We start from the raw sequence: 57,310 nt of genomic DNA on the forward strand, positions 1-57,310 counted from the left end.
TGGTCTTCATCATGCGGCTGTGGCACGCCGTTGACGTTGGCGAAGGTGTAACCCTCGTTACCCAGGCGGCGGGTGATCAGCTCGGAGGTGGTGGTCATCAGCTTGCGCGAGAACACCTGGCCCTTCTGCACCAGCAGCAACGACTTGACCTGGTCTTCAGGCACTTTCAGGTCGCCGCTGAGCTTGACGTCACGAACGGTGTATTTCTCGCCTTCGTTGACGTTGACGGTAATGTAGACGTGCTTCTTGTCCGGGGTGATGGACACCTGGGTCGAGGCGATGTCCATGTTGATGTAGCCGCGGTCCAGGTAGTAGGAACGCAGGCGCTCCAGGTCACCGGAGAGTTTTTCACGGGCGTACTTGTCGTCGTTCTTGAAGAACGACAGCCAGTTGGTGGTCTTGAGTTCGAACAGGTCGATCAGGTCTTCGTCAGGGAAAACCGTGTTGCCCACCACGTTGATGTGCTGGATGGCTGCCACGGTGCCTTCGTTGATATTGACCTTCAGGCCGACGCGGTTGCGCGGTTGCGGCACCACTTCGGTGTCGACGGTGGCCGAGTAGCGACCCTGGGCAACGTACTGGCGTTGCAGTTCGTTGCGTACACCTTCGAGGGTGGCACGCTGGAAGATCTCGCCTTCGGCCAGGCCGGATTGCTTGAGGCCTTTCATCAGGTCTTCAGTGGAGATCGCCTTGTTGCCTTCGATCTCGATACTGGCGACCGACGGGCGCTCGACAACGGTGATGACCAGCACATCACCGTCGTGTCCCAGTTGAATGTCCTGGAAAAAACCGGTCTTGAACAGCGCACGCGTGGACTCCACCAGGCGCCGCTCATCCGCGTTATCACCGACGTTCAACGGCAAGGCACCAAAGACGCTACCCGCGGAGACCCGCTGGAGGCCGTTGATACGAATATCGGAAATCTTGAAGCCTTGGGCGTGGGCAAGTGTGACATTGAGCAGCAGTGCAGCCGAGCAGAGCAGGCGCGAAAAATTCATCAAGATCTTATCCAGGACACATCGACAGGTGGTGTAGGTGGACGCGGATATCTCACCGCAAGACGAGTCACCGCGGGAGTGAGCGGGCTGGTGGCGAGCAAGCATAAAAGTTCGCTGCGTTTGGTGCGGTTAACCCAATGTCAAGTTAGGTAAAGGTTGGCCTGCGGCGATGACGGTGCGCGGCACACGGGCGATAATGGGCCGACACCTACTCAAGAGCGCCCCATGATCTCTGTATTGCTAGTCGACGATGACCAGGAACTGACGGGAATGCTCAGCCAATACCTGGAGCGCGAAGGCTTTGAGGCGACTGCCGTGCACACGGGGGAGGAAGGCGAGGTGCAAGCGCTGTCCGGTCGCTATAGCATCGTGGTGCTGGACGTGATGCTGCCGCGGTTGTCGGGTATCGAGGTGCTCAGGCGCATTCGGGCCGTGAGCCAGGTGCCGGTGGTGTTGCTGACAGCTCGTGGCGACAACATCGACAAGATCACCGGCCTGGAGCTGGGCGCCGATGACTATGTGCCCAAGCCCAGTTCGCCGGGGGAGCTGGTGGCGCGTTTGCGGGCGATCATGCGCCGGGTGCAGCCAGCGGATCGGCCATCCAGCGAAGTGATCAGGACCGGACCGCTGGTCCTGTGGCCCGGCAAGCGCCAGGCGCTCTGGCAGGGGCGCGAGCTGGGGGTGACCAGCACCGAGTTCAGTTTGCTCGAGGAACTGGCCCGCTGTGCCGGGCAAGTGGTGAGTAAACAGAACCTGTCGCTCAATGCCTTGGGCTGTCCCTTGACTCGCTATGACCGGCGCATCGATGTGCACATCAGCAGCATTCGCCACAAGCTGGGACCGCGCCCCGATGCCAAGGCCTGGATCCAGAGCGTGCGCGGCCTCGGTTACCTGTTGATCGCCGAATGATGAAGCCCAGCCGGCTGTTCTGGAAACTGTTCCTGGCGTTCTGGCTCGCCACCAGCTTGACGTTTCTGGTCGGGCTGGGCCTCTTGGTCATGGGCAGTTCCAGGCCGGGTGATCCTCATCTGGAAACGGTCCTTGCTACAGAAGAGCAGCTATTGCGACAGTTTGGCATCGAGTCGGGCCGGCAACTGCTGGCGGTGTGGGAGCACCCGGATGACCAGGCCGTTGGCGTCTATGACAGCGCAGGTCAGCTGTTGGCCGGCACGCCAGTGCCGCAACCGGCCTACGAGCGATCGATCATCGGCAAGGACGGCATCGTGCTGTCGCTCAAGTCATCCCATCCCCTGGACAAAAAAGGCGACAGAGGGCCGAGTCACTGGACGCCGTTGATCATCGGTACGGTCATGAGTGCGCTGTTCAGCGGTTACATGGCGTTCTACCTGGCATGGCCGCTGGCCTATCTTCGACGCGCCATGAGTGACGTGGCCCAGGGGCGCTTCGAGACCCGGGTCAAGCCGATCATGGGGGCGCGACGTGATGAGATCGTCGATCTGGCCGAAGACTGCGACCGAATGGCCAACCAGTTGAAGCTGTTGGTAGACGCCCAGCAACACTTGCTGCACGACATCTCCCACGAATTGCGCTCACCGCTGACCCGCATGCAAGCGGCCATCGGGCTGCTGCAGCAAGATCCAGCTCGCCTGGAAATGGTGGAACGCATCGACCGTGAGTCGGTGCGCATGGACACGCTGATCGAGGCGTTGTTGACCCTGGCACGCCTGCAGGGGCGACCGGAGAGTATCGAGCGCGAACCAACCGATGTGGTCGAGTTGCTGTCGGTGATCGTCGAGGACGCCCGATTCGAAGCGCAAATGAAAGGCTGCCAGGTCACCTTGCAGGCGTGCCCGGCGTTTGTCAGTCGGGTCAGCGGTGAGCTGTTGTATCGGTGTTTCGAGAACGTCATTCGAAACGCGGTGCGTCATACCCGGCCAAACACCACGGTGATGGTCGTGGCGAAGGTCAATGGCGTCGCAGATGGCTTGACGGTGCAGATCAGCGATCAGGGCGCGGGTGTTGAACATTCGCGACTACAGAGCATCTTCAACCCGTTCGAACGTGGCTTGAACGAAGTCAGTGCCGGCTTCGGCCTGGGCCTGGCCATTGCCTCAAGGTCCGTGGACATTCACGGTGGCACCATCCTGGCGCGCAACGAGCCGTCCGGTGGGCTGACGGTGGAAATCAGCTTGCCTCGTAGGGGGTGATCTTTACACGATATTACATTGACTTGACGGCCCTGTACGCCCCTCCCCAGTAGACTTTGCGCTCAAACTTACTCAGCGTTTGCTGGTGTTTCAGCGTGGAGGTGCTCATGTTTCTGGTTCATAAGAAGGGTTTCGTTCCCGGCAAGAGAATGGTCGACGGTCTGGTGCCTTATGACTTCTTCTGCGAAGACAATCCGAGCCTTAACCTGTTTGTCTTCACCGGTTCCGCCACCCCGGGCAAGGTGGTCGAGGAACAGACTCTCTGGGGATTTACCCGTCTTGAGCGTTTTGAAGCACTGAGCGGCACCCTGGTGTCGAACAAAAAGCAGAAGGGCTGGTTCCAGAAAGTCAATGTACTCACCGGCCCGGCCCAGAACGGCACGCAAGGCGTGAAGTTCCAGCGGGTGCTGAAAATCATCAAGCACACCGATGCATCGAGCCGGATCGCCAGCAAGGCCGACTACGAGATCCAGACAGACGAAGGCGACACCTACTTCACTCGTCAGCCTGCTGGGGGTGACGGTGCGCAAACCGTTATCTATTCGGCAGAACAATAAGCTCGATTTCAACGCGACGCTTCAGGATTCGCCGAGCTGAAACCGATAACCCACGCCATACAACGACTCGATCGGCTGCTCTCCTGGGCAAGCCTGTTCGAGCTTGCGCCGCAGATTACGGATATGGCTATCGACGGTGCGATCAGTGACCACCCGATGATCGGAATAGATCCGATTGAGCAATTGATCCCGGGAAAACACCCGCCCCGGGGACTGGGCCAGTGTACTGAGCAGGCGCAGTTCCAAGGGCGTCAGGTCCAGGGCGATGCCATCGAGTGACGCCTGGTAGCGGTCTTCGTCAATCAGCAGCCGGGCTGGCGCGGTGACGAGAAGTTGCGGGCTGCGCCGCAGGATCGCCTTGACCCTGGCTACCACTTCACGCGGACTGAAGGGTTTGCAGATGTAATCGTCGGCCCCCAGGTCCAACCCGAGCAGGCGATCGACTTCCTCCACGCGGGCGGTGATCATGATGATCGGCACGGCGCTGAAGCTGCGCAGCTCCTGGCACACTTGCAGGCCGTCGCGCCCCGGCAGCATCAGGTCGAGCAGGATCAACCGCGGCTCGCTGGCCCGTACCGCCGGCACCACTTGAAGGCCATTGTCCAGGCACTGGGTCGCATAGCCGGCGGCGATCAGGTAGTCGCGCATCAATGCGGCCAGCTTGGGTTCGTCTTCGACGATCAGGATCGGGCTGTCATGGGTCATGTTCAGGCATTCCGTGGCAGGCGCAGGGTCAGCCAAAGGCCGCCCAACGGCGAGTGCTCGGCGCTGAGGCTGCCGCCATGGGCCAGGGCGATGCTGTGACAGATGGCCAGTCCCAGGCCGGCGCCGCCACTGGCGCGATTGCGTGAGGTTTCGCCGCGGTAAAAACGCTCGAACAGCCGCGGCAGTTGAGCCGCATCGACCCCGGGGCCAGAGTCGAGAAAATCGATGCGTACGACGTCGTCCTCGCTGGCGGCACGAATGCGCAGCACGCCACCCTCGTCGGTATAACGCACTGCGTTTTCCAGCAGATTGCCGAACAGTTGCTGCAGGCGCTTGGGGTCGGCTTCGACCTGCAGCGGCGTTGTCGGCAATTCCAGCTCCAAACGCAGATGCCGGGCATTGCAGCGCTCCTGGAACATCGCCACGCACCCGTCCAGCAGTTCGTTGAGATCGCATTCGCTCTTGCGGTAAGTCAGCGCGCCGACATCGGCCAGGGACAGTTCGTACAGATCATCCACCAGTTTGCTGAGCATGCCGACTTCGCCTTGCAGCGATTTCATCGAGGACGAGTCGAGGGGGCGCACGCCGTCTTTGATGGCTTCCAGCTCACCACGCAATACCGACAACGGGGTGCGCAGTTCGTGGGACACATCGGCCATGAACTCCCGGCGCATTTTTTCGTTGCGTTCCAGGGTATACGCCAACTGGTTGAAGTCTCGGGCCAACTGACCGACTTCGTCATTGGAGGCCACCGACACGCGGTTGCTGTATTCCCCGGCGGCCAACCGGTGCGTGGCGGCGGCCACTCGCTTGACCGGGTCAAGCAGGGTACGGGCGATCCACCAGGCAATCAGCATCGCCAACAGCAACGAGAGCACGCCCACGGCCAGGCTGGTGCGCACCAAATACTGACGAAAGCGTTCACCGCCAGCTTCGGTCACGTTCTGGAACGGCGTCACCGCCAGCCAGCCGACGGTTTTGCCGGCGACCTCGATCGGGCGCATCAGGGCGTCGTCGGCAATCGCCGAGTAGCCCATGACCAACTGTTTCTGCTGATCCAGCAGGGCGATGCGAAACACCGCCCCGGTCAGGTCGGACATCGGCATGGGGGGGCGCTCTGGGTGGGTGGTGTTTTCGCCCGGTTCCGGGCGCAGGAGCTCGAACCAGCGATCCGGCTGGTTGCGCAGGAATTCCCAGTCGCCTTCGCGCTCGTAGGCGTTGGCCAGGCGGGGGAGCACCGGCTTCATGCGCAACAGGGCCTGTTCGTTGAGGTAGTCGAGAAAACCGTTGCCAAAGCTCCAGCCGTTGGCCGCCCCCATGCTCAGGATGACAAACAGCACGCTGGCCATGACGGCAATAAACAGCTTGGTGGAGATGCTCAGTTTCATGGGCTCGGGCAGTTCGATGAATGGCCCGACCATTTAGGCCCTGGTGCGATGAAGATTCAAGGGTGGCGGGCAATCTTCAATTTTCCTGCACATTTGCCTCGCAGTATGGCGCCTGGCTTGAACCATCCGTCTTGCAGAGGCATTTATGTCGACCAAATTATTCGCCAAATCCCTGGTGACCGCCGCCATCCTGGTGTGCTTGATCGTTTTGTTCATGTTGGGCGGTTGCTCCGGCGAGTCGGCACCCACACCCGAACCGCCCAAGGTCTCGGTGATCACCGTGCAGCCGCAAAGTCAGGCGCTGACCACTGAGCTGGCCGGACGCACCCAGGCGTTCATGGTCGCCGAGATACGCCCGCAGGTCGGCGGTATCGTCCAGCAGCGGTTGTTTGTCGAAGGGGCCGAGGTCAAGGCCGGACAGGCGCTGTATCAACTGGATGCTTCCTCTTACAAGGCCGCATTGGCTGAGGCCCAGGCGAACCTCGCCAAGGCACGCGCCACCTTGAAGTCGGCCCAGGCCACGGCCAAGCGTGACGCCCAGTTGGTAAAGATCGATGCCATCAGCCAGCAGGACAACGAGGATGCCCAGGCCAACCTGATGACCGCCGAAGCGGAAGTGCAAGTGGCCCAGGCCGATGTCGACACCGCACGCATCAACCTGGCGTATACCCGCATCAGTTCCCCCGTCAGTGGGCGCGTCGAAACCTCGACGGTCACGCCCGGCGCGCTGGTGGTGGCCAACCAGGACAGCGCACTGACCACCGTGCAGCAGTTGGACCCGATGTATGTAGACGTCACCCAGTCGACCACCGAACTGTTGCGGCTCAAGCGTGACCTGGCCAGCGGTGTGCTGCAGAGCAATGGCGAAGGTGAAGCGCGGATCAGCCTCAAGCTCGATGACGGCAGCACCTATGCCCATGAAGGTCGCTTGAAGTTCAGTGGGGTCAGCGTCAATGAGGGCACGGGCACGGTGACCCTGCGGGCGCAAATCGCCAACCCGGACCGGCTGTTGCTGCCGGGCATGTACGTGCGGGCGGTGCTGGAGCAGGCGCGGGATGACAAGGCCATCCTGATTCCACAGAAGGCGGTGACCCGCAGTGCCAGCGGTGCGACTTCGGTGCTGGTGGTGGTCGACGGCAAAGTCGAGCAGCGCATGCTGACCATCGACCGCGCCGTGGATAACCAGTGGTGGGTCACGGCGGGGCTGAACGCGGGAGACCAGGTGATTGTCGAGGGGGGGCAGAAGGTCCGGGTCGGTGAAACCGTCGTGGCACAGAATACCGGTACCCGCAGCCGTACGCAGAAAGCGACGCCTGTTGCCATCGCGCAGGAGGGCTGAACATGGCGCGTTTCTTTATCGACCGACCGATTTTCGCCTGGGTCATCGCCATCGTCATCATGCTCGCTGGCGCCTTGTCCATCAGCCAGTTGCCCCTGGAACAGTACCCGGACATCGCGCCGCCGACGGTGCGCATTTCCGCGACCTACACCGGCGCCTCGGCCAAGACCGTGGAAGACTCGGTGACCCAGGTCATCGAACAGCAAATGAAGGGCCTGGACAACCTGACCTACATGTCGGCCTCCAGCAGCTCGGACGGCAGCGCCAGCATCAGCCTGACCTTCACCGCCGGCACCAACCCGGACGTGGCCCAGATGCAGGTGCAGAACAAGCTGCAACAGGCCGAGTCGAGGTTGCCGCAGTCGGTGCAAAGCGAGGGGCTGACCGTGACCAAGGGCGGTTCGGACTTCCTGATGATTGCCGCCCTGGCCTCCGACAATCCGAGCGTCACCGGCACGCAGATCGGCGATTACATTTCCAGCACCTTGCTCGATTCCATCAGCCGCATCGACGGTGTCGGCGATGTGCAGACATTGGGCTCCGGCTATGCCATGCGTATCTGGCTGGACCCGGCCCTGCTGGAAAAATACGCGCTGATGCCTTCGGATGTCAGCACGGCCCTGGAGGCGCAGAACACCGAGGTTTCTGCCGGTCAGCTCGGCGCCATGCCGGCGGTGAAAGGTCAGCAGTTGAACGCCACCATCAGCGCCCGCAGCAAGCTGCAAACCGTCGAGGAGTTTCGCAATGTGGTGGTCAAGTCCACCAGTGACGGTGCGGTGGTGCTGCTTGGAGATGTGGCGCGGGTCGAATTGGGCAGTGAAAGCTACGATGTCAGCTCTGCTCTCAACGGCAAACCCGCTGCCGCCATGGGCGTCCAGCTCGCCGCCGGGGCCAACGCCCTGAACGTCGGTGAGGCGGTGAAGGCCAAGCTCAAGGAGCTTGAGCCGTTCTATCCGACGGAGCTGCAACTCAAGAACGTGATTGCCTACGACACCACGCCCTTTGTCAGCCTGTCCATCGAAGAAGTGGTCAAGTCACTGGGTGAGGCGATTGTCCTGGTGGTGCTGATCATGTTCCTTTTCCTGCAGAACCTGCGGGCCACGTTGATCCCCGCGATCACGGTGCCGGTGGTGCTGCTGGGGACATTCGGCGTGCTGGCGCTGTTCGGTTATTCGATCAATACCCTGACCATGTTCGCCATGGTCCTGGCCATCGGCCTATTGGTGGACGACGCGATTGTGGTGGTGGAGAACGTCGAGCGGGTAATGGGCGAGCAGGGGCTCTCGGCCCTGGACGCCACGCGCCAGTCGATGGATGAAATCACCAGCGCCCTGGTCGGCATCGCCCTGGTGCTCAGTGCGGTGTTCATTCCCATGGCGTTTTTTGGCGGCTCCACAGGCGTTATCTACCGGCAGTTTTCGGTCACCATCGTCTCGGCCATGGTGCTCTCGGTACTCGTCGCCATGACGCTGACGCCGGCATTGTGCGCGACCTTGCTCAAGCCGTCCGATGGTCAGGGCCATGGCGCTCAACGTGGATTCTTCGGCTGGTTCAACCGCACGTTCGAGCGTGCTGCCGAGGCCTATAAACGGCAGGTGGGGGGCATTTTGCAGCGCGGGCGCGTTGGCTGGCTGGTGTATGGGCTGGTGCTGCTGCTGATGGCCGTCGGATATTTCAGCCTGCCGACTTCGTTCCTGCCGGACGAAGACCAAGGCATTCTCATGGCCCAGGTGCAGCTACCCGTCGGGGCCACGGACAGCCGCACGCAAGCGGTGGTCAAGCAGTTAGAAAGCTACCTGCTCGAACAGCCGGAAGTCGAAGCACTGATCAGCATTTCCGGCCTGGGCATGAACGGCAACAGCCAGAACAGCGCCCGTGCCTTTATCCGGCTCAAGGACTGGAGCGAGCGCACGGGGGCGGGGCAGGATGCGGCGTCCTTCGCCCAGCGCGCGACTATGGCGCTGTCGAGCATCGGCGATGCCAATGTGTTCGTCATGCAACCGCCGGCCGTGCGCGGTCTGGGGCAGACGTCCGGCTTCGACCTGCAACTCAAGGACCTCGCCGGCCTGGGGCATGACACGCTGGTGGCGGCACGGGAAAAACTCATCGAGCTGGCCAACCAGGACCCTCGCTTGCTCGGGGTACGCAGCAATGGCCTGGACGACGCGCCGCAGCTCAAGGTCAGCATCGATGATCGCAAGGCCGGGGCCTTGAGCCTGAGCACCAGCGACATCAACACCACGCTGTCCACGGCGTTGGGCGGCACTTATGTCAATGACTTCCTCAACCAGGGGCGGGTGAAGAAGGTCTACGTCCAGGGTGAGGCTGCGGCGCGGATGCAGGCGGCTGACCTGGAGCACTGGTTCGTGCGCAACAGCAACGATGAAATGGTGCCGTTTTCTTCGTTCGCCAGCAGTTCCTGGAGCTACGGCTCGCCGTTGCTGGAGCGCTACAACGGCAACGCCTCGCTGGAGGTGGTTGGCGATCCGGCGCCCGGCGTCAGTTCCGGGGACGCCATGGATGCGGTGCAAGCGCTGGTCAAACAATTGCCGGAGGGTATCGGCTACGAATGGACGGGGCAGTCCTATCAGTTGCGCCTTTCCGGTTCGCAGGCGCCGTTGCTGTACGGGATTTCGGTGCTGTTCGTGTTCCTCTGCCTCGCTGCGCTCTATGAGAGTTGGTCGGTGCCTTTCTCGGTGATGCTGGTGGTGCCGCTGGGGGTGGTGGGTGCGGTGCTGGCTACGCGTGTCAGTGGCTTGAGCAACGACGTGTATTTTCAGGTCGGGCTGTTGACCACCGTGGGATTGGCCGCCAAGAACGCCATTCTGATCGTCGAGTTCGCCAAGCACCTGCAAGAGCAGGGCAATAGCTTGCGCGAAGCGACATTGATCGCTGTGAGCCAACGCCTGCGGCCGATTCTCATGACGTCCCTGGCCTTCATGTTCGGCGTATTGCCCCTGGCCCTGAGTAGCGGTGCCGGTTCCGCCGGACGTCAGGCCATTGGTACCGGTGTGCTGGGCGGCATGTTGTCCGCCACGGTGTTGGGGATCTTCTTCGTTCCTTTGTTTTTTGTGCAGATTCGCCGGCGTTTCGGCCGCGTTTCCACGGTTTCGACCTCTGTTCCATCCGCCCAGTCAGGTGACGCATGATCAAGTTTCGCTGGCCATTGCTGGCCATCCTCACGCTGTTCGGTGGCTGCATGAATCTGGCGCCGCAGTATGAACGCCCTGAGGCGCCAGTCTCCGAGCAATGGCTGCCGGCGGCCAGCACGCCCAAGGGTGAGGTGAGTGCCGACATCGAGTGGCAGAATTTTTTCACCGACAGCCGCCTGGCGCGCTTGCAGTCCCTGGCGCTGAGCAACAACCGCGACCTGCGCCTGGCGGTCCTGAACGTTGAAAAGGCCCAGGCGCAGTACCGCATCCAGCGCGCCGAGTCCTTGCCTTCGATCGATGCGAGTGTCAGTGGCACTCACAGTCGCACGCCTGGCTCGTTGTCCAACACAGGCTCGGCGGCCACCACCCATGACTACAGTGCGCAACTGGGGTTGAGCAGTTATGAAGTGGATCTGTTCGGACGGGTGCAGAACCTTCAGGACGAAGCCCTGGAGGACTATCTGTCCTTGACCGAAACCCGACGCAGCACGCAGATCAGCCTGGTGGCCGAAGTGGCGACGGCCTGGCTGACCCTGGCGGCCGACAACGAGCGTCTGCACTTGGCCCAGGAGACCTTGCGCAGCCAGCAGGCGACCTACGAACTGACTCAACGCAGCCACGCCCTGGGCGGCTCCTCCGGTCTGTCCGTGGCCCAGGCGCAAACTACCGTGGAGTCGGCGCGGGTCGATGCAGCGGCGTATGAAAGCCAGATCCTGCAGGATCGCAACGCCCTGCGGCTGCTGGTGGGCAGCGACATCCCCGAAGAGTTGTTGCCGGGTGCTTACCTGGAATCGGCCGCGGCGCTGGTGCAGGTGCCGGCAGAGCTGCCTTCCAGCCTGTTGCAACGACGCCCCGATGTGCTGGCCGCCGAGCACACGCTCAAGTCGGCCAATATCGACATCGGTGCCGCCCGTGCGGCGTTCTTTCCCAGCATCAGCCTGACGGCCAATGCCGGTTCCTCAAGCTCGGCCCTGTCTGGCCTGTTCAAGTCCGGCAGTGGCGCCTGGACGTTTGCCCCGAGCATCAGCCTGCCGATCTTCGATGCCGGCAGTAACCGCGCGACGCTGGACTCGGCCAAGACCGAGCGCGAGATCCAGGTGCAGACCTACCAGCAAACACTGCAGAGCGCCTTCAAGGAAGTGGCCGATGCCCTGGCGGATCGCAGCACGCTGGATCGCCGTATCGAGGCCCAACAGGCGTTGACCGACGCCAGCCGCAAGAGCTTCGAACTCTCCGACGCTTTGTACCGTGGTGGTTCGCAAAGCTATCTCGAAGCCCTCGACGCCCAGCGCTCTCTGTACAGCGCGCAGCAGGACCTGATCACCTTGCGCCTGACCGAGCAGAGCAACCGTGTGACGTTGTACAAGGTGATGGGCGGCGGCTGGAATTAAGGAGTGCTCTGGGAGGAGTACCTGTGAGAGGAGTGTCTGTGAGCGCCAAGCCCCCTTGTGGGAGCCGAGCTTGCTCGCGATAGCGTCAGCAGATTCACCATCCCTGCCAACTGACCCACCGCCATCGCGAGCAAGCTCAGCCCCCACAGGAGATTTGTGGTGAACACAGATGAATTGGAACCAGGCTCAAGCCGCCGTCGATTTCTCCCGGCTGTCGCTCGCGGTGTCGCGGAACAGCCGGGGCGACATGCCGAACGTCGATTTGAAATGCCGGCTGAAGTGGGAGCTGCTGCCATAGCCCCAGGCGTAGGCGATCTCGGTGAGCGAGCGGTGGGCGTGCTCCCGGTTGCGCAGGTCCTCGGCACAACGTGACAGGCGCCGCTGCCAGATGTATTCGCTGACACTGCACCCCAGTTCATCCTGGAACGCGCGGTGCAGGCTGCGTACCGAGCACTGTTCGGCGTTGGCGATGCGTTCGATGGTCAGGTCGCGGTCGCCCAGGTGGCGCTCGATGTACGCCTTGAGGCGGTTCTGCTTGAAGAAGCGGAAGTCGTGTTCGAGTTGCTTTTCTTCCTGTTTGTTCTTCAGCGCGTTATCCAGCAGCCCGGTGATGCTGTCACCGATCAGCCCGGCCGAATGGTTGTTCAGCAAGGGATATTGGTTATAGGCATCGCTGATCAGGTGCATGAGCATCCGCCCCAGTCCATTGCGACCATTAAGGTGCATGTCGGCGGTTTGCGCGAACTGCCCGGACGCCCCCTGGAACAGCAGGATGAAATGTTCGCAGCCTTGCGTGCTGGTTACGTTGAACGGTTTACCGCAGTCCACCAGGAGCATTTCGTCAGGGGCCAGCACGCTGCTTTGCTGGCCCTGCTCGAAATGACTGACGCCAGCCACCTGCATGATCAACATGCGCGGCGTATCGAGGGCGTCGACCGCCTTGCTCAGGTGGCGCGAATATCGATGGGCGCTGGCGGTCATTCGACAGAAACGCAACTGGCCCAGGTCCCCGTACTCCAGCCGGCCCTGGAAGTTGCTGTCATGCAACGGGTCGATGAACGTCGATTCCAGCCGTTTTATATAGTCCGGCGTACGCCCCAGGTGATCGCTCATGAACTCTTTCCATTTCATCAGGCGGTCGGAGCGAACAACCTGATCGGTGGACACGCAGGCTAAATGGTTCATTTTTCGCCTCTATTTATTATTGTTTTCTGACGGATCGGGCAAAGGGGTCGATTTGCCCGATCCGGGCCTGATCAAGGTTGCCACAGACTCAGAACGGGTAGTGATGGCCTCCGGGCTGCCAGGTCACCCAATGGGCACGAGTAAATTCATCCAGGGCATAGTGACCGTTGAAGCGCCCGAGGCCGGAATTCTTTTCACCGCCGAACGGGGCATTGGGTTGGTCATCGACGGTGATGTCGTTGATATGGGTCATGCCCGCCACAATGCCACGGGCGAAGTTCAAGCCACGGGCCATGTCCCGGGTGAACACGGCACTGGACAGGCCATACTCGCTGGCGTTCGCCAACGCCAATGCATGGGTTTCGTTTTCTGCGACCAGCAGCGGCATCAGGGGGCCGAACGTTTCATCGCGGGCCAGTTCCTGATCGGCTCCCACTTCACCGAACACATGGGCAGGCAGCACCAGCCCGGATGCCGGGCCGCCGCACAGTTGCTTGAGGCCGGCACTCCGGGCGCCGTCGAGCTTGCGCAGCAGGCCATCGAGCTGGCTCTGATTGACCACTGGCCCGATCACCGTGTCTGCCTTGGTCGGATCACCCGTCTTGAGGTTGCGCACGCGCTCCACCACCAGCGACGCGAAATCGGCATACAGCGAGCGGTCGACAATCACTCGGTTGACGCTCATGCAGATCTGGCCCTGGTGCAGGAAACGCCCGACCACCGCAGCGTGCGCCGCAACGTCAATGTCGGCGTCATCCAGCACCACCAGCGGCGCATTGCCGCCCAGTTCCAGGGCCACGCGCTTGATGTGTTTGCCACCGGTGGCAATACGGCCGACATTGCGTCCCACATCCGTCGAACCAGTGAAGGAAATCAGGCTCGGCACAGGGTGCTCGACAAAAGCATCGCCGATTTCCGAGCCCGCGCCGACCACCACGTTGAGCGAGCCCTCGGGGAAGCCGGCCTCTTCGAACAGGTGGGCAATCAGCAGGCCGCCGGTCACTGCTGTGTCGCTGGCGGGCTTGAGCACGATCGTGTTGCCCAGGGCGAGTGCCGGCACCACCGAGCGCATGCTCAGGTACAGCGGGAAATTCCATGGGCTGATGACGCCCACCACACCCAAGGGCTCACGGAAGACAAAGCTCTGTTCGCCGGGCTTGTAGCTGGTCAGGATCCGACCTTCGACCTGCATCGGCATCGTCGTGCATTCGCGCACCAGGTTAAGCGTGAACTGCCATTCCATGCTCGCCTTGATCCGGGTGCTGCCGGATTCGTGGATCAGCCAGTCGATGATTTCTTCGCGGCGGCTCTGGATGACCTGGGCGAGCTTTTCAAGTTGTGCGCCGCGCTGGGTGGGGTGCAGTTGTGCCCACGCTGCCTGCGCCTTTTGCGCCGCCTGATAGGCGTCGTCGAGATCGGCAATCGAGGCCAGGGGCATCGCCAGCAGTTGTTCGCCGTTGAAGGGGTTGCGGTCGTCCAGGCGGCGTGCGGAGCGTCCTGCACGCCAGGTGCCGTTGATGTATTGGTCGCCGTTGATGGCGTAGGGCGCGAGCGGTTGAGTCGTCATGGTCTTTTACCTTTGGAGGCAGGTGATCGCCTCGTTTAGAAATCAAGGGTGCAAACGCCGATGGGGAAATTGCTCAGCTCCTGATCCAGGCGCGGCCCCAGGAATTGAGTGTGTATTCCTCTTGTGCCCAGACGCCGGGCTGGCGGCTGGCATCGGTGACTTCCAGCTCAGCCGAGAACTCCAGGCGGTTGCGATCAGCATCGACCACCATGAAAAACAGGTTGTTGCCCGGCCCATGTCGGCCGGGCCCGAAGAAAATGGTGATGCGTTCCTTGGCGAAGCGATCACCCCAGTCGCGGATGTCATTCCATTCGTTGGTTTCGTAACAGTGGTGATCCCACTCGTTTTTCGAACCGCGGAAAAACGCCAAGGTGTGGTGCTCGTCGTCCGAGCGCAGGAAGCACGTCATCAGTTGGCCGGTCTGCTCATCCACGACGTTGTCCGAAACAGTGAAGCCCACCGTGTTGACGTAGAAATCGATCATGGCTTCCAGCTCCGTGGTCTGGAACACCACGTGTTGCAAGCGGCCGGGCATGCCTTGGCCCGAGGCCTGGAGAGCGGGGTGAGCGACGCCAAATATCGTTTGCCGGCCCTGGGGATCACGGATCAGGAAAGCCCCCGTTTCGAGCAGTGGCGAGTCGAGCTCTTCGATGAAACAGCCGTTGCCGAGCAGGCGAATCCGCAGTGCTTGCAGGCGAGGCTGACTGCCCAGGTCGAACGCCGCCGCGAGCAGGCCACTGTGGTCGGCGGGAGACACGAGCATGGCGCGTTGCGGGCCGCTGAGCATCCAGCTGCCATCGGCTTGCGCCTGGCTGTCCATGTCCAGCATCCGTCGATAGAAATCGATTTGCCGTTGCGCGTCCTTGCTCGCCAGGTGCAGGTAGCACAGGCGTGCAGGTGTGGAAGTCTGGAGTGTTTGCATAACCACCTCTGTGCTTGAAGGTTTAATGAAAGACGGGCGCGATGCTCGGCTCGATTGCGCTGCTGTGGGCCTCGGCGATGCCGAACAGCGACTGCAACGATTCGGCGGCCGGGGTTTCGGTGGCCTTGTCGAAAATCGCGGCGATGTAGCGATCCGGGCGCAGCAGCAGGAACGGGTGTGAATCGCCCAGCAGGGTTTTGAGCTGGCCTTTACGGTCCTGGAGCACCGTGCAGCCGGGGATCGACGGCATGGCCTGGACGGACGCGGGCAGGATCAGGATGCGCCTGGCTTCAAGGTGGCTCCAGAGGCCATGCTTGAGTTCATCGATACGCTGGCGGGTCGGGTCGCCGTATTGAATCAAGGCGAAGCCGGCGCCGATGGCGTCATCGAGCAGGCGTTCTTGGCCGTGGGCGTCGGTGAGCATCGGTTGCGGGAACATCTGTCCGCAGGACAACGTGCCTGCTTGTCCCTCGGTCAGCACCAGGCCCCGGGTGAAGCGGGGTTTGGGCTTGAAGCGCATTTGCAGGAAGTAATCGCGCAACGGTGGCAACAGGCCGACCAAGGCGAATGCGCCACTGATCAGGCGAGCACGCAGGACGGTGGCCGGTGCCATGACCACGCCGAGGTTCAAGGCCAACTTGATCAATGCCCATGCATGATCACGACGCTCGCTTTCGTAGGACAGCAGTGCGCTTTCCGCCATTTTTCCCTTCAGCACGCCGACCAGCTTCCAGCCCAGGTTGTGGGCATCGCGAACGCCGCTGTTCATGCCTTGCCCGGCATAGGGCGGGGTCAGGTGAGCGGCGTCGCCGGCGAGAAACACCCGCTGCACCTGCCACCGCTCGGCGACCCGGGCATGGAAGGTGTAGACCGTCTTGCGCACGATGGAAACCGGCGCGTCACCCTTGAAGGGGCGCAGCAATGCTTGCAGACAGGTTTCGTCGAGCATCTGTTCGTCCGTTTCTCCGGGCTTGAGCAGGAACTCGAATCGGCGCGTACGGTGAGGGCCGGGCACTTCGACCACCGGACGCCTGGCGTCGCAATACACACGGGTCTGCCAGAAGGGGTCGTCGTCCTGGTCGGTATCGACCACCAGCCAGCGCGAGGAGAAGCTCGAACCGACCATCTCGATCCCGAGCTGCTTGCGCACCGGGCTACGGCCACCGTCGCAGGCCACCAGGTAAGCTGCGTGGACTTCCACCAGTTGCCCTTCGGCGTCACGCACCCGCGCGCATACGCCGTGTGGGTCCTGGGTGAATTCCACCAGCTCGTGGCTGAACCGAGCCGTCAGGCTGGCAAAACGTTCGAGGCCTCGCCTGAGGGTGTTTTCAAACAGCGGTTGGCGAAACGCGTTGCGCTTGGGGAAGCCATACAGCTTGCCGGTCGGCTCGACCTTTCCGAAGCAGCGACCGCCGGGCCGGGTGAAGTAATGCACGCCGTAGCCGGGCACGACATCACGCAGCACGGCGGCATCGAGCCCGATGGCCTGCATGGTGCGCAAGGATTCGTCATCGATTGAAACCGCCCGGGGCTCGGTCACGGTGCCCGGCTTGCGATCGATGATCAGGGTGTCCACATCGGCTTGGCCGAGCAGGTTGGCCAGGGTCAGCCCGGTAGGGCCGGCACCGATGATCAGGACCTGGGTGTTGATGCGTTTGAGGGTTGTCATTGTTATTCCCTTCCGGATGGCTCAGCCCAGTGGCTTGGCGCGGTTGGCGAGCGCAGCCATGCGTTGCGACAGTTCCTGCGCAAGGGCAAGGATCTGTTGCCCTTGTGTCTCTTCCTGGGCGCTGTCGCGTTCTCGTACCGGGCGCACGCAACTGATGCTGCCGACGACCTTGCCATCGCCGTCGAAGATCGGCGCGGCCAGGCCATAGACGCCCGCGTCGACTTCACCTGCGCTGGCCACATAGCCTTGGCGACGCAGTTGCTGCAACGAGCGACGAAACGCTTCCCAGGTCTGGCCAAGTTGACTGGCGCGCACTTCATCGGGGTGATCGAGGAACAGCTGGCTGTGTTGGCGCGAGGTCATGTTGGCGAGGATCGCCTTGGACGTCGCTCCCAGGAACAAGGGCCTGGGTGAACCACGGGAGTAGCTGACCTCACTGAACAGGTCCCCGTGCTGGTGAATGCACACAACCTGGTCCTTGAACAGCCGGCAGATCAGCCACACCTGTTGTTCGCTCCACTGCGGGAAGCTGGGCTCAAGCGATTGCGCGGCGCGTACGAGGGGGTCGCTCAGGCGCAGTTGGCGGTCCCAGGTAATGATTCGCGCGCCCAAGGCATAACGCCCGGCTTCGACCTGGAATAACAGGTTGGCTTCGGCCAATTCGCGCACGTAGCGGTAGATCGTCGAACGGGTAAAACCCAGGGCGCCGCCCATGTCGTCCACCGCCCAGATCGGGCTCTGTTCGGTGAACAGGTCGAGTACCCGCAGCATGCGCTCCAGGCTCGAGCCTTTGCTGTCGCCATCCGGCTCGGGCAGGGCGTCAGGGGTGTGTAGGTTTTCCATGCTTATTGCTCGTCCACGATGCTGTTGCGCAGGGTGCCGATTCGAGCGATCTCGATCTCGACTTCGTCGCCTGGTTTCATCCACACCGGCGGCTCGCGGAACGCCCCGACGCCGCCAGTGGTGCCAGTGACAATCACATCGCCGGGGGCCAGTTCGGTGAAGGTGGAGCAGTATTCGATCAGCTGGCGCACATCGAAAATCATGTCGCTGGTGCGGGTGTGCTGCATCACTTCGCCATTCAGGCGGGTGGTCAATTCCAGGTCCTGCGGGTCGCCGATCTCGTCGCCGGTCACCAGCCAGGGGCCGAAACCGCCGGTGTTCGGGAAGTTCTTGCCGGGGACGAACTGAATGGTGTGCTTCTGCCAGTCGCGGACACTGCCGTCGTTGTAGCAGGCATAACCGGCGACGTAGTCCAGCGCGTCGGCGTGTTTGACGTGACGGGCCGTTTTACCGATCACCACCGCCAGTTCGCCCTCGAAATCAAGTTTGTGGGACGCGGTCGGGCGAACGATGGGTTGCAAGTGGGCGGTCTGGCTGTCGGCGAAGCGGGTAAAAATCATCGGATAGGTCGGCATTTCCCGACCGGTTTCGCGCACGTGGGTGGCGTAGTTGATACCGATGCACAGCACTTTGCCTGGGTTCGGGATCACCGGCAGGAACGTCACGTCAGCCAAGGGGATACGCGGCAGGCGTGCCAGGCGCGCGGCGCCCAGTTCGTTCAGGCGGTTGTGGCCGATGGCCTGTTTGAGATCGCTGCCAAGGGTTGGCTTGAGCGATTCCAGGTCGATGACTTGATCACCTTCGACCACACCGTAGCTACTACGGCCTTGGACAATAAAGCTTGCGAGTTTCATGGCGGTTCCTGGAGAGAGGGAGGGTGCAATGAGGGTTAATCTAGTCTTGCTATAAAATCCTGTAAAGTAGGATTTATACAAAAATCCTAAAATATGGAATTTATGTATTTTTGGCGAGGCTGTACCTTTGGCGGACCTGGGGAGCAGAGGGAGAGGTAGCGGGCAGCCAACCGCAGTTGGCAGGGTGTTGTGAGAGGTTTGGAAAGGCTCTAATCCTGTGGGAGCGGGCTTGCTCGCGAAGACGGCATCACAAGCGACATCGATGTCGACTGTACCGCCGCCTTCGCGAGCAAGCCCGCTCCCACAGGGGATTTGCGTTTAATCGCTCGGTGCCCAGCAGCCATGCAGCGACATGCGCATCCGGAAGGGAATCCTGATCCGGGCAATGGGGCCGCTGGCCATGTCACGGGTGTCCAGCACCACCAGTTCACTGCGCCCTTCGGCAATGAGGTTGAGCAGGGCAACCACGTAGCCATCGGCTTCCTCTGCATCCGCCGAGCGCGGTATGAAGATGGGTTCCTGGAAGCATCCGCTGTCGCCGGGAAACCAGGCGTCGGTGCGGCCTGTCTGCAGGTCCAGATGGGCCAGCAGGTTGAAAAACTGGAAGGGCATCGGTCCATTCGCCGGGCTGTAAGGCCGCTCAGGGTCAAAGGCGAGCAGGAACCCATGCCGGTATTTCCGACCGATGTAGCGATCATTACACCGTGGAAACTCGCAGGGATATGCCGTCAGTGGCTGCGGTTGAACGTCCTCCTGCGCGCCATTCAGGTCGAAGGTCCAGCGCATCAGGCTGGCGGCCAGGGTTTCAGGCGGTGGTACGTAGCCGTCGGCCTGAGGGAAGAAGTAGAAGATATTCCCGCCGGTGACCGGCATGTCCACATACACCTTGCCGTCCTCATCGAACGCATTGAGCGTATGCCCCTGGAAACCGTCCTTGGGCCCCTTGAACCAACGCACATCTTGCCCACGCCCGTTGCGCGGCACGATGGCGAACAGCTGGGGCAGGTCGGGTTGCCACTGGAAATGTGGCCCGCCGTTTTTCATGCGTTCGACGTCCACCGTCAACGGAATCAACGGGAACACGACGTAGCGTTCGGTCACCGCGAAATCATGCACCATCGCCGCATAAGGCGCCTGGAACCAGATCTCGTGCAGCAGTTTTCCGTCCGGCGAGATTTCGAAATAGGCCAGGTCGGGCGTGCCGTCGCCTTTGGCCTCATAACTGCAGGCCAGCAGGTTGCCTGTCACCGGATCGAGCTTGGGGTGGGCAGTGAACGTCGCGGCTTTGATCTGCCCGTCAAAGCTCCATTCGCCGAGGGTCTCCAGGGTTTCGAGGTCCATCGCCCAAGGCAGGGCATCTTCCTTGAGCGCCAACAGGACGCCGTTGTGAGGGATAACGGTGGTGTTGGCGGTGGTGTTGTTTTTCGCCGCGAGGGGGTCATTGGTGTAGACGTTTCGATAGACGCCGTTGAGCGAACGCCCTTCACGGCGCTGGGCCAGCAGGCGATCGGTTTTCACGTAGCGGCGTCGCATCGAGACTTTGCCATTGGCAAAGTTGAAGCGGCTAACCACGCCGTCGCCGTTGAAAAAAATGTCGTTACCCAGCATGGGGGGGTACTGCGGGTCTGGCGCCACCTGATAAAAAGTCCCACAGATCGAAACAGGCAGGATGCCTTCGATCTCAAGATCGAACACCTCTGCTTCCACGCGGCTGGGCGTGTAGAGAGCACCGGAAAATTCAGGGGTTTGAGGGAATGGAATACTCATCGGGCAATCTCGTCAATGTGCGTGTTTGTTCATGTTCAGGCCGATTGCGGGGACATTGCCGGCCCGGAGGGCTTCACGCCGCGGCGAAAGCGTGCAACGACCAGGCACGAGATCACCAAGGCTAGCAGATAGGCTGAGGCGGCCAGCCATCCGACCGCGCGCAAGTGTCCCTCGCCCACGACCAGTGCGGCGCCAAACGGGCCGAGTCCCTGACCGATGAAAATCGCAGCGTTACCCAGGCCTGCCAATCGGCCGGAAGGGTCCAGTTCCGCTGCCATGGAAAGCAGGTAGGGCAGGCTGAAAAACCAGACCATATGGATCAGGCAGGCCGTGGTGATAAAGGCAACGGGGCTGGTGCCATAGACCATGATCAAGGTCGCCAGCAATGCCGTGCCGAAGCTCAACAGTTGCGGAAACAGTAGGCCCAGGCGTCGTCCGATCAGCCCGGCCAGCCCGGCGCCAAGGGCACCGGCGAGGATGCTGCCGCCGAGGATGCCGCCAATCTGCTGGGGCTCCAGGCCGATGTTCCTGCCGATGCGTTCCTGGTACACCCACAGGGCGGAGTGGCCGAAGAACAGCAGGGCAAACAGCAGGATCAACAGCATCGCGGTGAGACCGAATGGCTGGGTCGAGCCATTGGCCGCGCGATGGGCGTCCGGGTAGCGCTTGGGCACTCTCCAGCAACCCAGCGCCGCGAGCACGCTGGTGATCGCCAACAGGGAAAACGCGCCATTCACACCAAATGCTTGAAGGACCAGCGGCATGGAGGTCACCAGCAGCATGCCCCACAGCAGGTTGCCGATGTTGATGACCGCGAAGGTCGCATCCTTGGATGTACGCAGCGCTGCGGTGGCATAGACAACCGCCATGACCGCGCCGCCGCTGGCGCCGCAGATCATCCTGGAAATGACCAGTCCGGCCTGGCTGTGCAGTTGTGTGCTGGCCAGGTTACCCAATGCCAGGATCAACAAGGCCACCAGGGCGAAGCGACGCCGGTCGACGCTCGCCATGAACAGGGCGCAGACCCCGCAAGCGATGGCCATCGCCATGAGTTCAGCGGCGAAAAGAGCGCCGATTGCATTGAGCGGCAGGCCGAGTTGGTCGATCAAGGCACCGCCCAGGATCGGTTGGATCTGCAGTGTCCCCAGGGAAATGACCATCATCAGGCAGATGGCGCCCAGTGATTTTTTGCTGTCGATGGAGTCGAGTGCGTTCATGAAGCATCACCTCAGGTCAAGAGCCCGCTCATGCGTGAGCTGGCCTACACGTCAATCAGAACTTGTGGACGTAGCGAACCTGCACCTGGTAATCCGCTCGGGAGCGATTCTCGACGCCGGTTTCTTTATAGGTGTTGAGCCAGAAGGCTTTGTCTTCGGTGATTTTCCAGAACAGTCCCGGGCCAAAGCCCAGCACCTTTTCCCGGGAGTCGGTCAGGGTGTTGCCGTTGACCTTGTCATCCGAGATCTGCCGGAAGTAGTAGCCGTTGATGCCGACCGAGACCTTCGGGAATACTTCGTACGAGGCGGTGAAGTTGGCCCATGCCGACTGTCCTGACTGGGTGTCGCGCACCGCTTGCCCTTCAAAGAACTGCTGCGAACTGCTCGCCGGATCGTCGTTCTTGAAGTTGTACAGATAGTTCAGTCGCCAACTCACCTCCCAACGGGGTGCCGGCATCCAGGTCGCTGCCCAGTAGGGGTTCAGGGAGAAGTGGTTGGAGCCAGGGTTCAGGTCTTTATCTTTGTCGTACTTGCCTGTTGGCAGGATGGTGTCGAAGGCCATGCGCTGCACGAAAACCGGCCGGCCGCTGGCGTCGACGATCGGATCGAACTGGATCTGTGGCCCGACCGTGACATCGCCCAGGCCGGTAGCGTTGTCCTTGAGCTTGGCGCCGTTGTCGCCGAAGTCGCCGTCCAGGGACACGACGGGTACCAACAGGCTCCAACCCAGGTGTGCCCCTCCCGCGAAGGTGTCGGGTGAGTAGTAGCTCAACTGATTGATCATCGTGATGACATTGATTTTCGGGTCATCGAAGGCGCCGTTTTTCTTGCCGCCGTTGGTCCTGATGCTGCTGGCGGTGCTGAACTTCAGGTAGGTCTGGTGAGTCAGCCCGGGTGGCCCCGCAAACCCGTCGTAGAAGCTGGTGCCGCCCAGGTTGATACCGCTGGGTTGGCTTACGGAAGGTGGAGGAGGGCCATCGGCGGCATGGGCGGCAAATGACGCGAAGCTGAGTGCCAGGCACACTGGCAGGGATTTGGTCAGGCTCATTGAAGTGGCTCTATTCTTGGAATTGTGAGCGGGGGAATGTCCCCTGGCACTTCGACTTTAAGACCCGGTGGTGGGTGATGCTTGAGCGCAACGGCCAGAGTTGACTGGGAGCGCCATGAACCGGGAGAAACCCGAGCGAGTTGCTCAGCCGCCAGAACCCTTTCTCCAGATAACTCATGCCCTGGTTGGCGTGGGCGAAATCGCGTTGTTGGATTCAGCCTGCGTTATCTTGGCTTGCCTGAGAAGCATGCCTTGTATGCGGTTTTTGCTCTGATGACGTTCGCTTTGGCGGGAACAGTACTGGGGCTACATCCCAGCCGTTCAACTACACCCTGCTGGTATTTGCCACGCTGATTGGCCTGTTGGTGTTCGGCGAGCTACCAGCGAGCTTGCTCGCGAAGAGGCCGGCACATCCAGCATATTCATTGGTTGTGACCACGCATTCGCGAGCAAGCTCGCTCCCACATTTGATCTTCAGTGGACGTAAGCCCGGTTTAGAACTTGAAGCGCCCCACCAAGCCCTTGAGCTGCCCGGAAATATCCGTCAGACGCCCCGAGCCGGTCTGCGCCGAGTGGGCGAATTCCTCGACCAACTGGGCATCGGCATGGATCTGCGCGATGTGCCGGTTGATGTCTTCGGCCACCTGGTGCTGTTCCTCTGCCGCCGTGGCGATCTGGGTGTTCTGGTCGCGAATCGAGTCCACCGAGTTGCGGATCTTGTCGAAACTGTCGCGGGCCTGTTGGATGCGTTCCACGCTGGTTTGCGACACCTGCAGGCTGCTTTGCATCTGCTGGGTGACTTCCTGGGTGCGACGAGCAAGGTTACCCAGCAGGCTGTCGATCTCGCCGGTGGAATCGGCGGTACGCCTTGCCAGCGCCCGGACTTCGTCAGCCACTACGGCAAACCCGCGACCTTGATCGCCGGCCCGCGCGGCTTCGATGGCGGCGTTGAGGGCCAGCAGGTTGGTCTGTTCGGCGATCGAGCGGATGGTGTCGAGGATGGTGTTGATGTTCTTGCTGTCTTGTTCCAGCGCCTGCATGGTCTGGGTCGACTTTTGCAGGTCGTCGCTCAGTTTCATCACGCTGCCGGTGGCTTCGCCGATGTGATGCTGGCCGTCGTGCACGTCACGATAGCCTTCGTCCGCACTGGAGGCGGCCTGGCTGCAAGAGCGGGCCACTTCGTTGGCGGTGGCGACCATTTCGTTGAACGCGGTGCTCACCAGTTCCACGGCCTGGCGCTGGCGCCCGGCAGCGTCGTTCATGTTCTGGGCCACGTGGCTGGTATCGGCTGCGGCGGTTTGCAGGTCGGAAGAGGCGCTGCCGATGCGCTGCATCAGTTGCGCGATCATGCCCAGGAACTGGTTGAACCAGCCCGCCAGGGTGGCTGTTTCGTCCTTGCCTTGTACGGTGAGCTTGCGGGTGAGGTCGCCTTCACCTTCGGCGATTTCCTGCAGGCCATTGGCTACGCCGCGAATCGGCCGCACGATGACGCTGGCGAAACTGGCGCCCACCAAAGCGAACACCACGGCCAGTACGGCGGCAATGGCGGCGATCAGCCAAGTCAGTCTCGAAGCCCCGGCCATCACTTCATCGCGTTTGATCAGGCCGATGAAGCGCCAGCCCAACCCTTTGGAGCTGACCACGTTGGCCATGTAGGGCACGCCGTCGATTTCGATCTGGGTCACGCCATCGCTGCTTTTGGCCAGCTCGGCATAGTTGGGCCCAAGGTCGGCCAGCGGTTTGAAGTTGTGCTTGGCATCGGCAGCGTCCACCAGGACGTTGCCGTTGGCTTCGACCAGCATCAGGTAGCCGCTTTCACCCAGCTTGATGTTCTTGACCAGTTCGGTCAGTTGCTTGAGCGACACGTCCAGGCCCACAACGCCCACCAGCTTGCCGCTGGCGTCGGCAATCGTGTGTACGATCCCGATCAGCGACACGTCGTCCGGCGCCCAGTAGTAGGCGTCAGTACGCACGGTGTTGCCGGGCGAGGCGACGGCTGCCTTGTACCATGGACGCACGCGTGGGTCGTAGTTGGAGATCTTGGGATCGTCAGGCCAACTGGCGTAGCCGCCATCGGCCAACCCCACGGAAAGATAGGCGGTGGTTGGATGGCTCTTGGCGAATCTGTCGAAGATCTCCAAAAGCTGCTTGTTGTTTTCCGGCAGGGGAGTCTGCGCGGCGTCGGCGCCGGAATAGTTTTTCAGGTCTTTGGCGGCGACGATGCGCGGATCCTTGGCAAAGAACTCGACGTTCTGGCTGATGCCATCGAAAAACTGCTTCATGCCGTTGTCGATCTGGCGAATCTCACGACCACTGCTGTCCAGGAAGTTGGCTTTTGCGGCGTCGCGCAGGTTCAGCACGACAAGCACCGCCACCAGGATAACCGGAAGGCAGGCGATGGTCGCGAACGCCCATGTCAGCTTCTGTTTGATATTCATGACTTCTCCCGCGGAATATTTTAAGTGTTGGAGCGGCGGAAACAGCAGTGGTTGGCGTTGCGAGTCTCTGGAAGGGAAAAGCGCCCATGCCTACTGACAGTGTATCGACCAAAGTCGTAGGCACTTGAGGCTTTCCATTATGGCGCGGACCGACCGGTAGACGGCGCAGGCGCGATTGCAGCCGGCTTGACTAGCCTGGAAGATAGCGTGGTTTGCTCTGCGCCTTCGCCCTGCGGCTCAAGGCACCCACGCGCAGCCAATCATCATCGTCTTTGATGTATTAACGAGGCCCTATGCCAAGCGCATTCGAGAGCGTACTCAAAAACAAGAACATGGCTTATCGACCGCTCGGATCAGCGCCCGCCAGCCAGGTGCCGATCCGCGTCGCGTTTGTATTGATGGATAATTTCTCGATGATGTCCTTCACCGGTGCGGTGGACGCGCTGGTGACCGCCAATCTGATGAGCGACATGCCCCTCTATGAAGTGCTGACGGTGGGGGTTTCAGGTGGGCAAGTCACGAGCGACCTGGGCATTGTCATCTCGACCGACATCGAACTGGCGCAGATGCCGGAAAATCAGGACGTGCTGATTGTCGCCGGGGGCTTTCGCGTGAAGTTGCAAGGCCATCCCTTGCTGCGGCGCAAGCTGCGTGCCAACGCGGCGTCTGGGACGATACTGGGAGGACTGTGGAACGGCGTCTTCTTTGTGGCCGATGCCAATCTGCTGGACGGTTTCGAATGCGCTGTCCACCCGGAAAGCCGCGCCATGATGGCCGAGGTGTTTCCCCATGTGAAGGTGTCCAGCCGGGCCTATGTCGTTGATCGGGAGCGGGTCAGTTGCGCGGGTGCCAACAGTTCGCTGCGCATGATGCTCCAATTGATTCGCCAGACGGGCGGGGCGGCGCTCGTGGGCGCCATCGAGGAAATTCTTCGTTGTGACGAGTCTGGCGATGATGCGACGGACTTGCCTCCGGTCTTCGTCGAAACCGACCCGACGTTGCCGGAAAGCCTCAAGCTGGCCCTGGAACTGATGTGGCAAAACGTAGAAGAGCCGTTGACCATCGATGAGCTGGCGGCGTGCGTCAAGATTTCCAAGCGGCAGTTGGAGCGGCGGTTCTGCAGTTTTCTCGGTGCGACGCCCACGCGCTATTACCTGGAACTGCGCTTGACGCGTGCCCGCCAGCTCATCCAGCAAACCAATCGATCCGTGACCGAAATCGCCGTGGCGACGGGCTTCGTCAGCTCCCCGCACTTCCAGCGTCGTTTCCGGGATTTTTTTGGTGTGCCGCCTGGCAGCTATCGCTCGAAATCGGAGCGCAAACAAACCGTGCGATGAAGGCGCAGGCAGATCAGAGATGAGTTTTCAGGGGGGCGAGGGCGTTGCCGCGCCGTAGCGCGGGAGCAATGTGGGGGCAAGCTTTACTCCCACACAGTTCCTGCGCGACGAACGCAAGTCAGGTGTTATCGTCTGTTTGTTTTTCGGTGGGCAGGTCTTCAGTTTGTGGCGCGGCTTTCGAAGCGGTCAAGGAGGTGTCTTTGCACAGCACTTTTCCGACTTCGTCGGCTATCGAGCCATCGATGATTCGCCCTTCCATCTGGTCGAACTGAGCTTTTTCCACCCCTGAAAGACTGTTGTACATCCCCATGTGTCGAACATTGCGGTTGGCGCAGTCGAGTTCAAGCTTCGTGTAGTTGGTGAAGTAAGTGCCCGATCTTTGTACGGTGGCCTGGATGGCTGAACCGCTGTCGACAAACGAAACGATGGAGTACACGGCATCCGAATCATCGTAGAGGTACTTGATGTTCTGGACGTCCGCAGCCGCACTGCACGCAATAGAGAGTAACGCGAGGGATATAACGGTTTTCATGCTTTCTTCCGTGAATAAGCAAGTCAGGAGAATTGATGGCAAAGTGAAATTATTTTGCCTTGGTGCGCGCATGGGGTCAATTTGTGTTGGAAGCATGCAGTGACCATTGGTCAGAAACAAAACTATTTCGGGAACTTTATAGGTCGGCCTGGCTCGTGGCAACAGACGAACGCATTCCGAGGCGGCCCGGTGCATCTTTCCTACTGCGCGACCCCTCCATTATCAAAGCCTGGATTATTCAGGTCGCCTGACTTTTTTTAGATGTTTTTCGCCTGAAATACGTCATTGATCATGGATTCAGGACTTTCGAATCTTTCTTAGCGTTATACGCAAGATAACCCTTGTGGGAGCTGGCTCGCTCCCACAAGGGTTCATCGGGTTGCTTCAGGGCATCTGTGGCAGTTCCTGAGGCCGCAGATCGAACACCAGCACTTCGGCATCCTTGCCGTTGCTCAAGGTCAGGATTTGCTCTTCGCGCACCCGCACGCCATCACCTTCCTGCAGTGGTAGGCCATTGAGCTCGACAGCGCCTCGTGCCACGTGCACGTAGGCATAGCGTTCCGGCGCCAAGGTCAGGGTGGCGCTTTGCTCACCATCGAACAGCCCGGCATAGACCCGTGCATCCTGGCGCACCTGGAGCGAGCCGTCGGTGCCGTCCGGGGAGATGATCAATTGCAGGCGACCGCGTTTCTGCTCGCTGCTGAAATGCTCCTGTTGATAGCGTGGCGTGGCGCCACTGACGTTGGGCACGATCCAGATCTGCAGGAAGTGCACCGGCTCGTCCGCACTGTGGTTGAACTCGCTGTGGGCCACGCCGCTGCCGGCGCTCATCAACTGCACGTCACCGGGGCGGATGACCGAGCCTGTGCCCAGGGTGTCCTTGTGTTCCAGGGCCCCTTCAAGCACGTAGGAAAAGATCTCCATGTCCCGGTGGGGATGCTGGCCGAAACCCTTGGCGGCGGCGACCCGGTCATCGTTGATGACCAGCAGGTCGGAGAAGCCTTGTTCGTTGAGGTCACGGTAGCTGGCGAACGAGAAGGTGTGGAACGAGGTCAGCCAGCCGTGGCGGGCAATGCCGCGGTCCGAAGCTTTGCGAAGGGTCAGCATGGTCAATTCTCCTGATGTCTGTGGGCGACGACTGGGCCGTTCGCCGGGTTCAGAAGAAGGTTAATGGTTATCCAAATATTCAATAAGCGGGTGGAAAACGAAAGACTGTCCGTTACTGGTGGACAATCGAGAATGCCTACCGGCGGGTGCTTCGCTTCGACATAATGCTGACGAGAGACCCTGTGGGAGCGAGCTTGCTCCCACAGGGGGCATTTATAGTTTCTGGATTCTTTTGGCGTCTTTTTAAATGAAAACCGTTGCAATGGTGCTGTTCCCGGATTTTTTGCTGCTCGACATGGCCGGGCCTCTGGAGGTGTTTTCCATCGCCAATCGTTACCTCGCAGCGGATCAGCGTTATCAATTGCTGACCCTGGGAACCGAGCGCGGGCCGTTGCGGGCGTCCAACGGCGTGTCGGTGCAGGCCGATATCCATATCGACCAGGCATGGGCGGCCTATGACGTGTTGCTGGTGCCGGGCGGGCCGGGGGCCTATAACGACCAGCATCCGGGGCTGCACACCTGGTTGCGGGCCGCGGCGCAACGGGCCACGCGCTACGGCTCCATCTGCACCGGCGCCTTTGTGCTCGGTGAGGCGGGCTTGCTCGACGGTTATCGCGTCACCACCCACTGGCATTACACCGAACGCCTGATCCAACGTTTCCCCAAGGCCCTGGTGGAAACCGACAAGATCTTCCTGCAGGACCGCCGCCTGATCACCTCCGGCGGTGTCACCGCCGGAATCGACCTGGCCTTGTCCATCGTCGCTCAGGATCACGGTCGCAAAGTCGCGTTGGATGTGGCCAAGGTGCTGCTGGTAGTGATGAAACGCCAGGGCGGACAGGCGCAGTTCAGCCCCTCGGTGGCGGCGGTGTCGACGCAGGAATCGGCCATTACCCGCGTGCAGAATCATGTGATGGAACATCTGGAAGAACCCTTCACCATCGAGCGCATGGCCGCGTTGGCTGCCATGAGTGCGCGGCATTTCGCCCGGGTCTTCGCCCGTGAGGTGAAGATGACACCCATGGAGTTCCTGCAAGGCGCGCGCATTGACCGGGCGCGTCAGTTGCTGGAAACCACCGACCTGCCACTCAAGACCGTGGCGTTTCGCAGTGGCTTCGGCAGCGTGCGGCACATGCGTTTTTTGTTCGGTGAAAAGCTCGGCCTGACCCCGGTGCAGTATCGCCAGCAGTTCAGTTGAGCCATCGGTGTCCGTCCAGGGCACTGTGATGTCCGTGGCGCTCCCTGTGCCAGCATTGTCCTGAGGCCTGCGCCTGCCAAGATAACGGCGAACCCTTTGGAAAGGATGCGCAGGAGCCAGGGCAGACGTGTCCGGTGAATCCGCACACGGACGCTCGCACCGGTTATCCGGCGCTGGATCGCCCATGAATAGTTTCGTCAAACCTTATAGCGAGCCGGCGGTGGGCTTCGGTCCGTTTGTCTTCTACCGGCAGCAGCGGCTGGTCACCCGTGACGGCCAGCCCCTCGCACTGGGCGGTCGTGCCCTGGATGTCCTGCAGGTGCTGGTGGAGCACGCCGGCCAGTACGTCAGCAAGCAAACACTCATCGCCCACGTCTGGCCGGACAGCGTCGTGGAGGCCATCAACCTGCGGGTGCACATTGCGGCGCTGCGGCGGGCCTTCGGTGATGGGCGCGGCGGCGCTCGCTATATCCTCAATCATCCTCGACAAGGCTATTGCCTTGCGCTGCCCCTGGTAGCGCAAGCGCGCGTTGAGTCGCCTTTCAGTCCACAAACCGAGCGACACAACCTGCCCAGGCGCTTGAACCCGGTGGTGGGTCGCGACAAAGTCCTGGGGCGGTTACTGGCGCAAGTGCCCCGTCAAGCCGTGACCACCGTGACCGGCCCCGGCGGGGTCGGCAAGACCACCGTGGTGGTGCGGGTGGCGGAACTGCTGCTCGAACACTTTAAGGACGGTGCCTGGTTCGTTGACCTGGCGGACGTCAGCGACCCCTCGCAAGTGGTGGCGCAAGTGGCCGGTGTGCTGGGCGTGGAGCAGGGGGCGTTGGCCCGCTCTCTCGAACCCTATCGGATGTTGCTGGTGCTCGACGGTTGCGAGCACCTGCTCGATGCTTGTCGGGAGCTGGTCCAGGCAGTGGCTGCGGCGCCCGGGGTGTCGTTGCTGGTCAGCAGTCGCGCACCCTTGGACTTGCCCGACGAAAGAATTGTGTCACTGCCGGGCCTGGCCGTGGCGTCGCCCCTGGAACCGGAGCATCAGATCGAGGCATGCCCGGCGGTGCAGTTGCTGATCGAGCGGGTCGGCGCCCGGCAGCAGGGCTTCAGGCCGGGTGGTCGCGACTGGCGGACGCTTGCGCAGATCTGCCAGCGCCTGGACGGATTGCCGCTGGCGTTGGAATTGGCGGCGGCCCAGGTCGATGCCTTGGGAGTGGCAGGGGTCCTGGAACAACTGGATCACGGTTTATCCCTCTTGAGCGTCGGGCGGCGTACTGCGGTGGCCCGGCACCGCAGCCTGGAGGCGGTGTTGGACTCGAGTTTCGAGCGTTTGAGCACTGACGAAAAAACCGCATTCCAGCGTCTGGCGGTGTTCGAGGGGCCGTTTACGCTCAAGGCGGCGCTGGCCGTGATCAGTTGCGCTGAGCTGAGTGTCGGGCAATTACCCTCGCTGCTGTCGCGGCTGGTGGGCGCGTCACTGCTGATGGTCGAGCCGCTTGCCGAAGGGGGGCGCTTCCATCTGCTCCACACCACTCGCGCCTATGCCATGGACAAATTGCGACGCAGTGGCCAGTGGCCTGTGTTTCATCGGCGTTACGTGTTGCAAGGCGCTTGGGGAGTCCGGCATTCAAGACCCCAACCGTCAAGTCAGCGCCTGGAGCAGCGCGCCGGCTTCCAATAGGTCGGGGGTCTCGAAACCTTCGGTGAAGCGTCGATAGACGGGGTCGAGCAGCGCCTGCGCAGCATGCGCCTGCCCTTGGCGCTGCCACAAACGGGCCAGGGACGTGGCGCTGCGCAGTTCCCAGGCCAGGGCCTGGTGACGACGGGCGATGCCCAGGGCGGCCAGCAGTTGCGCTTCGGCTGCTTCTTCAAGAGACGGCTCGTTCCGGGCCAGCAAGCTCTCGGCATCGGCCCGCAGGATCTCCGCCGAACACCAACCCGCGGCGCCACTGCGCGCCCGTTCGATTTGCGCCGGGCTGACGAAGTCGCTACGCAGGGTGACGGCGATGTCCTGGATCAAGCCGTTTGTCGGGCGTGTTGCCAGGGGCTGGCCATCGAATGCGCGGTCGTAATGGCAGGCCCAGTCGTGGAACAGCATCACCGAATGTTTCTTGGCCTGTTGCTTCAACAGGTCGAGCCTTTCCCGGGCAATCGAATGATCGCCGGTGTAGTGGGCGATCACGCAACCGGTCAGCGCCAAGGTGTAGCAGATCGAAATGCCGTGGTTGATCTGCAAGGCGATTTGCAGCGCCAGGTTGGCTGTGCGCCGGGCTTTTTCGGCAAAACCTTGCAGCCAGAGGATGCGCGCCAGAACCGTCAGCGCGGCCACGCTCTGATCGTATTGCACGCCGAAGCCGTGGCTGAAGCGGCTGAGGTGACCGCTTTGGGCCAGGCGCTGGATCACCTGTTCGGCTTCGCGCCGCGCCGCGCCCTGGTCGCCGGTGAAATGCAGCGCCAGCACCCGCAGGCGTTGAGTGCTCAAGGACAGGGTCGGGTCGCCCTGCAAGCCCAACCGGTCGAAATCCCGGCTGTGTGCCAGGGCCTGTTGGTAGTCGCCGCAACTGAGGTCGACGGTCATTTGCCCGGACACGGCCCTCAGTTCGCCGGCCAGTTCCTGGCATTGCCGGGCCAGTTGCCGGGCCGTGGCGAAGGCGCGGACAGTGGCCGGCGTACCACCCTCGGTGTGGTAGTTGAAACTGGCGTGGGCCAGTTCCAGGGCCAGGGTCAAGCGCGGGCATGGCGCGGGGCTGGCCCGCAATAATTGCAGCGCTTTGTTGACGTAGAGGCCGTGTTCCTTGAGCAGCGACAGCTCCTGCCAGAGGGGCAGGGTACGGGCAGTCAGGCGGATCGCGACGGCGTGTGAACCTTGCGGGCCCAAGCCTCGGTCGAGCGCCGCGCGGATGTCGTCGCGATAGTCGGCGTAGCGGGTGATCCACAGTCGGGTGGGGGTGTTTTCCCAATCGCTTTCCGCTTGTCCCATGAGCGCCAGGCAGCGCTCGGCATGGCGTTCCTGGCTGGCCGCCAATTCCCCGGCTTCGGCCAGTTTTTCCAAGGCATAACGGCGGGTGGTGTCCAGCAGGCGATAGCGCACCTCTTCATCGCCGATCTCTACATTGAGCAACGATTTGGCGACCAACTGGCTGACCGACACCAGCACCTGATCGGGCGCGACATGCTGGCCGACGATCACTGCGGCGGCCGAGGCCAGGTTGAAACTGCCCATGAACACCGCCAGCCGCCGCAGGCAGGTCTGCTCGCAGGCCGTGAGCAGCGCGAAGCTCCAGTCCAGCGTGGCGCGCAGGGTCTGTTGGCGTGGGGCGGCGCCGGTGTCGTTGTGGAGCAGGGCGACGCTGTCTTGCAATTGCCGGTGCAGTGCTTCGAGGCTGAAGCGGCCGAGTTGTCCGGCGGCCAGCTCGATGGCCAGGGGAATCCCGTCCAGCCGCTGGCAGATGTCGACTATCAACGGCACCTCGCGGTCGCTCAGTTCGAAGTCGTCACGGCTGGCCAGCGCGCGCTCGGCAAACAGTTGCAGCGCCGGGTATTCCAGGGCGGGATAGCCCTCGATGGGCATTTCCCGGGGCGGGAACGCCAGGGCATCCAGGCGCTGCACGTGTTCGCCTTCGGCGCGCAGGTCTTCGCGGCTGGTGGCCAGGATGTGCAGGTGAGGAGCGCCGCGCAGCAGGGTTTCGGCGAGCAGGGCGACGGCGTCGATCAGGTGCTCGCAGTTGTCGATGACCAGCAGCAGATGCCGCTCCTTGAGCTGCCGGGCGATGGCGTCCAGCGGATCACCGTCCTGCAGTGGCAGGTCGAGCAATGCGCACAGGTTGGGGGCGATCATGGCCGCTTCGTTGAGCGATGCCAGGTCCAGCAGATGAGTGCCGTCACGGTACTGGCCGATCAGCCGTTCAGCGACCCGCAGGGCAACGGTGGTCTTGCCGATGCCGCCGGTACCGACCAGGGTAATGAAGCGTTTTCGCGGTAGCTGGGCTACCAGGTTTTCCACCAGGGCCTGGCGCCCGATCATGCGGGTGCGCTGCAGCGGCAGGTTGCGCGTCAACGACGGATGAGGGATGTGCGCCCATTGGTCGAGCGGTTCGAATGACAGCGGCGCGACAAAACTGTAGCCGCGCTGCGCCACGGTGACGATGTAGCGCTGCCCGGCCTGGCCATCCCCGAGGGCCTTGCGCAGTGCCGCGACGTGCACGCGCAGGTTGGTATCTTCCACCACGCTCCTGGGCCAGACCCGGGCGATCAGTTGCTGCTTGCTCACCACCTCGCCAGCGTGCTCGAGCAGCACCAGCAGAATCTCCACGGCCCGCCTGCCCAGGCGCAACGGTTGCCCACCCTCGAGCACCAGGCGCTGGCGAGGATGGACCCGGTAAGGGCCGAAGTGCACCGTCTGTTCGACGGGCAGGCTGAGGTATTGGCTCATGTTGCTCTCAATGTTCTGGTCCGGTGCCTGGGCTTTACCTGAGCATATTCCTCAGGTTTTGCGTCAAGCGCAACGGCGCGGGCTTCCCACAGCCTGTCTGCCAGACACAGAACCCCGTGGCGAGGGAGCTTGCTCCCGCTGGGCCGCGAAGCGGCCCCAAAGGCCTCACCCCCAATCAATCTGACACGCCGAGGTGACAGTTCTAGGACTGCTGCGCAGTCCAGCGGGAGCAAGCTCCCTCGCCACAACAGCGAGGGTTTTTAACACTTCAGTTCCGAAAAAATTAACAACGTTTAACTCACGCAGATGCCTCCCATGGCCGGACCATAAAGCGATCCACCCACCTCAAGGAGTCACGTCATGAGCACCTTCATTACCCGCGACGGCACCGAGATTTACTACAAGGACTGGGGCAGTGGTCAACCGGTGGTCTTCAGCCACGGCTGGCCGTTGAACTCGGACAGTTGGGAAGCGCAGATGATGTTCCTGGCGTCCAATGGCTATCGGGTGATCGCCCATGACCGCCGTGGGCACGGGCGTTCCAGCCAGCCCTGGGACGGCAACGACATGGACACCTACGCCGATGACCTCGCCGAGCTGATCGAGCGGCTGGACTTGAAGGACGCGGTGTTGCTCGGCTTCTCCACCGGCGGTGGCGAAGTGGCGCGCTACATCGGTCGCCATGGGGCTGCCCGTGTCGCCAAGCTCGGCCTGATTTCGGCGGTGACGCCGCTGATGCTCAAGACCCCGGACAACCCCGGCGGTCTGCCTGTGGAGGTGTTCGACGGTTTCCGCCAGGCCTCCCTGGCTGACCGTTCTCAGCTATACAAAGATGTGGCCAGCGCGTTTTTCGGTGCCAACCGTCCGGGCGCCAAAGTCTCCCAAGGCATGATCGACTGGTTCTGGATGCAGGGCATGCTCGCCGGCCACAAGAACACCTATGACTGCATCAAGGCGTTCTCGGAGACCGATCTTTCCGAAGACCTGCGCAACATCGACGTGCCGACCCTGGTAGTCCACGGCGATGACGATCAGGTGGTCCCCATCGAAACGGCTGGCATCGCCGCCGCCAAATTGCTGAAGAACTCACAGTTGCTGGTGTACCCGGGCGCGCCCCACGGCCTGACCGATACCCACAAGGACCGGTTGAACGCCGACCTGCTGGCGTTCATCCAGGGCTGATCAAGCCACACACCTGTGGGAGCGAGCTTGCTCCGGGCGGCGTTCCGACGATGGCGGCGCAACAGTCAACATCGCCGCCGACTGACACCCGGCTATCGCGAGCAAGCTCGCTCCCACAGGATCGGTATTCGACAGGACCAACACCCATGAACCGCAACGATTTACGCCGCCTCGACATGAACCTGCTGGTGATCTTCGAGGCGCTGATGTTCGAGAAAAACCTGACCCGCGTCGCCGAAAAGCTGTTCATGGGCCAGCCGGCGGTGAGCGCGGCGCTGGGGCGGCTGCGGGATCTGTTCGATGATCCGTTGCTGATCCGCCACGGGCGCGGCATGGAACCGACCCCGCGGGCCCTGGCGATCCTGCAAGAGCTGCAACCGGCCATGGACACCATCTCTGGCGCGGTCAGCCGGGCCAAGGCCTTCGACCCGTCCACCAGTTGCGACGTGTTCCGTATCGGTCTGTCCGACGATGCCGAATTCGGCCTGTTTCCACCGTTGCTGAGCCAACTGCGCGAAGAAGCGCCGGGGATCATCGTGGTGGTGCGCCGGGCCAATTTCCTGCTGATGTCGTCGCTGCTGGCCAGCGGTGAAATCAGCGTCGGTGTCAGCTACACCACCGATCTGCCGGCCAATGCCAAGCGCAAGAAACTGCGGGACATCCCTTGCAAGGTCTTGCGTGGCGACAAGCGCCCGGGGCCTTTGACCCTGGACGAATACTGTTCGCGGCCCCACGCCATGGTCTCGTTCTCGGGCGACCTGAGCGGCAACATCGACCTCGACCTGGCCCGCATCGGCCGGACCCGCAAAGTGGTGCTGGCGGTGCCGCAATTCAGCGGGCTACGGGCCTTGCTGGCCGGCACCGAGCTGATCGCCACCGTGCCCGACTATGCCGCCTGCGCGCTGGTGGAAGGCTGTGCGCTGCGCGCCGAGGACCCTCCGTTCGAGATCAATGCCGCCGAGCTGTCGATGGTCTGGAGCGGGGTGCATGACAACGACCCGGCCGAGCGCTGGCTGCGTTCGCGCATTGCCAGCCACATGTCCCAACCGCTGCCAGCGGCGGCCTCGATCGCCGCGGATGGAGCCCACCGATGAACATGACCGATGAGCGCCCGCTGCAGGATCTGGGCTTGTTGTTCCTGCGCCTGAGTGGCGCGTTGTTTTTGCTGTGGGTCCATGGGTTGCCGAAGCTGTTGCACTACAGCGTCGAACTGACCCGCATCGAAGACCCGTTTCACTTGGGCGCAGCACCGACCCTGATCCTGGCGATTTTCGCCGAGGTGCTGTGTCCGCTGCTGATCATGGCCGGTGTGCTGGTGCGTCTGGCGTGCCTGCCGATCCTGTTTCTCCTGGCGGTGGCGCTGCTGGTGGTGCACCCGCAGTGGAGCCTGGAAGAAGGGCAGTTCGGTTGGTTGCTGCTGATCATATTTACCAGCGTATTGATTGCCGGGCCCGGGCGCCTGGCGATGAACACGCGTTTAGTTGGAGTGCTTCGCCATGTCTGAATCTCAAACCATCGGCTCCCCTGCGAGCCCGGCCAAACCCGGCTTCGACGAAATCGTCACCCTGGTGGTCAAGCACCGGATCAAGGCCGGCCAGGACGCGGCCTACGAGGCTTGGTTGCGGCGCATCGTAAGCGTGGCCGGTCAGTGGCCAGGGCACCTGGGTGTGGACGTGGTCCGGGGCAAGCGGGGCGGATTATCGCTGTTCACCTGCGTGCTGCGCTTCTGTTCCACCGAGGCTATGCAACGCTGGCTGGACTCGCCCGAACGCCGTGAGCTGGTGGAGGAGGCCACGCCCTTGCTGGCCGACGGCGACCAGACCGAAGTCGCGCCGCACAAGGAGTTCTGGTTCGCCCCGCTGGCCGATGCTGCCACACCGCCACCGCGTTGGAAGCAGTCGGTGGTGACGCTGCTGGTCATCCTGCCGCACACCCTGCTAGTGCCGCTGATCTGGGGGCCGTTGCTGCAACTCAATGCGTTTCTTTCCAACTATGTGGTGGCGACGTTCCTGATCACCCTGACCATCGTGCTTTCGGTCGTGTACGTGTTCATGCCGCTGGCGACTCGATTGTTCGCACCCTGGATGGAAGCTTCGAAGGCCCACGAACACCTGGAGCCCGGCCATGGCCAATAACGACGATCCAACCGACCCGCTGCGCCGCCAACTCTTGGCCGCTGGGTCCTTGCTCAGTGCGGCGGCGGCTTTCTGGCCACGTCTGTCCCTTGCCTCTACTCATTCAGAAGGAAACCCGATGAACGCCGATCTGATTCTATTCAATGGTCAATTCCATACCGTCGACCGTGAGAAACCCCGCGCCAGCGCAGTCGCCATCAGCCAGGGACGCTTCGTCGCGGTGGGCACCGATGCCGAAGCCATGGCCCTGCGCGGTAGTGGCACCCAGGTCATCGACCTCAAGGGTCGCACCGTCATCCCCGGGCTCAACGACTCGCACCTGCACTTGATCCGTGGCGGCCTGAACTACAACCTGGAGCTGCGCTGGGAGGGCGTGCCATCCCTGGCCGATGCCTTGCGCATGCTCAAGGACCAGGCCGACCGCACGCCAACGCCACAGTGGGTGCGCGTGGTCGGCGGCTGGAACGAATTCCAGTTCGCCGAAAAACGCATGCCGACCCTGGAGGAACTGAACCAGGCCGCTCCCGACACGCCGGTGTTCGTGCTGCACCTGTATGACCGTGCCTTGCTCAACCGCGCCGCGCTGCGGGTGGCCGGCTACACCCGTGACACGCCGAACCCGCCGGGTGGCGAGATCGTGCGTGACAGCAAGGGCGAACCCACCGGCATGCTGGTGGCGCGGCCCAACGCGATGATCCTTTATTCGACGCTGGCGAAAGGGCCGAAGCTGCCGCTGGAGTACCAGGTCAACTCCACGCGCCAATTCATGCGTGAACTCAATCGCCTGGGCCTGACCAGTGCCATCGATGCTGGCGGCGGCTTCCAGAACTACCCGGACGACTATGCGGTGATCGAGCAGTTGGCCCGCGAGCAGCAGTTGACGGTGCGCATCGCCTACAACCTGTTCACCCAGAAGCCCAAGGAAGAACTCAGCGATTTCAAGAACTGGACCGGCAGCGTCAAGTTGCACCAGGGCGATGATTTCCTGCGGCACAACGGCGCCGGTGAAATGCTGGTGTTCTCGGCGGCGGATTTCGAGGACTTCCTCGAGCCGCGTCCGGACCTGCCGCCCGGCATGGAGCAGGACCTGGAACCGGTGGTCCGCCACCTGGTGGAACAGCGCTGGCCGTTCCGCCTGCACGCCACCTATGACGAATCCATCAGCCGCATGCTCGACGTGTTCGAGAAGGTCAACCGTGACATCCCGTTCAATGGCTTGCCGTGGTTCTTCGACCACGCCGAAACCATCACGCCGAAGAACATCGAGCGCGTACGGGCGTTGGGCGGCGGCATTGCGATCCAGGATCGCATGGCCTTCCAGGGTGAATACTTTGTCGACCGCTACGGCGCCAAGGCCGCCGAAGCCACGCCGCCGATAAAGCGCATGCTCGCCGAAGGCGTGCCGGTGGGCGCCGGCACCGACGCCACTCGCGTTTCCAGTTACAACCCCTGGACCTCGCTGTACTGGATGGTCAGCGGGCGCACGGTTGGCGGCCTTTCGTTGCACGAAGAGGGCTTGCCGCGCCTGACCGCGTTGGAACTGTTCACCCATGGCAGCGCCTGGTTCTCGTCGGAGCAGGGCAAGAAAGGCCAGATCAAGGTCGGCCAACTGGCGGACCTGGCGGCCCTGAGCGCGGATTTCTTCAGCGTCGAGGAAGAAGCCATCAAGTGGATCGAGTCGGTACTGACCGTGGTCGACGGCAAGGTGGTGTACGCCGCCGGCGACTTCGAGAAGCTCGGGCCGGCCAGCGTCCCGGTGCTGCCGGACTGGTCGCCGGTGGTCAAGGTCCCGGGCCACTGGCGCCCGACCTCACCGTTGCAGGCTCAGGTCCACCAGTGCAGCGGCCCGTGCACGGTGCATGCCCACAGCCATGAACGGGCGCGGTTGTCGAACGTCCCGGTCAGCGATTTCCAAGGCTTCTGGGGCGCGTTTGGCTGTTCCTGCTTTGCCTTTTAACTGATCCACACAGATCTCCCACCAGGTTTTGTAACATCCATCCCAAAGGAGTCATCCCATGAGCAACGTTCCCGCCTACAACCGTCTGAACAAAGACGACGCGGTCGTCCTGCTGGTCGATCACCAGACCGGCCTGATTTCCCTGGTCCAGGACTTCTCGCCCAACGAGTTCAAGAACAACGTGCTGGCCTTGGCCGACCTGGCGAAGTTCTTCGAACTGCCCACCATCCTCACCACCAGCTTTGAAAAAGGCCCTAACGGCCCGATCGTGCCGGAACTCAAGGAGATGTTCCCGGATGCGCCGTACATCCCCCGTCCAGGCCAGATCAATGCCTGGGACAACGAAGACTTCGTCAAGGCGATCAAGGCCACCGGCCGCAAGCAACTGATCATCGCTGGCGTGGTCACCGATGTCTGCGTGGCGTTCCCGACCCTGTCGGCGCTGGCCGAAGGTTTCGACGTGTTCGTCGTCACCGACGCCTCGGGTACGTTCAACGAAACCGTGCAACAGGCTGCCTGGGTACGCATGACCGCTGCCGGCGCGCAGATGATGAACTGGTTCTCGGTGGCCTGTGAGCTGCACCGCGACTGGCGCAACGACATCGAAGGCCTGGGCAACCTGCTGTCCCAGCGCATTCCGAACTACCGCAACCTGATGAACAGCTACTCGGCGCTGACGGCCAAGTAAGCTGCTTTCTTGCTGAACGGATGCCCGCCAATGTGCGGGCATCTTTTTGTCTGGCAATTAACCTTGTGGCGAGGGGATTTATCCCCGCTGGGCTGCGCAGCGGCCCCAAAGTCAGCCAACCAGTTGTGGCAGAATGTGCCCATGATTCATTACCGGGTCTGCTGCGCAGCCCAGCGGGGATAAATCCCCTCGCCACAGTTCTGTGTTCGGCTGACACCTTCCGTCTACTTGGAAAGAAATGAACCCCTTCGAAGAAATGCGCATCTTTGCCCAGGTCATGGAGTCGGGCAGTTTCACCGCAGCGGCGGAAAAACTGGGGCTGTCCAAGCAGTTCGTCAGCCGCAAGCTGATGGAACTGGAACAGCGCCTGGGCGTGCGCCTGCTCAATCGCTCGACCCGGCGGCTGGATGTCACGCCCCTGGGCCAGCGCTATCACGAAGCGGCGCTGCGTCTGCTCAATGAGCTCGAACAGGTGGAGCAGGGCATCAGCGGCCAGACCAGCGAGCCCCGCGGCACCATTCGGCTCAGCGCACCGTTGTCCTTCGCCATGGCGCACCTGGGCAGCCTGCTGCCGCTGTTTCTGCAGCGCTATCCGGGCGTCAGCGTCGAGGTGGACCTGAGCGACCGCTCGGTGGATCTGCTGGGGGAGGGTTATGACCTGGCGCTGCGCATCGGCGTGCTGGAGGATTCGACGCTGATTGCCCGGCGCATCGCGACTATCGAGCGGGTGTACTGCGCCAGCCCCGCCTACCTGGCGCAAAAAGGCACACCCGCGCGGCCTGAAGACCTGCGCAATCACGACTGCTTGCCCTATGGTCACAGCCGTCAGGTGCAGTGGCGTTTCGTGGGGGCCGGCAAACCGCTGACTCTGGAGGTCACGGGACGCATGCGCGCCAATAACGGGGACTTGCTCAGGGACGCGGCCATCGCCGGCATGGGCATCACCTATCTGCCTGCTTTCATCCTCGGCGATGCCTTGAAGGATGGGCGGCTGATCAAGGTCCTGGAAGGCTTCGAGACCGAACCGTTGGCGCTGTCGGCGGTGTATCCCCAGCATCGGCAAAGTGCACGCCCGGTGCAGGCGTTGGTGGAATTCTTGCGTGAACAAATGCAACAAAGCGCCGCAGTGCATTCAGCCGTCACATGACGGCTGAAGCATCTACCGCGCTCTGATCAGGCGGCGAGGTTGGCGCTGCTCAGTTCTTTTTTGTACTGCGCTTTCATGGCTTCCATGTCTGCACCCAAGGCATCGAGTTTTGCCTTGCCCAACAATTTTTTCGCATGGGGGAACATCTCCTTTTCTTCTTCCTCGATGTGATGCTCGAGCAGTTCCTTGACCACTTTCACCCGACCGGCGAATTCCGGCTGGGTTGGATCGGTGGCTTTGAGGTCCGGCAGCACCAGCGAGTCGACGGTACGGTGTTCTTCCTTGGCCTCGTAATACATTTCAGCCTCGTCCTTGCCACCGGCCTGCTTGAAAGCCGGATAAAGAATTTCTTCTTCCAGGCGGGTGTGGATGGAAATTTCCATTTCCAGTTTCGCCAACAGGTCGGTGCGTTTTTTCACGGCGCGTTCAGTCGACTCGCTCAGTTGAGTCAGGATGGCTTTGACGCGTTCGTGGTCGGCTTTCAACAGATCGATGGCATTCATAGGTAGCTCCTCGGCAATACACGGAAGCGGGCAGGCTTCGAGCGCCTACGCCGCGTAAGAGCTGAATTGCATCAGCTGTGCCAGCCGAAGATCGATTTAAAAACTCTTTAAAAACAATAAGTTGGAACGAAAATAATTTCCGGCGTCGTGCAAGCTGCATGAGCGGGCTGCAAAATGCGTTGCACTTTGCGCGGGTGGCTAGATATTTTCGATCCGCTGTCGGACCCGACTGGCGATTGCCAGGCAGGACGTCAGCCCAGGCGACTCGATGCCGAGCAGGTTGATCAACCCAGGCACCCGGTGTTCGGCCTCGCTGCTGATGACAAAGTCGTGGGCCGGCTCGCCGGGGGCGGAAATCTTCGGGCGGATGCCGCTGTACGCCGGTTGCAGGCTCTGGTCCGGCAGGCCCGGCCAATAATTGCGGATCGCCGGGTAAAACGCTTCGGCCCGGGCCGGATCCACTCGGTAGTCCTCGCAGTCGACCCATTCGGTGTCCGGGCCGAAACGCGCCTGGCCGGCCAGGTCCAACGTCATGTGGATGCCCAGGCCGGCGGCTTCCGGGGCGGGATAGACCAAGTGCCGGAACGGTGCTCGCCCGGCGAGGCTGAAGTAGTTGCCCTTGCACAAAAAGTCTTCGGGCACCCATTGCATCTCCAGGCCTTCGATGCGGCGGGCGAGAGCAGGTGCCTGGAGGCCCGCGGCGTTGATCAGCAGGCGACAGGACAAGGTCATCTGCGCCGTGCCGCCCAATTCCAGGATGAAGCCCCCAGTGATGATGCGAGCGCCCAGTAAAGGCGTACGGAAAGCAATGTTCGCCCCAGCCGCTTCGGCGTCACCCTGCAAGGCCAGCATCAGAGCGTGGGAATCGACGATACCGGTGGAAGGCGAATACAGCGCGGCGACACAGGCCAGGGCCGGTTCCAGTGCCTGCGCCTGTTCTTGGTCGAGCAGGCGCAGGTCGTCCACGCCGTTCTTCAAGCCCCGCTCAAGCAATGTTTCGAGTCCGCCCACCTGTGCCTGATCCGTGGCAACGATCAGCTTGCCGAGCCGGTGGGTAGCGACGCCATGGCTTTCACAATAGGTGTACAACCGGTGCCGGCCTTCGACGCACAGCTGCGCCTTGAGACTGCCCGGCGGATAATAGATGCCCGCATGGATGACTTCGGAGTTGCGCGAGCTGATGCCCATGCCGATGGCTTCGGTGGCTTCGATCAGCAGCACTTCATGCCCGGCACGCGCCATCTCTCGCGCCACGGCGAGCCCAACGACGCCAGCGCCCACGACCACGCATTCAAAATCGAAGTTCAACCTTGTCTCTCCTTCCGGGCCTGCAAGTTAGCCTTTCATAGCGCAGGTTTGATTTGGTCGCTCACGCTCTCAGCCCTGGGGGCAGGTAGCCTGAGGCCAGCCGACACGCGCTGCACGCAGGAGGCTGGCTTTAACGACCATGCGGTGAAAGGGGGCAATAACGAAGATGTAGGCCCGGCCCAGACGGTTGTGGCACTGGACCACGGTTGAAAGAACCAGTTGCCGGCTACCTTCTGGCTCTGCCTCTGCAGAACACAGGATCGATATCCGGAAGTCGAGGTGCTTGTCGTCCTCGCCCAATACGATTTCAGTCTGGTTCGTGCTGTAGACCTTGAAGATGCCAACCCGATTGGCAAGGGTTGCCAAGTGTCTGGCTGTCTTGAGACCAAAACCGGCAACGACAGTGTCTCGGACTTTCAGGAGCCATCCGATCCAGGATGGCTGGTGGGAAAAGATGAATCGAGCCAGCAGATCTGGATTGCTGGATGTGCCCGCAGGGAGCCGAATCGCAAAAGCGTCCGCCAGGTTCATCGACTTGTAAAGGTGGGTGATGCCGGACCTCGAGGGGACTGGCACGGCCGTGATGAGCTCAAATTCTCGGGGCATCGGGGATCTCTCCTGAGTTCTAACTACCAATTCGGCGACAGGCCATGTCGCGTTTCTTGTTGGGCGGCGCCCACTTCTCCCTGTCGGATACTGAGCCCGATCAAGGCATCATAGAGTGCTTGCTGCCCAGCCGGTAGAACAGGGAGCAACGTCGCACGGCGTTTGTCGGCATCGAACCAGGATTCAACCAACCATCCCACCAGATAGAGCGCCGAAAGGCATCCGCCAGCGGTTGCAACGTTTCCCTGGCATACAAGCGGTTGGTCCATGGACTCAAGTCCCAGCGCTTGCAGGCTCGCTCGTGCATCCGGGTGTGTAGTGGCTGGGCCGCTGAGTAGCCCAAGCCGTTCGAGAATGAACGCTCCGGCGCATATGGAGCCAATTCGCTGGCGTCTGGCGTCAAGTTCAAACGACGGCAGGAAATCCGGGGCGGCAAGTGCAGCGGGTATCCCTTCCTTGCCGCTGACGAACAATACCGCGTCAGCACTGTTGGCCTCGGAAAGCGGACCGTGCACCGAAACAGGCAGGCCGTGCGCCGATCGCACGATAGCGCTGGAACCCAATATTCGGACGTGCCAATCCTCAGTGTTGCGGCCTAAGATGTCCCACATCAGGAATAGGTCGATATCAGTGAATTGGTCGAAAGCGACCAGAACGATTTTCTTCAAGGCGAGCTCCATGAAAAGTGCTGGCGTGCAAAACGCAACGGCCATCTTTGCGGGTGTTCGCAGCGTACTGATCGGTTACGCACCCTACACAGTCTGTATGGTGCTCAATAGGGAGCGAAATGATTGGTGGGAAAGCTAACGCGTCACCATTGGATCGCGGCTGGTTTTGAGGCCCTCGACCAAATAGGGCATACCGGCGTTTCGGCCGAGAGTCTATCGCGCCGATTGAATGTGACCCGAGGATCGTTCTATCACCATTTCCGCAATCGCGAAGATTTTGTCCGCACCTTGCTGGCCGCTTGGGAAGAAGACTACACAGAGCGCATGCTCGCTTATGCGGGGCAGGGCAGTAGCGCGGGTGAAATCCTGAAACGCTATTTGAGTATTGCCGCTGAGAAACAACCGGGGCGGGAAGTTTCCATCCGCGCCTGGTCGCTGCACGATCCGTTGGTAGGCGAGTTTCAGCAGCGTGTTGACACAAGAAGACTGGACTTCGCGATACGGACGTGCCGCCGCTTGGTCCCTATGCCAGGCGAAGCAGAAGTGATAGGTCAGATGGCCCATCTGTGCCTGATTGGTGGTCAACAGGCAGGACTGCGGCGTGATGCCGCTCGCTTCAACCGTTTCCTGCATGGCGCCTTTTCACTTTTCGAAAGGGCGCTTCCACCGTGGCGGGCTGGGTCATGAGCTAAATCGGGCAACTGAATAAATAGCATTCCAGTGCTAGCGCCCATGCCACTGGCCTGCGGCACTAAAGGGTGTTTCCCTTGCGCAAAAAAAAACGGCACCCCAAAGGTGCCGTTTCTGTTTTCTACGAGCTACCGCTAGGCGATCAGCCCGTCAAGCCAGCCTGCTGAACCAGGGTCAACAACGGCTGCGGGTACACGCCGAGGAAGAACGCCAATACGGCGATGGCCAGCAGCATCACGCCGCCTGCCTTCTGTTCCCAGTGCAGCTCGGCGTCGTGGCGACGCAGGTTCGGTTCCATCAGGTACAGGGTGACCATGACGCGCAGGTAGTAGAACACGCCGATGGCACTGCCCAGCACCAGGGAGCCGACCAGCCACCATTGGTGAGCCTCGACGCCGGTGGCGATGATGTAGAACTTGCCGATGAAGCCGGCGGTCAGCGGGATGCCGGCCAGGGACAGCATCATCACGGTCAGCACGGCGGTCAGGTACGGACGGCGCCAGAACAGGCCACGGTATTCGTACAGGGCATCGGCGTCGCGGCCGTTGTACGGCGAGGACATCAGGGTGATCACGCCGAAGGCGCCGAGGCTGGTGATCACGTAGGTGACCAGGTACACGCCGATGGCTTCCACGGCCAGGCCTTTGCTGGCGATCAGGGCGATCAGCAGGTAGCCGAAGTGGGCAATGGACGAGTAACCCAGCAGACGCTTGAGGTTGCTCTGGGTCAGTGCCAGCAGGTTACCGAACAGGATCGACGCGATGGCGATGAGGGTCAGTACGTTGCTCAGCACACCGCTGCTGGCCACTGGCGAGATCTGGAACAGACGCACCATCACCGCGAACACCGCGACTTTCGACGCAGTGGCCAGGAACGCCGCCACTGGCGCCGGGGCGCCTTCGTAGACGTCCGGGGTCCAGAGGTGGAACGGTACCAGCGACAGTTTGAACGCCAGGCCGATCAGCATCATGCCCAGGCCCAGTTGCGCGATCGGGCTAGGCAGGCCGGTGGCCGCCAGGGCCTGGCCGATGCCGACGAAGCTCAGGGTGCCGGCTTCGGCATAGAGCAGGGCCATGCCGAACAACAGGAACGCGGAACCGGCCGCCGACAGCACCATGTACTTGATACCGGCTTCCAGGGAGCGCTTGTTGAAGAAGGCGTAGGCCACCAGGCCGTAGACCGGTACCGACAGCAGTTCCAGGCCGATGAACAGGCTGGCCAGGTGCTGCGCGCTGACCAGGACCAGGCCACCGGCGGCGGCCATCAGGATCAGTAGGTACAGTTCTTCGCGGTTGCCCGGGTAACCCGAACCGCCATCGCCGAGGTAAGCGTGGGCGAGGGTGACGCAGGCCAGGGTGGCGACCAGGATCAGCGCCATGTACAGGCAGGCGAAGCTGTCGATCTGCATCAGCGGGGTGACCGCCAGGGGCGCGACTTTCAGGGCCGGCAAGATCGACAGCAAGGCCAGGTTCAGCCCCGCCACCGACAGCAGGAAGGTCTGTGAGTGATTGCGCCGCCAGGCGATCGCCAGCATCACCACGATGATCGTGGCGCTGGTGATCAACAGCGGCGCAAGCGCGATAAAGTGTTGAATCGTGAATTCCATAGCGCTCTTACCGGGCCGAAGCGAGTTGAGAGAAGGCGGTGCCGAGCCACTGCTGCACGCCATGCATCGTGGCGGCAGAGGTGTCGAGGAACGGTTGCGGGGAAACGCCGAGGTAAACCAGCAGCACCGCAAGGCCGAGCACCATGATCAGTTCGCGACCGTCCATGCCGCGCAGCACTTCGTCCGACTTGGACGGGCCGAAGTAGGCGCGGTGGATCATGATCAGCGAGTAGACCGAACCGAACACCAGGCCGGAAGTCGCAATGGCGGTGATCCATGGCGAACTGACGAACGAGCCGATCAGGATCAGGAACTCGCCAACGAAGTTACCCGTGCCCGGCAAGCCCAGGGACGCGGCCGCGAAGAACAGGCTGATGGCCGGCAGGTAGGCGATGCGCGACCAGATGCCGCCCATCTCACGCATGTCCCGGGTGTGCAGGCGCTCGTACAACTGGCCGCTGAGAATAAACAGCGCCGCCGCCGACAGGCCGTGAGCCAGCATCTGGATCACCGCGCCTTGCAGGGCGAGCTGGCTGCCGGAGTAGATCCCGATCAGCACGAAGCCCATGTGCGAAACGCTGGAGAACGCGATCAGGCGCTTGATGTCGGTCTGGGCGAACGCCAGGAACGCACCGTAGAAAATCCCGATCAGGCCCAGGGTCATGGCGATCGGCGCGAACTCCGCCGAGGCATTGGGGAACAGCGGGAGGGCAAAACGCAGCAGGCCATAGGCCGCGGTCTTGAGCAAGATACCGGCCAGGTCCACGGAACCGGCGGTCGGCGCCTGGGCGTGGGCGTCCGGCAGCCAGGAGTGGAACGGCACCACCGGCAGCTTCACCGCGAAGGCGATGAAGAAGCCGAGCATCAGCACGTACTCGGTGGTCTTGGACATCTGCACTTTCAACAGGTCGGCGTAATTGAAGGTAATCACACCGGTGTTGTTGAAGTTGACCAGTACCAGGCCAAGGATCGCCACCAACATGATCAGGCCGGAAGCCTGGGTGAAGATGAAGAACTTGGTCGCCGCGTAGATCCGGGTTTTCTTGCCGTCCGAAGAACTGTGACCCCAGAGCGCGATGAGGAAGTACATCGGCACCAGCATCATTTCCCAGAAGAAGAAGAACATGAACAGGTCCAGCGCCAGGAACACGCCGATGACGCCGCCCAGGATCCACATCAGGTTCAGGTGGAAGAAACCGACGTGACGCTGGATCTCTTTCCAGGAGCAGAGTACCGAGAGGATACCCAGCAGGCCGGTCAGCAGGATCATCAGCAGCGACAGGCCGTCGAGGGCCAGGTGCACGCTGATGCCGAAGCGTTCGATCCAGATGTGCTTGAATTCAAGCGCCCAGGTCGGATCGGCGCCAGGGGCCGGAGCAAATGAATAGTCGCCGGTCGCCCACAGCCAGAGGCCGAGCGCGAGTTCCAGGGACATGGTCAGCAGCGCAATCCAGCGCGGGAGCGTGGAGCTGGAGCGCTCCGCGATCCAGCACAGCAGGCCGCCGATGAAGGGGATCAGGATTAGCCAGGGCAGAATCATGACGGGCTCGTTTCCTTTCGCAAGTTCGCAAGGTTCATATCAGACCGCTACCAGCACGATGGCGCCGATAACCAGCACGGCGCCAGCCGCCATGGAAGCCGCATACCAACGCAGTTGACCGGTCTCGGTACGGCTCAGGGCAGTGTGGCCGCCCTTGGCCATGCGCGGGATCAGGCCAATGGTCTGGTCGAGCGGGTCTTTGCGCAGAATGTGGCTGATCGCAAGGTATGGCTTGACGAACAGTTTGTCGTAGATCCAGTCGAAGCCCCAGGCGGCGAACCACCAGGCCGAAAGGAATCGCCCGATGCCGCTGTTGGCGATCGCCGTGACGAAACGACGCTTGCCCAGGAACAGCAGGGCGGCCAGCAGGATACCCGCCAGGGCAATGGCGCCCGAGGCGATTTCCAGGCTGTGCTTGGCTTCGCCGCCGGCATGACCGACGCTTTGCGGCAGCACATCGGCCAGCGGTGGGGTGATCATGGCGCCGACGAAGGTCGACAGCACGATCAGCACCGACAGTGGCAACCAGTGAGCAATGCCATGGCCGGCATGGGCTTCGGTCTTGGCTTCACCATGGAAGGCGATGAAGATCAGGCGGAAGGTGTACAGCGAGGTCATGAACGCACCCACCAGGCCGGCATAGAGCAGCGCCTGGTTACCGCTGGCGAACGCTTCCCAGAGGATCTCGTCCTTGGAGTAGAAACCGGCGGTGACCAGTGGCAGGGCCGCCAGGGCCGCGCCGCCGACGATGAAGCTGGTGTAGGCCAGCGGCAGTTTTTTCCACAGGCCGCCCATCTTGAAGATGTTCTGCTCGTGGTGGCAGGCCACGATCACCGCACCGGAGGCCAGGAACAGCAGGGCCTTGAAGAACGCGTGGGTCATCAGGTGGAAAATCGCGCCTTCCCAGGCACCCACGCCCAGGGCCAGGAACATGTAGCCGATCTGGCTCATGGTCGAGTAGGCGAGGATGCGCTTGATGTCGGTCTGTACCAGGGCGGCAAAGCCAGCCAGTACCAGGGTCACGCCGCCGACGATGCCGACCAGGTGCAGGATGTCCGGCGCCAGGGCGAACAGGCCGTGGGTACGGGCGATCAGGTAGACGCCAGCGGTCACCATGGTCGCGGCGTGGATCAGTGCCGAGACCGGGGTAGGGCCGGCCATCGCGTCCGCCAACCAGGTTTGCAGCGGCAGTTGCGCGGATTTACCGACGGCGCCACCGAGCAGCATCAGGGTCGCCAGGACGATCCAGAAGTCACCGACCTTGAAGTGCTCCGGCGCCTTGACCAGCAGTTCCTGGATGTTCAGCGTGCCCAGTTGCTGGAACAGGATGAACAGGCCGATGGCCATGAACACGTCGCCGATCCGGGTGACGATGAACGCCTTGAGCGCCGCGTTACCGTTGTTGCGGTTGCTGTAGTAGAAACCGATCAACAGGTACGAGCACAGGCCCACGCCTTCCCAGCCGAAGTACAGGAACAACAGGTTATCGCCGAGCACCAGGAACAGCATGCTGGCGATGAACAGGTTGGTGTAGGCGAAGAAGCGCGAGTAACCGGCTTCACCGCGCATGTACCAGGAGGCGAACAGGTGGATCAGGAAACCCACGCCGACCACCACGCCAAGCATGGTGATGGACAGGCCGTCCAGGTAGAGGGCGAAGTTCGGCGTGAAGCCTTCCACCGCCATCCAGCGCCACAGCACCTGCACATACACACCGCCTTCGGGCGGGGCGACGTTGAACTGCCAGATCACGTAGGCCGTGACGATGGCAGACAGGCCGATGGAACCCACGCCAACCAGCGCCGAAAGGTTTTCCGACCAGCGTCCACGAGAGAACGACAGCAGCAGGAAACCAATGAGGGGGAATACGAAAGTCAGAAAGATTAGGTTCATCCGCGCATCTCGCTGGCAGCGTCGATATCGAGAGTGTGGAAGCGGCGGTACAGCTGCAACAGGATCGCCAGGCCGATACTGGCCTCGGCGGCTGCCAGGCTGATCACCAGGATGAACATGATCTGTCCATCCGGCTGCGCCCAGCGAGCGCCCGCGACGATGAAGGCCAGGGCGGAGGCATTCATCATGACCTCCAGGCTCATCAGCACGAACAGAATGTTGCGGCGGACCATCAGGCCAACCAGACCGAGGCAGAACAGGATGCCGGCAACCGCCAGACCATGCTCGAGAGGGATAGCAGGCATGTGATTACTCCTTCGCCTCGTTACGGCCCAAATGGAACGCCGTGACGGCTGCGGCAAGCAGCAGCATCGAGGCGAGTTCGACCACCAGCAGGTACGGACCAAACAGGCTGATGCCCACGGCCTTGGCACCTACGGTGGTGTGGCCGATGGCCTGGCCGCTCTGGTGAGCGAACAGCACATACAGCAGTTCACCCAGCAGCAGGGCGGACAGGATCACCGGCCCCGCCCAGATGCCGGGCTTGAGCCAGGAGCGTTCCTGCTGGACCGCGGCCGGGCCGAGGTTGAGCATCATCACCACGAACACGAACAGCACCATGATGGCGCCGGCGTAGGCGATCACTTCCAGCGCGCCGGCGAACGGAGCACCGAGGGCGAAGAAGGTCATGGCCACGGCGATCAGCGAAATGATCAGGTAGAGCAGGGCATGGATGGGATTGGTGTTGGTGACCACACGAAGCGTGGACACCACCGCGATACCCGATGCGAAATAGAAAGCGAATTCCATCTTTCTTCCTTAAGGCAGCAAGCTCTTCACGTTGATCGGTTCGGCTTCGTTCTGCGCGGCGCCTTTTGGCTTACCGGCAATGGCCATACCTGCAACACGATAGAAGTTGTAATCAGGGTTTTTACCGGGACCGGAAATCAGCAGATCTTCTTTCTCGTACACCAGGTCCTGACGTTTGAACTCGGCCATTTCGAAATCCGGCGTGAGCTGGATCGCGGTGGTCGGGCACGCTTCCTCGCAGAGGCCGCAGAAAATGCAGCGCGAGAAGTTGATGCGGAAGAAGTCCGGGTACCAGCGACCGTCTTCGGTTTCAGCTTTCTGTAGCGAGATACAACCTACCGGGCACGCCACGGCGCACAGGTTGCAGGCCACGCAGCGTTCCTCGCCGTCGGGGTCGCGGGTCAGGACGATGCGGCCGCGATAGCGCGGTGCCAGGTAGACCGGCTCTTCCGGGTATTGCAGGGTGTCACGCTTGCGAAAGCCATGGCCGAAGATCATGACCAGGCTTCGCAGTTGGGTACCGGTACCCTTAACGATGTCGCCAATATATTTGAACATGGGTCAAATCCTCACTGAACCGCGGCCGCAGGCGCGTTCATCAAAACGATCGCAGCGGTCACCAGCATGTTGATCAGGGTCAGCGGCAGGCAGAATTTCCAGCTGAAGTCCATCACCTGGTCGTAGCGTGGGCGCGGGATCGAGGCGCGCAGCAGGACGAACAGCATGATGAAGAACGCGGTCTTCAGCGCAAACCAGACGAAGGACAGTTGCGGCAGGATGCCGAACGGGCCGTGCCAGCCACCGAAGAACAGCGTCACCAGCAGCGCCGAGATCAGGATGATGCCGATGTATTCACCAACGAAGAACATGCCCCATTTCATGCCGGCATATTCAATGTGGTAACCGTCGGCGAGTTCCTGCTCCGCTTCCGGCTGGTCGAAGGGGTGACGGTGAGTCACGGCCACGCCAGCGATGAAGAAAGTACAGAAACCGAAGAACTGCGGAATGATGAACCACAGGTTCTGGGCCTGGTACTCGACGATGTCGCGCATGTTGAACGAGCCGGCCTGGATCACGATGCCCATGAGCGCCAGGCCCATGAACACTTCGTAGGACACGGTCTGGGCCGAGGCCCGCAGGCTGCCCAGCAGGGCGAACTTGTTGTTGCTCGACCAACCGGCGAACAGCACCGCATACACCGACAGGCCAGCCATGGCGAAGAAGAACAGCAGGCCGATGTTCAGGTCCGCCACGCCCCAGGTCGGGGTGATCGGGATGATCGCGAAGGCGATCAGCAAGGCGCTCATGGCCACGACCGGTGCCAGGGTGAAGATCACCTTGTCGGCGAACGGCGGCGTCCAGTCTTCCTTGAAGAACATCTTGATCATGTCGGCGGCGATCTGGAACATGCCGAACGGGCCGACACGGTTCGGACCGTAACGGTCCTGCCACCAGCCCAGCAGGCGACGCTCGACGAAGCTCAGCAGCGCGCCGCAGACCACCACGGCCAGCAGGATCACGATGGCCTTGAGAACGGTCAGGATCACGGCGATCACTTCGGGGGTGAACCAGCTCATTGCGCTGCCTCCTGCAGACCGTCGACGGTTTTGCCGAAAATCGCTGGCGGGATGCCTGCCAGGCCGGCCGGCAGGGCCACCAGGCCGGCGCCCAGTTCTTCATTGATGCGCAGCGGCAGACGCAGGGTCTGGCCGGCCACGTTCAGGCTCAACAGGGCCCCGTCGTTGACGCCCAGGCGATCGGCTTCGGACTTGGCCAGCGCCACGTAGGCGGCCGGGATGCGCTCCTGCACCGGAGCGGCCTTGGAAGAGTTCTCTTCGCTGCCGAACAGGTGATGGAACGGCACGACCTGCCAGGTGCCCGGCGCCGGGTTGAAGGCGCGCGGCACGCTGGCGAACCAGCTCAGGCCATCGCCCTGACTTTCGATCAGACGGGTGCCCGGGTCGCCGGCACGCAGGTGACCGCCGACTTCGTCCTGGAACTTGTTCCAGGCCTGTGGCGAGTTCCAGCCCGGCGACCAGGCGAACGGCACCTGGGAGCGCGGTTCGGTCGAGCCCGAGTAGCCTTCCATGGAGAACGAGAACGCAGTGTCGTTGTCCTGGGAAGTGCGCGGTTCGTGAACGCTGATGTCGGCGCGCATGGCGGTGCGACCGGAGTAGCGCAGCGGTTCGCGCGCCAGCTTCAAGCCTTTGATGCGGAACGAGGCCGACGGTGCGGCGTCGACGATGGCGGCCAGTTGCGGGCTGCTCGAAGCGACGGCGGCGGTGACGTGGTCCAGTTGCGTCCAGTCGATCGGCTGGTCCAGCAGGGTGGCGCGCAGGGCATGCAGCCAACGCCAGCCTTCGTGAACCAGGATGCTGGCGTCCAGGTATTGCGGGTCGAAAACCTGGAAGAAGCGCTGGGCGCGACCTTCCTGGCTGACCAGTGTACCGTCGCCTTCGGCGAAGCTCGCCGCCGGCAGCACCAGGTTGGCGCGGTCGATGGTGGCGGTTTTCTGATGGTCGGCGACGATCAGCACTTTCGCGGCGTTCAGGGCGGCGTCTACGCGGGCCTTGTCGGTGCGGGTGTAGAGGTCGTTTTCCAGCACTACGATGGCGTCGGCGCTGCCGTCGATCACCGCTTGCAGGGCGGCGTCCACCGATTCGCCACCGAGCATGGCCAGGCCGAGGCTGTTGGCCTCCGGCACGATCAGGCTGATGGAACCGTTCTTCTCGCGCAGCTTCAGGGCCTTGGCGATGTTGGCGGCGGCTTCGATCAGCGCCTTGGAGCCCAACGAGGTGCCGGCGATGATCAGTGGGCGCTTGGCGGCCAGCAGGGCGTCGGCGATGCGCTGGGCCAGGGCGGCCGCTTCGCTGTCCAGGCCTTCGACGGCCGGGGCGCTGGCGTCCAGGGCGTGGGCCACGGCAAAGCCGATACGGGCCAGGTCGTCAGGGGCGGCGTGGACGCATTCTTCGGCGACGTCGTCGAGCTTGGTTTCAGCGAGGCTGGCGATGAACAGCGGGTTCAGCGCGTGCTGGCCGATGTTCTTCACGGCGGCGTCGAGCCATGGCTGGACGCGCATGGCGTCGGCCATGTCTTCGGCCTTGCCCTTGACCGACTGGCGCAGGGCCAGGGCCATGCGGGCGGCGGTCTGGGTCAGGTCTTCGCCAAGCACGAACACCGCGTCGTGGTCTTCGATGTCACGCATCGTCGGCACGGGCAGCGGGCTGTCCTTGAGCACTTGCAGCACCAGGCGGATGCGTTCCAGCTCACCGGCTTCGATGCCGCTGTAGAAGTGCTCGGCACCGACCAGTTCACGCAGGGCGTAGTTGCTTTCCAGGCTGGCCCGTGGCGAACCGATGCCGACGATGTTGCGACCGCGCAGCAGCTCGGCGGCCTTGTCCAGCGCTTCGTCCAGGCTCAGCTTGGCACCGCCCGCCAGCCGCGGTTGGCGTGGGCGATCCTTGCGGTTGACGTAGCCATAGCCGAAACGGCCACGGTCACACAGGAAGTACTGGTTAACCGAACCGTTGAAGCGGTTTTCGATGCGCCGCAGTTCACCGTAGCGCTCGCCCGGAGAGATGTTGCAACCGCTGGAGCAGCCATGGCAGATGCTCGGCGAGAACTGCATGTCCCACTTGCGGTTGTAACGCTCGGAGTGGGTCTTGTCGGTGAACACACCGGTCGGGCAGACCTCGGTGAGGTTGCCGGAGAACTCGCTTTCCAGGGTGCCGTCTTCAACGCGACCGAAATACACGTTGTCGTGGGCGCCGAATACGCCCAGGTCGGTGCCGCCGGCGTAGTCCTTGTAGAAACGCACGCAACGGTAGCAGGCGATGCAGCGGTTCATCTCGTGGGAGATGAACGGACCGAGGTCCTGGTTCTGGTGGGTGCGCTTGGTGAAGCGATAACGGCGCTCGTTGTGGCCGGTCATCACGGTCATGTCTTGCAGATGGCAGTGGCCGCCTTCCTCACAAACCGGGCAGTCGTGAGGGTGGTTGGTCATCAGCCATTCGACGACGCTGGCGCGAAACACTTTCGCTTCTTCGTCGTCGATGGAGATCCAGCTGCCGTCGGTGGCGGGGGTCATGCAGGACATGACGATCCGACCACGCTTGTCGTTCTCGTCGGTGTACTGCTTGACCGCGCACTGGCGACAGGCGCCAACGCTGCCAAGGGCGGGGTGCCAGCAGAAATAAGGAATGTCGAGGCCCAGGGACAGACATGCCTGTAACAGGTTGTCTGCGCCATCGACTTCGAGCTCTTTGCCGTCTACGTGGATAGTGGCCATGGTTCAAAGTTCTTCGTTGGCCCGGTGTCAGCGGGCGTGGCTAATGGAATCTTGTTATTCGCGTGAATCAACACAGCCGTTTACGGCGTCATCACGCGAGAAGGCGAAGGGTACGGACCCTTCGCCTTTTTAAGCGTTTACGCGCCGACTACGATCGGCTTTGCCAGAGGCGGGACGACGGCGCTGGTGGGCGCGATGCCGGCTTCGAACTCTGGACGGAAGTATTTGATCGCGCTGCCCAACGGCTCCACGGCACCCGGTGCGTGAGCACAGAAGGTCTTGCCTGGGCCGAGGAAACCCACCAGACCCAGCAGGGTCTCGATGTCGCCGGCCTGGCCTTCGCCGTTTTCAAGGGCCCGCAGCAGCTTGACGCTCCAAGGCAGGCCATCGCGGCAAGGGGTGCAGAAACCGCACGACTCGCGGGAGAAGAACTCTTCCATGTTGCGCAGCAGCGACACCATGTTGACGCTGTCGTCCACCGCCATGGCCAGGCCGGTACCCATGCGGGTGCCGACCTTGGCGATGCCGCCGGCGTACATTTGGGCGTCCAGGTGTTCGGGCAACAGGAACCCGGTACCGGCGCCGCCAGGCTGCCAGCACTTGAGCGTGTAGCCGTCGCGCATGCCGCCAGCGTAGTCTTCGAACAGTTCGCGGCCGGTGACGCCGAACGGCAGTTCCCACAGGCCAGGGTTCTTGACCTTGCCGGAGAAGCCCATGAGCTTGGTGCCCATGTCTTCGCTGCCGTCACGGGCCAGGGATTTGTACCAGTCCACGCCGTCGGCGATGATCGCCGGCACGTTGCACAGGGTCTCGACGTTGTTCACGCAGGTCGGCTTGCCCCACACGCCCACGGCGGCAGGGAAGGGCGGCTTGGAGCGCGGGTTGGCGCGGCGGCCTTCGAGGGAGTTGATCAGCGCGGTTTCTTCACCGCAGATGTAACGCCCGGCGCCGGTGTGGACGAACAACTCGAAATCAAAGCCTGAGCCCAGGATGTTCTTGCCCAACAGGCAGGCGGCCTTGGCTTCTTCCACGGCACGGTTCAGGTGCTTGGCGGCGGTGGTGTATTCGCCACGCAGGAAGATATAGCCGCGGTAGGTCTTCAGCGCGCGGGCGCTGATCAGCATGCCTTCGATCAGCAGATGGGGCAGTTGCTCCATCAGCATGCGGTCTTTCCAGGTGTTGGGCTCCATTTCATCCGCGTTGCACAGCAGGTAGCGGATGTTGATGGATTCGTCCTTGGGCATCAGGCCCCACTTCACGCCGGTGGGGAAGCCCGCACCGCCACGGCCCTTGAGGCCGGAATCCTTCACGGTCTGGACGATGTCGTCGCCGGCCATGTCGGCGAACGCCTTGCGCGCGGCAGCGTAGCCGTTCTTGGCCTGGTATTCGTCCAGCCATACCGCTTCGCCGTCGTCACGCAGACGCCAGGTCAGGGGATGGGTTTCGGCCGAACGCTGGATGCGGTTGGCGGGCCCGAAGGAAGTCAGGGTCATACGTAGCCCTCCAGCAGTTTGGCGACACCATCTGGCTTGACGTCACCGAAGGTGTCGTCATCGATCATCAGCGCCGGGGCCTTGTCGCAGTTGCCCAGGCAGCACACCGGCAGCAGGGTGAAGCGACCGTCGGCGGTGGTCTGGCCGAGGCCAATGCCCAGCTTGCTCTGGATCTCGCTGACTACCGATTCGTGGCCGCCGATGTAGCAGACCATGCTGTCGCAGACGCGAATGATGTGACGGCCCACTGGCTGGCGGAAAATCTGGCTGTAGAAGGTGGCGACGCCTTCGACGTCGCTGGCCGGGATACCGAGGATCTCGCCGATGGCGTAGAGCGCGCCATCGGGCACCCAGCCACGTTCCTTCTGGACGATCTTCAGGGCTTCGATCGACGCCGCGCGCGGGTCTTCGTAGTGATGCAGCTCGTGCTCGATGGCCGAGCGCTCGGTTTCGCTCAGGGCGAAACGGTCTGTCTGGATAAGCGTGCTGTTCATGCTTAGCGGTCCACGTCGGCCATAACGAAATCGATACTACCCAGGTACGCGATCAAGTCCGCGACCATGCTGCCTTTGATCACGGAAGGGATCTGCTGCAGGTGCGGGTAGCTTGGGGTGCGAATCCGGGTGCGGTAGCTCATGGTGCCGCCGTCGCTCGTCAGGTAATAACTGTTGATGCCCTTGGTCGCTTCGATCATCTGGAAGGACTCGTTGGCCGGCATGACCGGGCCCCACGAAACCTGCAGGAAGTGCGTGATCAGGGTCTCGATGTGTTGCAGCGTGCGCTCTTTTGGCGGCGGCGTGGTCAGCGGGTGATCCGCCTTGTACGGGCCTTCCGGCATGTTGCGCAGGCATTGGTCGATGATCTTGATGCTCTGGCGCATTTCCTCGACGCGAACCATGCAGCGGTCGTAGGCATCGCCGTTGGCGGCCAGCGGTACTTCGAATTCGAAGTTTTCGTAGCCGGAGTAAGGGCGCGCCTTGCGCAGGTCGAA

General features: G+C 62.0%; 48 protein-coding genes and 1 pseudogene (1 of these 49 cut by a window edge). 17 read left to right on the plus strand and 32 right to left on the minus strand.

Annotation, left to right across the window (positions count from 1 at the left end):
* Nucleotides 1–998, minus strand: a 998-nt coding sequence (gene bamA / locus BLO97_RS12890) for an outer membrane protein assembly factor BamA (protein ID WP_092346100.1), incomplete at its 3' end; no start/stop codon positions are given.
* Nucleotides 999–1,223: 225 nt separating this feature from the next.
* Here bamA and BLO97_RS12895 point away from each other — a divergent pair.
* From BLO97_RS12895 to BLO97_RS12905, 3 genes are all read left to right on the plus strand, one after another.
* The gene (locus BLO97_RS12895) at nucleotides 1,224–1,907 is read left to right on the plus strand and encodes a response regulator transcription factor (protein WP_060738151.1); all 684 of its coding nucleotides are present in this window, start codon (nucleotides 1,224–1,226) and stop codon (nucleotides 1,905–1,907) included.
* Nucleotides 1,904–3,166, plus strand: coding sequence for a sensor histidine kinase (locus BLO97_RS12900; protein ID WP_092346102.1), 1,263 nt, complete (start codon nucleotides 1,904–1,906; stop codon nucleotides 3,164–3,166). The genes BLO97_RS12895 and BLO97_RS12900 overlap by 4 nt, the downstream gene beginning before the upstream one ends.
* A gap of 107 nt (nucleotides 3,167–3,273) precedes the next feature.
* On the plus strand, nucleotides 3,274–3,723 hold the full coding sequence (locus BLO97_RS12905; RefSeq protein WP_092346104.1) for a hypothetical protein: 450 nt from the start codon (nucleotides 3,274–3,276) through the stop codon (nucleotides 3,721–3,723).
* A gap of 21 nt (nucleotides 3,724–3,744) precedes the next feature.
* Here BLO97_RS12905 and BLO97_RS12910 read toward each other — a convergent pair whose 3' ends face one another.
* Both BLO97_RS12910 and baeS read right to left on the minus strand, forming a co-directional pair.
* Nucleotides 3,745–4,428: a response regulator gene (locus BLO97_RS12910; protein ID WP_092346106.1), complete on the minus strand. Its 684-nt coding sequence runs from the start codon at nucleotides 4,426–4,428 to the stop codon at nucleotides 3,745–3,747.
* Between the two features lie 2 nt (nucleotides 4,429–4,430).
* On the minus strand, nucleotides 4,431–5,849 hold the full coding sequence (gene baeS / locus BLO97_RS12915) for a sensor histidine kinase efflux regulator BaeS (RefSeq protein ID WP_092346108.1): 1,419 nt from the start codon (nucleotides 5,847–5,849) through the stop codon (nucleotides 4,431–4,433).
* Between the two features lie 112 nt (nucleotides 5,850–5,961).
* Here baeS and BLO97_RS12920 point away from each other — a divergent pair, with 112 nt between their 5' ends.
* The 3 genes from BLO97_RS12920 to BLO97_RS12930 are packed head-to-tail and all read left to right on the plus strand — an operon-like array spanning nucleotide 5,962 to nucleotide 11,698.
* Nucleotides 5,962–7,155 (plus strand): efflux RND transporter periplasmic adaptor subunit, encoded by a 1,194-nt coding sequence (locus BLO97_RS12920; protein ID WP_092346110.1) that lies wholly within the window; start codon nucleotides 5,962–5,964, stop codon nucleotides 7,153–7,155.
* Between the two features lie 2 nt (nucleotides 7,156–7,157).
* Nucleotides 7,158–10,304, plus strand: a complete 3,147-nt coding sequence (locus tag BLO97_RS12925; protein WP_092346112.1) for an efflux RND transporter permease subunit — start codon at nucleotides 7,158–7,160, stop codon at nucleotides 10,302–10,304.
* The gene (locus tag BLO97_RS12930) at nucleotides 10,301–11,698 is read left to right on the plus strand and encodes an efflux transporter outer membrane subunit (RefSeq protein ID WP_092346114.1); all 1,398 of its coding nucleotides are present in this window, start codon (nucleotides 10,301–10,303) and stop codon (nucleotides 11,696–11,698) included. Before BLO97_RS12925 ends, BLO97_RS12930 begins: the two co-directional genes overlap by 4 nt.
* Nucleotides 11,699–11,884: 186 nt before the next feature.
* Here BLO97_RS12930 and BLO97_RS12935 read toward each other — a convergent pair whose 3' ends face one another.
* From BLO97_RS12935 to BLO97_RS32290, 11 genes and pseudogenes are all read right to left on the minus strand, one after another.
* Nucleotides 11,885–12,883: a helix-turn-helix domain-containing protein gene (locus BLO97_RS12935; RefSeq protein WP_092346116.1), complete on the minus strand. Its 999-nt coding sequence runs from the start codon at nucleotides 12,881–12,883 to the stop codon at nucleotides 11,885–11,887.
* 88 nt (nucleotides 12,884–12,971) lie between these two features.
* Nucleotides 12,972–14,450, minus strand: a complete 1,479-nt coding sequence (locus BLO97_RS12940; protein WP_092346118.1) for an aldehyde dehydrogenase family protein — start codon at nucleotides 14,448–14,450, stop codon at nucleotides 12,972–12,974.
* Between the two features lie 73 nt (nucleotides 14,451–14,523).
* A complete protein-coding gene (locus BLO97_RS12945; protein ID WP_092346120.1) occupies nucleotides 14,524–15,372 on the minus strand; it encodes a VOC family protein in 849 nt (282 codons plus the stop codon).
* A 22-nt stretch (nucleotides 15,373–15,394) separates the two neighbouring features.
* Nucleotides 15,395–17,041 (minus strand): bifunctional 3-(3-hydroxy-phenyl)propionate/3-hydroxycinnamic acid hydroxylase, encoded by a 1,647-nt coding sequence (locus tag BLO97_RS12950; RefSeq protein WP_092346122.1) that lies wholly within the window; start codon nucleotides 17,039–17,041, stop codon nucleotides 15,395–15,397.
* Between the two features lie 21 nt (nucleotides 17,042–17,062).
* A complete protein-coding gene (locus BLO97_RS12955) occupies nucleotides 17,063–17,884 on the minus strand; it encodes an IclR family transcriptional regulator (protein ID WP_092346124.1) in 822 nt (273 codons plus the stop codon).
* 2 nt (nucleotides 17,885–17,886) lie between these two features.
* A complete protein-coding gene (locus BLO97_RS12960) occupies nucleotides 17,887–18,738 on the minus strand; it encodes a fumarylacetoacetate hydrolase family protein (RefSeq protein WP_092346126.1) in 852 nt (283 codons plus the stop codon).
* Nucleotides 18,739–19,056: 318 nt separating this feature from the next.
* Nucleotides 19,057–20,505 (minus strand): carotenoid oxygenase family protein, encoded by a 1,449-nt coding sequence (locus BLO97_RS12965; RefSeq protein ID WP_092346128.1) that lies wholly within the window; start codon nucleotides 20,503–20,505, stop codon nucleotides 19,057–19,059.
* Between the two features lie 35 nt (nucleotides 20,506–20,540).
* Nucleotides 20,541–21,722, minus strand: a complete 1,182-nt coding sequence (locus BLO97_RS12970) for an MFS transporter (RefSeq protein ID WP_092346130.1) — start codon at nucleotides 21,720–21,722, stop codon at nucleotides 20,541–20,543.
* Nucleotides 21,723–21,777: 55 nt separating this feature from the next.
* Nucleotides 21,778–22,770, minus strand: a complete 993-nt coding sequence (locus tag BLO97_RS12975) for a SphA family protein (RefSeq protein WP_092346132.1) — start codon at nucleotides 22,768–22,770, stop codon at nucleotides 21,778–21,780.
* 494 nt (nucleotides 22,771–23,264) lie between these two features.
* Nucleotides 23,265–24,119, minus strand: coding sequence for a methyl-accepting chemotaxis protein (locus BLO97_RS32285; protein WP_371103548.1), 855 nt, complete (start codon nucleotides 24,117–24,119; stop codon nucleotides 23,265–23,267).
* 6 nt (nucleotides 24,120–24,125) lie between these two features.
* Nucleotides 24,126–25,208: pseudogene (locus BLO97_RS32290) on the minus strand (cache domain-containing protein); the annotation flags it as partial.
* A 293-nt stretch (nucleotides 25,209–25,501) separates the two neighbouring features.
* Here BLO97_RS32290 and BLO97_RS12990 point away from each other — a divergent pair.
* On the plus strand, nucleotides 25,502–26,545 hold the full coding sequence (locus BLO97_RS12990) for a GlxA family transcriptional regulator (RefSeq protein ID WP_063320453.1): 1,044 nt from the start codon (nucleotides 25,502–25,504) through the stop codon (nucleotides 26,543–26,545).
* A gap of 118 nt (nucleotides 26,546–26,663) precedes the next feature.
* On the opposite strand, the gene BLO97_RS12995 is transcribed toward BLO97_RS12990, so the two are convergent.
* The gene (locus BLO97_RS12995) at nucleotides 26,664–27,077 is read right to left on the minus strand and encodes a hypothetical protein (RefSeq protein WP_092144441.1); all 414 of its coding nucleotides are present in this window, start codon (nucleotides 27,075–27,077) and stop codon (nucleotides 26,664–26,666) included.
* A 384-nt stretch (nucleotides 27,078–27,461) separates the two neighbouring features.
* Nucleotides 27,462–28,184, minus strand: coding sequence for a pirin family protein (locus BLO97_RS13000; protein ID WP_063320455.1), 723 nt, complete (start codon nucleotides 28,182–28,184; stop codon nucleotides 27,462–27,464).
* 247 nt (nucleotides 28,185–28,431) lie between these two features.
* Between BLO97_RS13000 and BLO97_RS13005 the strand changes: the two genes are divergently transcribed.
* Nucleotides 28,432–29,382, plus strand: coding sequence for a GlxA family transcriptional regulator (locus BLO97_RS13005; protein ID WP_092144445.1), 951 nt, complete (start codon nucleotides 28,432–28,434; stop codon nucleotides 29,380–29,382).
* Between the two features lie 184 nt (nucleotides 29,383–29,566).
* Nucleotides 29,567–31,054, plus strand: coding sequence for an ATP-binding protein (locus BLO97_RS13010; protein WP_092144447.1), 1,488 nt, complete (start codon nucleotides 29,567–29,569; stop codon nucleotides 31,052–31,054).
* Here the strand turns inward: BLO97_RS13010 and BLO97_RS13015 are convergent.
* Nucleotides 31,016–33,805 (minus strand): ATP-binding protein, encoded by a 2,790-nt coding sequence (locus BLO97_RS13015; protein ID WP_092346136.1) that lies wholly within the window; start codon nucleotides 33,803–33,805, stop codon nucleotides 31,016–31,018. The genes BLO97_RS13010 and BLO97_RS13015 overlap by 39 nt on opposite strands.
* 360 nt (nucleotides 33,806–34,165) lie before the next feature.
* On the opposite strand from BLO97_RS13015, the gene BLO97_RS13020 reads away from it, so the two are divergent.
* The 7 genes from BLO97_RS13020 to BLO97_RS13050 all read left to right on the plus strand — a co-directional run bounded on the left by BLO97_RS13020 (nucleotide 34,166) and on the right by BLO97_RS13050 (nucleotide 40,914).
* Nucleotides 34,166–34,987, plus strand: a complete 822-nt coding sequence (locus tag BLO97_RS13020; RefSeq protein ID WP_092222667.1) for an alpha/beta fold hydrolase — start codon at nucleotides 34,166–34,168, stop codon at nucleotides 34,985–34,987.
* A 146-nt stretch (nucleotides 34,988–35,133) separates the two neighbouring features.
* Complete coding sequence (locus BLO97_RS13025) at nucleotides 35,134–36,081, plus strand: LysR family transcriptional regulator (RefSeq protein WP_063320460.1); 948 nt, start codon at nucleotides 35,134–35,136, stop codon at nucleotides 36,079–36,081.
* Entirely contained in the window at nucleotides 36,078–36,491 is a 414-nt protein-coding gene (locus BLO97_RS13030) for a DoxX family protein (RefSeq protein WP_092346138.1), read from the plus strand. Before BLO97_RS13025 ends, BLO97_RS13030 begins: the two co-directional genes overlap by 4 nt.
* Nucleotides 36,484–37,122, plus strand: coding sequence for an antibiotic biosynthesis monooxygenase (locus tag BLO97_RS13035; protein ID WP_092346140.1), 639 nt, complete (start codon nucleotides 36,484–36,486; stop codon nucleotides 37,120–37,122). Before BLO97_RS13030 ends, BLO97_RS13035 begins: the two co-directional genes overlap by 8 nt.
* Nucleotides 37,123–37,240: 118 nt before the next feature.
* Nucleotides 37,241–39,079 (plus strand): amidohydrolase, encoded by a 1,839-nt coding sequence (locus BLO97_RS13040; RefSeq protein WP_024617381.1) that lies wholly within the window; start codon nucleotides 37,241–37,243, stop codon nucleotides 39,077–39,079.
* 58 nt (nucleotides 39,080–39,137) lie between these two features.
* Nucleotides 39,138–39,767, plus strand: a complete 630-nt coding sequence (gene ycaC, locus BLO97_RS13045; RefSeq protein WP_003203400.1) for an isochorismate family cysteine hydrolase YcaC — start codon at nucleotides 39,138–39,140, stop codon at nucleotides 39,765–39,767.
* A 238-nt stretch (nucleotides 39,768–40,005) separates the two neighbouring features.
* Entirely contained in the window at nucleotides 40,006–40,914 is a 909-nt protein-coding gene (locus BLO97_RS13050; protein WP_092346142.1) for a LysR family transcriptional regulator, read from the plus strand.
* Nucleotides 40,915–40,940: 26 nt separating this feature from the next.
* Here the strand turns inward: BLO97_RS13050 and BLO97_RS13055 are convergent, their stop codons facing one another.
* From BLO97_RS13055 to BLO97_RS13070, 4 genes are all read right to left on the minus strand, one after another.
* On the minus strand, nucleotides 40,941–41,417 hold the full coding sequence (locus tag BLO97_RS13055; protein WP_063320464.1) for a hemerythrin domain-containing protein: 477 nt from the start codon (nucleotides 41,415–41,417) through the stop codon (nucleotides 40,941–40,943).
* A gap of 198 nt (nucleotides 41,418–41,615) precedes the next feature.
* Nucleotides 41,616–42,725 carry an NAD(P)/FAD-dependent oxidoreductase gene (locus BLO97_RS13060; RefSeq protein ID WP_092346144.1) on the minus strand — a complete coding sequence of 370 codons (1,110 nt, stop codon included), beginning with the start codon at nucleotides 42,723–42,725 and terminating at the stop codon, nucleotides 41,616–41,618.
* A 69-nt stretch (nucleotides 42,726–42,794) separates the two neighbouring features.
* Nucleotides 42,795–43,331 (minus strand): DUF2867 domain-containing protein, encoded by a 537-nt coding sequence (locus BLO97_RS13065; protein ID WP_092346146.1) that lies wholly within the window; start codon nucleotides 43,329–43,331, stop codon nucleotides 42,795–42,797.
* Between the two features lie 23 nt (nucleotides 43,332–43,354).
* On the minus strand, nucleotides 43,355–44,044 hold the full coding sequence (locus BLO97_RS13070; protein ID WP_371914895.1) for a DJ-1/PfpI family protein: 690 nt from the start codon (nucleotides 44,042–44,044) through the stop codon (nucleotides 43,355–43,357).
* Between the two features lie 81 nt (nucleotides 44,045–44,125).
* Here BLO97_RS13070 and BLO97_RS32295 point away from each other — a divergent pair, with 81 nt between their 5' ends.
* Entirely contained in the window at nucleotides 44,126–44,686 is a 561-nt protein-coding gene (locus tag BLO97_RS32295; protein WP_092346323.1) for a TetR/AcrR family transcriptional regulator, read from the plus strand.
* Nucleotides 44,687–44,831: 145 nt separating this feature from the next.
* Here BLO97_RS32295 and nuoN read toward each other — a convergent pair whose 3' ends face one another.
* From nuoN to nuoC, 11 genes are all read right to left on the minus strand, one after another.
* Nucleotides 44,832–46,295 (minus strand): NADH-quinone oxidoreductase subunit NuoN, encoded by a 1,464-nt coding sequence (gene nuoN / locus BLO97_RS13080; RefSeq protein WP_092222673.1) that lies wholly within the window; start codon nucleotides 46,293–46,295, stop codon nucleotides 44,832–44,834.
* 7 nt (nucleotides 46,296–46,302) lie between these two features.
* The gene (nuoM, locus tag BLO97_RS13085) at nucleotides 46,303–47,835 is read right to left on the minus strand and encodes an NADH-quinone oxidoreductase subunit M (protein ID WP_063320469.1); all 1,533 of its coding nucleotides are present in this window, start codon (nucleotides 47,833–47,835) and stop codon (nucleotides 46,303–46,305) included.
* Between the two features lie 39 nt (nucleotides 47,836–47,874).
* Nucleotides 47,875–49,728, minus strand: a complete 1,854-nt coding sequence (gene nuoL, locus BLO97_RS13090; protein WP_063320470.1) for an NADH-quinone oxidoreductase subunit L — start codon at nucleotides 49,726–49,728, stop codon at nucleotides 47,875–47,877.
* The gene (nuoK, locus tag BLO97_RS13095; RefSeq protein ID WP_003180046.1) at nucleotides 49,725–50,033 is read right to left on the minus strand and encodes an NADH-quinone oxidoreductase subunit NuoK; all 309 of its coding nucleotides are present in this window, start codon (nucleotides 50,031–50,033) and stop codon (nucleotides 49,725–49,727) included. The genes nuoL and nuoK overlap by 4 nt, the downstream gene beginning before the upstream one ends.
* A gap of 4 nt (nucleotides 50,034–50,037) precedes the next feature.
* Nucleotides 50,038–50,538: an NADH-quinone oxidoreductase subunit J gene (gene nuoJ / locus BLO97_RS13100; RefSeq protein ID WP_063320471.1), complete on the minus strand. Its 501-nt coding sequence runs from the start codon at nucleotides 50,536–50,538 to the stop codon at nucleotides 50,038–50,040.
* 9 nt (nucleotides 50,539–50,547) lie between these two features.
* A complete protein-coding gene (gene nuoI, locus BLO97_RS13105; RefSeq protein WP_003180051.1) occupies nucleotides 50,548–51,096 on the minus strand; it encodes an NADH-quinone oxidoreductase subunit NuoI in 549 nt (182 codons plus the stop codon).
* A gap of 11 nt (nucleotides 51,097–51,107) precedes the next feature.
* On the minus strand, nucleotides 51,108–52,115 hold the full coding sequence (gene nuoH / locus BLO97_RS13110) for an NADH-quinone oxidoreductase subunit NuoH (RefSeq protein WP_025212983.1): 1,008 nt from the start codon (nucleotides 52,113–52,115) through the stop codon (nucleotides 51,108–51,110).
* On the minus strand, nucleotides 52,112–54,826 hold the full coding sequence (nuoG, locus tag BLO97_RS13115; protein ID WP_092346148.1) for an NADH-quinone oxidoreductase subunit NuoG: 2,715 nt from the start codon (nucleotides 54,824–54,826) through the stop codon (nucleotides 52,112–52,114). Before nuoG ends, nuoH begins: the two co-directional genes overlap by 4 nt.
* Nucleotides 54,827–54,963: 137 nt before the next feature.
* Nucleotides 54,964–56,319, minus strand: coding sequence for an NADH-quinone oxidoreductase subunit NuoF (gene nuoF / locus BLO97_RS13120; protein ID WP_092346150.1), 1,356 nt, complete (start codon nucleotides 56,317–56,319; stop codon nucleotides 54,964–54,966).
* Nucleotides 56,316–56,813 carry an NADH-quinone oxidoreductase subunit NuoE gene (gene nuoE, locus BLO97_RS13125; protein ID WP_053157826.1) on the minus strand — a complete coding sequence of 166 codons (498 nt, stop codon included), beginning with the start codon at nucleotides 56,811–56,813 and terminating at the stop codon, nucleotides 56,316–56,318. Before nuoE ends, nuoF begins: the two co-directional genes overlap by 4 nt.
* 2 nt (nucleotides 56,814–56,815) lie before the next feature.
* A protein-coding gene (nuoC, locus tag BLO97_RS13130) for an NADH-quinone oxidoreductase subunit C/D (RefSeq protein ID WP_063320475.1) crosses the window boundary here: on the minus strand, nucleotides 56,816–57,310 show its final stretch. It continues 1,290 nt past the right edge of the window; 495 of the gene's 1,785 nt are visible here — the last part of the coding sequence; the start codon falls outside the window, past its right edge; its stop codon occupies nucleotides 56,816–56,818.

The sequence above is a fragment of the Pseudomonas sp. NFACC05-1 genome (assembly GCF_900100135.1).
Lineage (GTDB): Bacteria > Pseudomonadota > Gammaproteobacteria > Pseudomonadales > Pseudomonadaceae > Aquipseudomonas > Aquipseudomonas fluorescens_Q.

Excerpts from the sequence above, each read along its gene's own strand:
- BLO97_RS12895 (WP_060738151.1), top strand. The coding sequence starts at position 1,224 with ATGATCTCTGTATTGCTAGTCGACGATGACCAGGAACTGACGGGAATG.
- BLO97_RS12900 (WP_092346102.1), top strand. The coding sequence starts at position 1,904 with ATGATGAAGCCCAGCCGGCTGTTCTGGAAACTGTTCCTGGCGTTCTGG.
- BLO97_RS12905 (WP_092346104.1), top strand. The coding sequence starts at position 3,274 with ATGTTTCTGGTTCATAAGAAGGGTTTCGTTCCCGGCAAGAGAATGGTC.
- BLO97_RS12910 (WP_092346106.1), bottom strand. The coding sequence starts at position 4,428 with ATGACCCATGACAGCCCGATCCTGATCGTCGAAGACGAACCCAAGCTG.
- baeS (WP_092346108.1), bottom strand. The coding sequence starts at position 5,849 with ATGGTCGGGCCATTCATCGAACTGCCCGAGCCCATGAAACTGAGCATC.
- BLO97_RS12920 (WP_092346110.1), top strand. The coding sequence starts at position 5,962 with ATGTCGACCAAATTATTCGCCAAATCCCTGGTGACCGCCGCCATCCTG.
- BLO97_RS12925 (WP_092346112.1), top strand. The coding sequence starts at position 7,158 with ATGGCGCGTTTCTTTATCGACCGACCGATTTTCGCCTGGGTCATCGCC.
- BLO97_RS12930 (WP_092346114.1), top strand. The coding sequence starts at position 10,301 with ATGATCAAGTTTCGCTGGCCATTGCTGGCCATCCTCACGCTGTTCGGT.
- BLO97_RS12935 (WP_092346116.1), bottom strand. The coding sequence starts at position 12,883 with ATGAACCATTTAGCCTGCGTGTCCACCGATCAGGTTGTTCGCTCCGAC.
- BLO97_RS12940 (WP_092346118.1), bottom strand. The coding sequence starts at position 14,450 with ATGACGACTCAACCGCTCGCGCCCTACGCCATCAACGGCGACCAATAC.
- BLO97_RS12945 (WP_092346120.1), bottom strand. The coding sequence starts at position 15,372 with ATGCAAACACTCCAGACTTCCACACCTGCACGCCTGTGCTACCTGCAC.
- BLO97_RS12950 (WP_092346122.1), bottom strand. The coding sequence starts at position 17,041 with ATGACAACCCTCAAACGCATCAACACCCAGGTCCTGATCATCGGTGCC.
- BLO97_RS12955 (WP_092346124.1), bottom strand. The coding sequence starts at position 17,884 with ATGGAAAACCTACACACCCCTGACGCCCTGCCCGAGCCGGATGGCGAC.
- BLO97_RS12960 (WP_092346126.1), bottom strand. The coding sequence starts at position 18,738 with ATGAAACTCGCAAGCTTTATTGTCCAAGGCCGTAGTAGCTACGGTGTG.
- BLO97_RS12965 (WP_092346128.1), bottom strand. The coding sequence starts at position 20,505 with ATGAGTATTCCATTCCCTCAAACCCCTGAATTTTCCGGTGCTCTCTAC.
- BLO97_RS12970 (WP_092346130.1), bottom strand. The coding sequence starts at position 21,722 with ATGAACGCACTCGACTCCATCGACAGCAAAAAATCACTGGGCGCCATC.
- BLO97_RS12975 (WP_092346132.1), bottom strand. The coding sequence starts at position 22,770 with ATGAGCCTGACCAAATCCCTGCCAGTGTGCCTGGCACTCAGCTTCGCG.
- BLO97_RS32285 (WP_371103548.1), bottom strand. The coding sequence starts at position 24,119 with ATGATCGCGCAACTGATGCAGCGCATCGGCAGCGCCTCTTCCGACCTG.
- BLO97_RS12990 (WP_063320453.1), top strand. The coding sequence starts at position 25,502 with ATGCCAAGCGCATTCGAGAGCGTACTCAAAAACAAGAACATGGCTTAT.
- BLO97_RS12995 (WP_092144441.1), bottom strand. The coding sequence starts at position 27,077 with ATGAAAACCGTTATATCCCTCGCGTTACTCTCTATTGCGTGCAGTGCG.
- BLO97_RS13000 (WP_063320455.1), bottom strand. The coding sequence starts at position 28,184 with ATGCTGACCCTTCGCAAAGCTTCGGACCGCGGCATTGCCCGCCACGGC.
- BLO97_RS13005 (WP_092144445.1), top strand. The coding sequence starts at position 28,432 with ATGAAAACCGTTGCAATGGTGCTGTTCCCGGATTTTTTGCTGCTCGAC.
- BLO97_RS13010 (WP_092144447.1), top strand. The coding sequence starts at position 29,567 with ATGAATAGTTTCGTCAAACCTTATAGCGAGCCGGCGGTGGGCTTCGGT.
- BLO97_RS13015 (WP_092346136.1), bottom strand. The coding sequence starts at position 33,805 with ATGAGCCAATACCTCAGCCTGCCCGTCGAACAGACGGTGCACTTCGGC.
- BLO97_RS13020 (WP_092222667.1), top strand. The coding sequence starts at position 34,166 with ATGAGCACCTTCATTACCCGCGACGGCACCGAGATTTACTACAAGGAC.
- BLO97_RS13025 (WP_063320460.1), top strand. The coding sequence starts at position 35,134 with ATGAACCGCAACGATTTACGCCGCCTCGACATGAACCTGCTGGTGATC.
- BLO97_RS13030 (WP_092346138.1), top strand. The coding sequence starts at position 36,078 with ATGAACATGACCGATGAGCGCCCGCTGCAGGATCTGGGCTTGTTGTTC.
- BLO97_RS13035 (WP_092346140.1), top strand. The coding sequence starts at position 36,484 with ATGTCTGAATCTCAAACCATCGGCTCCCCTGCGAGCCCGGCCAAACCC.
- BLO97_RS13040 (WP_024617381.1), top strand. The coding sequence starts at position 37,241 with ATGAACGCCGATCTGATTCTATTCAATGGTCAATTCCATACCGTCGAC.
- ycaC (WP_003203400.1), top strand. The coding sequence starts at position 39,138 with ATGAGCAACGTTCCCGCCTACAACCGTCTGAACAAAGACGACGCGGTC.
- BLO97_RS13050 (WP_092346142.1), top strand. The coding sequence starts at position 40,006 with ATGAACCCCTTCGAAGAAATGCGCATCTTTGCCCAGGTCATGGAGTCG.
- BLO97_RS13055 (WP_063320464.1), bottom strand. The coding sequence starts at position 41,417 with ATGAATGCCATCGATCTGTTGAAAGCCGACCACGAACGCGTCAAAGCC.
- BLO97_RS13065 (WP_092346146.1), bottom strand. The coding sequence starts at position 43,331 with ATGCCCCGAGAATTTGAGCTCATCACGGCCGTGCCAGTCCCCTCGAGG.
- BLO97_RS13070 (WP_371914895.1), bottom strand. The coding sequence starts at position 44,044 with ATGGCCGTTGCGTTTTGCACGCCAGCACTTTTCATGGAGCTCGCCTTG.
- nuoN (WP_092222673.1), bottom strand. The coding sequence starts at position 46,295 with ATGGAATTCACGATTCAACACTTTATCGCGCTTGCGCCGCTGTTGATC.
- nuoM (WP_063320469.1), bottom strand. The coding sequence starts at position 47,835 with ATGATTCTGCCCTGGCTAATCCTGATCCCCTTCATCGGCGGCCTGCTG.
- nuoL (WP_063320470.1), bottom strand. The coding sequence starts at position 49,728 with ATGAACCTAATCTTTCTGACTTTCGTATTCCCCCTCATTGGTTTCCTG.
- nuoK (WP_003180046.1), bottom strand. The coding sequence starts at position 50,033 with ATGCCTGCTATCCCTCTCGAGCATGGTCTGGCGGTTGCCGGCATCCTG.
- nuoJ (WP_063320471.1), bottom strand. The coding sequence starts at position 50,538 with ATGGAATTCGCTTTCTATTTCGCATCGGGTATCGCGGTGGTGTCCACG.
- nuoI (WP_003180051.1), bottom strand. The coding sequence starts at position 51,096 with ATGTTCAAATATATTGGCGACATCGTTAAGGGTACCGGTACCCAACTG.
- nuoH (WP_025212983.1), bottom strand. The coding sequence starts at position 52,115 with ATGAGCTGGTTCACCCCCGAAGTGATCGCCGTGATCCTGACCGTTCTC.
- nuoG (WP_092346148.1), bottom strand. The coding sequence starts at position 54,826 with ATGGCCACTATCCACGTAGACGGCAAAGAGCTCGAAGTCGATGGCGCA.
- nuoF (WP_092346150.1), bottom strand. The coding sequence starts at position 56,319 with ATGACCCTGACTTCCTTCGGGCCCGCCAACCGCATCCAGCGTTCGGCC.
- nuoE (WP_053157826.1), bottom strand. The coding sequence starts at position 56,813 with ATGAACAGCACGCTTATCCAGACAGACCGTTTCGCCCTGAGCGAAACC.